This window comes from Acinetobacter sp. RF14B (genome assembly GCF_006864105.1).
Classification (GTDB): domain Bacteria; phylum Pseudomonadota; class Gammaproteobacteria; order Pseudomonadales; family Moraxellaceae; genus Acinetobacter; species Acinetobacter lwoffii_C.
Genome location: NZ_SMTB01000013.1, coordinates 1 through 41,693, shown reverse-complemented (window position 1 = coordinate 41,693; position 41,693 = coordinate 1). Strand labels below are relative to the sequence as shown.

Here is a 41,693-nt window from a genome sequence, read left to right as displayed (position 1 = left end):
CGACCAGCACGGCTTTGGGATGCTGGGTCACGCGTGCAAAATCTTTGGGCGTGAGCTCCAGCCCCAAACCCACCATAATAATCGCCAGAGCGAGGGGTAAAAATATAGTAATAATGCCAGAATCCATCTGCATACTCCTTGGTAAAATTATTCTAATCGTTTTGATTTACTTTGAAAAAAGCATACAGCTTAAATCTGGTCATGCCAAGAAAATTACAAATTGGGTAAGTGACGGTTAGGTCTATAATTTACTTTTTGACGACTGATCATCCAGCCAAAAATCGTGGCAAAAACATACATTACAATACTGTAAATTCCGGCCGGGATAGCAATCGTGACATTGTCTAAAACCGAAATAGCAATGGTCATGGCAATGGCCGTGTTATGAATGCCGATTTCAAAAGTGCAGGCCCGCACCATCCTTTCCGGAATCTTCATCATTAAGGGAAGACAATAACCGATAAACAGGCTGGAAAAACAGAGTAATACTGTCGCGGTACCGACGCTGGCAAAATATTCAATCAGGTTGAAACGTTCCCTAAAAATGGCAAAGGTAAATAAAATGCATAAAAAACTCACAGAGAGCAGGCGCATCGTGTGGTGCGCACTGATCGACAGTTGAGGGAGTTTGGCCCGTACCAGCATGCCGATCATGACCGGAATAATTGTAATCAGAAAAACCTGCATAATTTTTTCAGGTGGTAAGCTGATACTGCTTTGATCAGCAAGAAAATAATGTAATGACAGATTAATAATAAAGGGTAAAGTAAAGAGGGAGATAACAGTATTGAAAGCAGTTAAAGTGATATTAAGTGCAACATCCCCCTTATTTAAATAACTGAACAAATTCGCTGTAGGGCCGCCAGGGGACGCTGACAGGAGCATCAACCCGACTGCCAGCAGAGGAGGCAAGTTTAAAACCAGACAAATCAGAAATGCCAGGCTGGTTAAAATCACCAGTTGAGAAAACAAGGCAATAAAAATTACTTTTGGATAGCGAAGTACCTTAAGAAAGTCTTTGAAGGTCAGTTCCAGTCCCAGCCCCATCATCATAATTGCCAGAGTGATTGGCAAAAATAAACTAAAAAACCCCGAGTCCATGAAGTTTCCTTCTTATTATTCATTTTTTAAGTGTTTTGAAGTTTATCTTAGCTATACAAATAAGCAACAAAAAAATAAAAAACGGACAAAACCTAGTCAGTTTGCCCGTTTGAGTTGAATTTAAATTAAGCTGTTACTCGGGCAGCTTACATCCCTCTCTGAGTGGTTGCAGGCATCGTTTGATTTTGTTGCATCATATTGTTCTGAGGATGAGGAACGGTAAAACCTAAGGCACATTTGCCACGCATTTCAGTACCGTTAATGGTGACTGAGGTTACATTGCCTGTACTACAAGCATTATATAGTTCCGGTTCATCGCCTCTTAAAGAACTGGTGCCTGAAGATGGGAAAAATTGTGGCTCACAGGTCCCATTCCAGATAATACCGCGGTAAGCAAAGCTGACTGGTGCACCTTGTGATTTGCCTTTACAAACCTGTTGGTATTTTTGTGCATTATAAACTTTCTCGACCTTATCATTTGCTGAAGCCACAAACGGGGCGAGACATAGACTACAGAGGGCAGCGGATAGAAACAAATTCTTATTCATCTTTTATACCTTTGGTTGTAATGTCAACATAAATAGCTTAAAAAATACTCAAAATTAAGCAATGTTAATCAAGTAATTTTTTAAGCTTAAATGTTTAATTTATATATAAAGTCTGCAAGTTAAGATTACATTGCAATATTCAGCAGGACTGAAAAAGTATGGTGTGGAGATAAATTACAGGGGTTCTGTCAAATTTAGGCTGAATTTTGCTATAATACTCAGCTATCCTTTTTTATCTCTCAATATACCACTATGCATTATCCTAAAGTTTACGATGTCATTGTTATCGGTGGCGGTCACGCAGGTACGGAAGCGGCCCTGGCTGCGGCGCGTATGGGGCGACAGACTTTACTCTTGACTCATAATATTGAGACTTTAGGGCAGATGAGCTGTAATCCGGCAATTGGTGGTATTGGTAAGTCGCATCTGGTGCGTGAAGTTGATGCCTTGGGCGGCGCAATGGCGCTGGCTGCTGATAAAGGTGGTATTCAATTTCGTATTTTAAACTCACGTAAAGGTGCAGCAGTACGTGCCACACGTGCGCAAGCGGATCGTGTACGCTACAAGGCTGCAATTCGTGAGACTTTGGAAAACCAGGCGAATCTGGATATTTTCCAGCAAGCTGCAGATGACCTGATTGTTGAAGGCGATACTGTCAAAGGCGTCGTGACCCAAATGGGCATTCGCTTTGATGCCAAAACTGTGGTGCTGACTGCGGGTACATTCCTGGGTGGCATCATCCATGTCGGTCTGGAAAAGTCGAGTGGTGGCCGTGCGGGTGATCCACCTTCTATTTCCCTGGCACATCGTTTACGTGAGCTGCAACTCCCTGTAGGGCGCTTAAAGACCGGAACACCACCACGTATTGATGCGCGCTCAGTTGACTTCTCAGTCATGACAGCACAGCCGGGCGATTTTCCGTCACCGACCATGTCGTTCATGGGAGATGCTTCAATGCATCCTGAACAGGTAAATTGCTGGATTACGCATACAAATGAAAGAACCCATGAGATTATCCGTGGTGGTTTAGACCGCTCTCCAATGTATACCGGTGTGATCGAGGGAGTTGGTCCACGTTACTGTCCTTCTATTGAAGATAAGATTCACCGCTTTGCGGACAAAGATTCGCATCAGGTGTTTCTGGAACCAGAAGGACTGGATACGCACGAGCTTTATCCAAACGGTATTTCAACGTCATTGCCATTTGATGTTCAGTTTGAGTTGGTGCGTTCAATCCGTGGTATGGAGAATGCGCATATTCTTCGTCCAGGTTATGCAATTGAATATGATTATTTTAATCCGCAAGCCTTGAAGTTTACGCTTGAAACCAAAGCGATCAATAACCTGTATTTTGCTGGTCAAATTAACGGTACTACCGGTTATGAAGAAGCGGGGGCGCAAGGTCTGCTTGCAGGCTTGAACGCTGCACGTCGTGCCTGGGACCAGGAGCAGTGGACCCCGAAACGTGATGAAGCGTATATGGGAGTCCTGGTGGATGACCTGATTACTTTGGGAACCAAAGAACCGTATCGTATGTTCACTTCACGTGCAGAGTACCGTTTGATGCTGCGCGAAGACAATGCGGATCAGCGCTTAACGCCAATTGGCCGTGAACTTGGTCTGGTAGATGATGAGCGCTGGGCAGCGTATTGTGAAAAAATGGAAGCTGTCGAGAGTGAAACAGGGCGTTTGCAAGATCTATGGGCAGCCCCAAATAACCCGATGGGTAAAAAATTCGTAGAGATGACAGGTGCAGATCTTTCCAAAGAATGTTCTGCGATTGATCTGCTGAAACGTCCGAATATTACTTTTGCACAAATCGCAGAACTTACTGGCTCTGAAGTATCACAGCAGGTTGGTGATCAGATCGAGATTGCGGTGAAATACGCAGGTTATATCAACCGTCAGCATCAAGATGTGGCACAAATGAAGCGTCTTGAGGAAACCAGAATTCCTGCAGACTTTGATTATGATGCCGTCTCGGGCCTTTCCCGTGAAATTACTCTGAAACTGAAGGATGTGGGTCCTGAAACGTTAGGTCAGGCGAGCCGTATTCCGGGAGTGACACCTGCAGCAGTGCAGTTGGTGATGATTACGATTCGTAAGAATGCCCAAACCAAGAAGTCTGCTTAATCGTTTGAATTAAAAAGGCCCGCTAAATGCGGGCTTTTTTATTGAATCGGGAAGATGATCATTTAAAATGATGATTCTATAGTTATAAGTTACTAATTTTATAAATTATTGATAAGTATAAGTTTAATATTTTTGCTTATTTGGTGTTTCTCCTGTTGTTATTGATTTTAGATCTTATTCTTCTTAAATAAGCTCAGGACTCGAGCATAAATCCTACTATTGTAGTGGTGTTTATTTAGCTCGATTCGCTGAACAATTCAATAGTAGGCTAAATATAGACAGAGCCTTTTATTGAAGGAGATCAATCATGATGTTGGCGCCAAAGGAGAAAACACAAAAACTCCTGGTGATTTTTTTGTGTTTTTGGGTCGCATTTTTTGAAGGCTTTGACTTGCAGGCACCTGGAATTGCTGCAAAAGGAATTGCAGAAACATTTGTATTAGGTCAGGTGCAGATGGGCTATGTGTTCAGTCTGGGTGTTTTCGGCATGCTCTTCGGGGCTTTTTTTGGTGGCCGTATTGCCGACTATCTGGGACAAAAACGTGTCTTGATGTTATCTGTGGCAGTTTTTGGAATATTCTTCGCACTTACCGCGATTGCGCCGAGTGTTGAGATTTTATATGTAGCACGGTTCCTAACCGGACTGGGTTTAGGTGCGGCGATGCCCACCATGATTTCTGTAGTGGGAGATGAAGCGACAGAAGCCAACCGCGGCAAGTTAAATAGTCTGATGTACTGCGGTTTGCCTGTAGGAGCGATTTTTGTAGCGGGTCTGGCTATCTGCTTTCAAGATATCAGCTGGCAAACCCTGTTTCTGATTGGCGGCTTGACACCTTTGCTCCTGCTTCCATTTATGGCTTTTATTCTGAAGGATAAACCGCGTACGGTTCAGTTCAAGCAAGCCGGGCAGCAGGATGTTGCTGTACCGGCCATGACAGATGTACTTTTTAAAGAGCAGCGCTATAAACGTACTGTGCCGCTATGGTTTGGCTTTTTCTTTACCTTGATGATTAACTATATTCTGATTAGCTGGTTACCGAACTTGTTGATGGAACAAGGTTTATCCAAGCAGGAAGCTTTTAGTATCATGCTGATCTTTCAGGTGGGAGCGGTGATTGGTACCTTAGGTCTGGGTTATTTGCTAGATCGCTTAAAGCTGTGGCAAGTCGCGATGATTATTTATGTTGGTCTGGCGATTGCATTGATCCTGCTCTTTAGCAGTCAGGTGATTCCATTGCTGATCTTGGCAGGACTGATGGGTGGGATTTTCTCAACCGGTGGACAATCAATTCTGTATGGTATTTCCCCGATATTCTATACTGGTTCAGGTAAGGTCACAGGGGTGGGTACCGCAATCTCGCTTGGACGTTTGGGTGCGATGACTGGGCCATTGCTGTCTGGTAAGATCTTGGCTTTAGGTTTGGGTGCAACCGGTATTTTGTGGGCAAGTTTGCCAGCAGTCGTGATTTCTGCTGTGGCTGTAACCGCGCTATCTCGCTATAAGATACAAGATAAATCCTGATTTAAGACGGTTTTTCTGAAAAAAGAAGGCTAATCATCTCATGCCAGTCATTGAAGTACTGACTGGCATTTTTTATATTTGAAGTTTGAGTGCCATTTACTGATCGTCATTAAACTAGGGTTGCTGTGATGGAAATGGTATCGGGTTGTTATTCGGCTACTATTTTTTGCTAAGATAGGCTCAGATAAGATTTGAATATGAAAGATGAGCTATCAATTAATTCAGCTGGATATTGCAGCGACTGATAATATTGCCTGTCCACATTGTCAGCAGAACATTATTAACTGGCAAGAAGAGCAGTATATCCAGCCTTGCGAACATACCTTATTTATCGCCATGGATATTGGTTTTGAATATATTACCGATGAATTTGAACAGACCATGCTGCGTTCGGTGGATGATCTGCACGCCAATGATGATCTGGTCAATATGTTTGCCGAGATTAGTGTAAGTCGTTATCCAGACTATCTGATTTTAAAATCAGATCTGGGGATAGAGGGATATTCCCGCTATATCGGTATTGCTCCCTGATTCTTTAAAAATCAGATTAATAAAAAAGCGCCCAATTAGTTGGCGCTTTTTTAGGGCTAAGTTTAGGGTCTATTGATATTTCGTCTATGCTTGCGACACTAGAGATCTATCTCGCAAGATTTTTTTAGTTGATATAAGGCAAGAGACAAGAGATTTAGTCATTCTAAGTGAATGACTCATAATGAGATAACAAAAAACATATTCGTCTTCTTGCACAGTGAACATAGCGATGGTTTTTCCTTTCTTTTATGCCTCATCTGCCCAGTTTTAACTTGCAGCGCAATCCATTTATGAAATACACACCTGAATAACTAGGTTTCAGCTTCTTCTTCAACATCGTCATCGGCACTGTCCATTCCAAGTTCTTTAAGTTTGCGGGTGAGAGTGTTGCGTCCCCAGCCTAGCAGTTCTGCGGCATGACGTTTACGGCCACGGGTTTGTTGCAGGGCTGCATTAATCAGAGTGCGTTCAAACATCGGGGTGGCCACATCCAGTAATTTCATTTCGCCATTTTTGAGTTTTTGAATAGCCCACTGGCCGAGTAATTCATCCCATTGAGGAGCTGCAATCTGATTTGGGGTTGGAATTAGAGCGCTTGCATCCTGCTGCTGGATGGGAATCTGTTTTAACTCTGGTGGCAGGTCTTGAGGATAGATCTCACGACCGGTAATCATGACGGTGAGCCAGCGACAGGTGTTTTCCAGTTGACGCACGTTCCCTTGCCAAGGTAGCTTTTGCATATATTCCTGAGTTTCTGGGCGCAAGATTTTAGGGTTAACGCCTAACTCTTTGCCAGCAAGTGCCAAAAAGTGTTGTGCCAGCATTGGAATATCTTCACTGCGATGAGCCAGTTTCGGAATATGAATTCGAATGACATTCAGGCGATGATATAAGTCTTCGCGGAAACGTCCATCCTGTACCAGTTTTTCCAGATCCTGATGGGTGGCTGCGACAATACGGACATCGACTTTAACCGGAATATGACCACCGACACGGTAAAACTCGCCATCGGCCAGAACACGCAGTAGGCGGGTCTGGGTCTCAAAAGGCATATCGCCAATTTCATCTAAAAATAAGGTACCCCCATTGGCCTGTTCAAAACGGCCTTGACGTTGTGTATTTGCTCCGGTAAAAGCTCCCTTTTCGTGACCAAACAATTCGGTTTCGATCAAGTCTTTGGGAATCGCGGCCATATTCAGGGCAATGAAGGGTTTGTTACTGCGCGGCGAATGACGATGCAGGGCATGAGCGACCAGTTCTTTACCGGTACCGGATTCACCATTAATTAATACCGTAATATGCGACTGGGATAAACGGCCAATGGCACGGAAGACTTCCTGCATCGCCGGTGATTCGCCAATAATTTCTGTAGATTGAATAGCTGGTGCTGTTCTGGCAGATTCCTGCTGCTGTAATTTATTCAGATGTAAAATTGCACGATTGACCAAAGCCAGTGCTTCATCAATATCAAACGGTTTTGGCAGATATTCAAAAGCGCCGGTCTGATAACTGGATACTGCCGATTCCAGATCAGAGTGCGCCGTCATAATAATGACAGGCAGGTCAGGATACTTATGTTTGACTTTGCTTAAAAAAGTCAGGCCATCAATACCGGGCATGCGGATATCGGTTAAAATTACGTCAGGCGCATTACTATTTAACTGGTCGAGAGCCGATTGTGCTTCTTCAAAGCTGGTGACATCAAAGCCTTCTTCCTTGAAGGTTTTTTCCAGCACCCAGCGCATGGTCCGATCATCATCAATGATCCATATTTTATTGTGTGGCATGGTCTGACTCCCAAGGTAAATATAAGCTAAATATGGTTTTTCCGGGTGCGGAATGACAGGCAATGATGCCGTTGTGCTGATGGATAATATTTTGAGCAATACTGAGGCCAAGTCCGGTGCCTTTGGCACGGCTGGTAACGAGCGGATAAAAGATCGATTCCAGAATATCTTCCGGAACACCAGGGCCATTATCTTCAATATCAATACGGATCACCGAACGGTGCAGCGTACCGTTAATCGTGATCAGGCGCTGAATCCGGGTTCTTAAAATCAGCTCAGGCTGATGCTCGATGAAAAAATCTTTATTTTCCGTTATAGCTTGAATGGCGTTGGCACAGATATTCAGCATGACCTGAATCAATTGATCACGGTCTGCCAGAACTTCAGGCAAAGAAAGGTCATAATCACGAATGATCTTAATTTTTTTCTTGGTCTGGTTTACGATCAGCGCGCGGACACGTTCAAGTGGTTCATGTACATTCACCATTTGATAACTCGGCAACTGGCGTGAACCGAGCATGGTATCGGCCAGATTTCTAAGCCGATCTACCTCACTGATAATAATGTCAGTAAATTCTTTATATTGCGGATCATTCAGGCTGCGGGCCAAGAGCTGGGTCGCACCACGAATTCCTCCCAGCGGATTCTTGATTTCATGGGCAACTCCACGAATGAGCAGGCGGGCAACCTGATGCTGCTGACTAAAGTTTTCTTCACGGGAGATTTTCAGCATACGGTCACGCTGATTTAGCTCAATCAGCAGAAGTGGGTGATAGTCCTTGCCAGCATTTAAGAGTGACACCATATAGTCCACATGAATGTCTTTAAAGTTGACATTTAGCGTGGCTTCACGGCGTGTATAAGGTTGAGCTGTTCTCAAGGTATTGAGCAGTGCTTCTTCAGTATTAAACTCATCGGTGGGTACATGCAGGATATTCATGACTGGTGTGCCGTATGCGCGTAATAAACTGATATCAAATAAGGCTTCGCAGGCCGAGTTGAGATAAAAGATATTTAGATCACGGTCTACCAGCAAAATAGCGGTGGTCATATTGTCCACCAAAACACGATAGTCAATCGAATTAGGCTGATCCATTAGCAGTCGTTTCCCTGTTTTAAAATGGCGCAATGGCATCTTCATAAAGCCCAATAAAAAATTTAAAAGTTCAAGAGTTAGGCGGATTAAGCAAGATGTACGCCAACTTTACAACTCTATAAAATCCGGCTGAAAATGCACGAAATACGCGATAAGCACATCAATAAATCCAGGTATAACGGATTAAATTCAGCCTGTAAACTAAAAATGATTCATTTTGGTGCATTGTTATTTGTGTTGGTTATTTTATAGCGTTATTTTGGTGCGTGATGCAAAGAGTCAGCTTTTCAACTATTTTTATGATTAGAAAAGTCATACAATACGCGCATTCTAGTGGAGCGCAGATTCATGAAATCCCCCAAAGTCGGTTTTGTTTCTTTAGGTTGTCCTAAGGCATTGGTAGATTCCGAACGAATTTTAACTCAGTTAAAGACTGAAGGTTATGATGTCGCATCGGATTATGACGGTGCTGATTTAGTTGTTGTAAATACTTGTGGTTTTATTGAATCTGCAGTACAAGAGTCTTTAGATGCAATCGGTGAGGCGATGAACGCGAATGGTCGTGTCATCGTAACAGGTTGTCTGGGTAAAGACGAAGACAAAATTCGTCAAATGCATCCGAATGTCCTGAAAGTGACAGGTGCAGCAGCCTATGAAGAAGTAATGGATGCGGTTCATCAATATGTGCCTGAACCACCAAAACACAATCCATTTATTGATCTGGTGCCTGAGCAGGGTATCCGCTTAACTCCTAAACATTATGCATACTTAAAAATATCGGAAGGGTGTAACCATCGTTGTACCTTCTGTATTATTCCGAGCATGCGTGGTGATCTGGTCTCCCGTCCTGTCGGTTCCGTACTTGAAGAAGCAGCAGCACTCAAACGCGCCGGTGTTAAAGAAGTACTCGTGATTTCTCAAGATACTTCGGCTTATGGCGTCGATACCAAATATAAGCTGGATTTCTGGAACGGTCAGCCGGTTAAAACCAAATTCTATGACATGTGCGAAGCTTTAGGTCAGCTTGGCATCTGGGTGCGTCTGCACTATGTCTATCCTTATCCGCACGTCGATGCAGTCATTGATCTGATGGCCCAAGGTAAAATTCTGCCTTATCTGGATATTCCATTCCAGCATGCCAGCCCGCGTATCTTAAAGCTGATGAAACGTCCGGCGCACAGTGAAAACACACTGGAGCGCTTAAAACTCTGGCGTGAAAAATGTCCGGAGCTGGTGATTCGCTCTACCTTTGTGGTCGGTTTCCCGGGTGAAACTGAAGAAGACTTCCAGATATTACTGGAATGGCTCAAAGAAGCACAGCTGGACCGTGTAGGCTGCTTTACCTATTCACCGGTTGAAGGTGCAACGGCCAATGATTTGCCGGATCATGTGCCGGAAGAAATCAAGCAGGAGCGTTATGAACGTTTCATGCAGGTACAGCAGGAAATTTCCGCGGCAAAATTACAAAAGCGTATTGGTCAGACCATGACTGTGCTGGTTGATGACCTGGAAGATGAATTCCCGGTTGCAGTTGCACGCTCTTATGCCGACGCCCCTGAAATTGATGGCAATGTCTTTGTAGAAGATATTGATAAAAACAGGATTAAGGCGGGTGATGTGCTCGAGGTTGAAATTACAGATGCAGACGAATATGACCTGTTTGCCAAGCTGATTTCGATCAAGTCTGCTTAAGATTTTGAATTAAAAATATTTTGAATTGAATACTTTGGAGTTGGAAGATGTTGGATTCTAAAAAACCTCGATTTGGTCGTATCCTGTTAAAGCTTTCTGGTGAAGCACTGGCAGGGAATAAAGACATGGGGATTGATGCCCAGATCCTGGATCAGATGTCTTTATCGATTGCCCATTTGGTTGGTTTGGGTGTTCAAGTCGGTATCGTGGTCGGTGGTGGTAACCTGTATCGTGGTAGCCAGCTACAAAAAGACGGTCTGGTCGGTCGGGTAACAGGCGATCAAATGGGAATGCTGGCAACTGTAATGAACGGTCTGGCCCTGCGTGATGCCTTGGTGCGCCGTAATATCAAAACACGCTTACTGTCAGCTTTACCAATTGGGACAGTTGTAGAATCTTATTCTAGCCGTGATGCTATCCGTCACCTGACACGCGGTGAAGTGTGTGTATTTGTTGCCGGTACAGGAAACCCATTCTTTACTACGGATACAGCAGCTTGCTTACGCGGTATTGAAATTGAAGCGAATCTGATTCTTAAAGCCACTAAAGTTGATGGTGTTTATAATAAAGATCCAAGCAAGTATGAAGATGCAGTAAAATACAATACATTGACCTTCGATCAGGTACTGGATGAAAAGCTGGGTGTGATGGATTTGACCGCCATTTGTCTATGCCGTGATCACAATGTGCCGCTACAAGTCTTCGATATGAACAAGTCTGGTGCTTTATTGTCCGTTGTGATGGGTGAAAATGAGGGCACTCACGTCACGAATTAATGACGTGAGTCCTGAAGCCATTTATACTAGCCGCTAATTTAGCATTTATCTCTTTAGAATTAAGTAAGGAAGATCATATGATTAACGATCTTAAAAAAGACGCAGAAGAGCGTATGAACAAGTCACTTGACTCATTGGAAAATGGTTTTGCAAAAGTTCGTACAGGTCGTGCACATCCATCTATTTTAAACGGTGTTATGGTTCCTTACTATGGCTCTGATGTGCCATTAAATCAGGTTGCTAACGTAGGTGTTGAAGACTCGCGTACTTTACTGGTTCAGCCATTTGAGCGTTCAATGGTATCTGCAATTGATAAAGCGATTCGTGAATCAGACCTGGGTCTGAACCCGATTACGGCAGATGCAATCCGTGTACCTATGGCCGCTTTAACCGAAGAAACACGTCGTGACATGCAAAAAGTGGCACGTAACGAAGCTGAAAATGCCAAAGTTGCAATCCGCAACATCCGCCGTGATGTATTGGGTGATATTAAAGCCTTATTAAAAGAGAAAGAGATTTCTGAAGATGATGAGCGCCGTGCATCTGACGACATCCAGAAAATTACAGATAAATTTGTTGCTGAAGTAGATAAACGCTTGGCTGCGAAAGAAGCTGAATTGATGAAGGTTTAATTCATCAATGACCACTGCTGAAGAAAACCCCCATCTTCCAAAACATGTTGCCATCATTATGGATGGCAACAATCGTTTTGCCAAAAAAAATCAGATGCAGAAAGGTGATGGACACCGTGAAGGAAAAACGGTTCTGGATCCGATTGTAGAACATTGTAAAAAAAGAAATATTCAGGCGCTGACTGTCTTTGCATTTTCCAGCGAAAACTGGAATCGTCCTCAATATGAAGTTGAATTGCTGATGAATCTGCTGCTAGATACGATTCATGAGCAATTGCCTCGCATGGAAAAGTTCAATATTGCACTGCGTTTTATAGGAGATCGCTCGCGTTTATCTCCTGAACTGCAATCACTAATGTTGCATGCTGAACAAAGGACTGCTAATTTCAACAGTATGACACTTACCATTGCCATCAGTTATGGCGGTATGTGGGATATGGCACACGCTGCGAAGCAGATTGCTGCAGATGTTTTAACAAATAAATTAAATCTTGATGCAATTGATGCTGATGTCTTTGGTCAATATGTCTGTTTAGGTGATTTGCCTGCTGTGGATTTGCTGATTCGTACAGGTGGAGATTTCCGTCTGTCTAATTTCCTGCTCTGGCAGGCGGCTTATGCAGAGCTATATTTTACTGAAACTTTATGGCCTGAGTTTACTGTAGAAGAATTTGATGATGCGCTGGCTGTATTTGGTGGGCGTGAGCGTCGTTTCGGCAAAACATCAGAACAGATTTGTCAGGAAAAACTTGAGAACTAAACATGTTTGAGCGGATTATAACCGCATTGGTGTTGGTAGCCGTAGTGATCAGCTGCATGTTTGCTACCAAATCACATTATCCAATGTTTGCCTTAATGGTTGTGGCTGCTGGGGTTGCAGGCTATGAGTGGTTTAAGCTCATGCCGCGAAAATCTAAAAATGTAATCAAGCCGGTGGGATGGGGTTATGGTCTGATGACCGCAGCCTTATCTGCACTGGCCTTATATTACTGGGATGTTGCCTTATTATTATGGGCTGCTTCGATCATGACCTGGCTGCTCAGCATCTACTGGGTGAAATCCTATCCTGATTACGACGGCTGGTACAATGTCAGTCTGCAAGGTCTTGGTATTATTTTAATTTCAGCAGCTGTAACGGCAATCTTCTCGGTTTGGCAAAATTCACCTTGGTGGTTGATGTACCTATTCCTGCTGGTGTGGGGTGCAGATAGCGGGGCGTATTTTGTAGGGCGTAAATTTGGCAAGAAAAAGCTTGCGCCGAATGTCAGCCCGAACAAGTCTGTCGAAGGGCTATATGGCGGTATTGTGACTTCAATGCTGATCGTAATCGCCGTGGCTTCCTTATATCTGGAAATGACTTGGGCCGAACTCAGCCTATTTCTGATTTTATCTATCGTAACCGTCTTTAGTTCGGTCTTGGGTGATCTGTTTGAATCCATGATCAAGCGTCGTGCCGGAATCAAGGATTCTGGTCGTATTCTGCCCGGTCATGGCGGTGTGCTGGACCGGATTGATTCTTTGCTGGCTGCAGCTCCAATTTTTGCAACTGGTATCTATATCTTAAAACTTATTGGCGTAAATTTATAAATGTCACAAGCTGTTTGTATACTGGGTGCTACAGGTTCCATTGGTCAAAGTACTTTAAAGATTCTGCAGCAGCACTCTGAAGCTTACTCGGTTTTCGCTGTGACAGCGCAAAGTCGTATGATTGAACTGGCTGAAATCTGCCAGCAGTATCACCCCAAAGTTGCTGTGGTGCCTTCTGAAAAGGTAGATGAGCTTGCCCATCTGCTTGAGCAGCAGGGATTGTCTGATATCGAGATTTTGCAGGATGAGGCCGGTTTAATTGCAGTTGCCGAACATCCTGAGGTGGATATCGTGATGGCGGCAATTGTTGGTGCAGCAGGTTTGTTGCCGACATTGGCAGCAGTAAAAGCAGCTAAACGCGTTCTACTGGCCAATAAAGAAGCCTTGGTGATGTCCGGTGATATCATGATGCAGGCTGCGCGTCAGCATGGTGCCTTATTGCTGCCTGTAGACTCTGAGCATAATGCCATTTTCCAGTGTCTGCCGCAAAACTACTTTGAGGCAGAGCGCAATGGCCAGCCGAAACTCGGCGTACAGCAGATTCTACTGACCGCCTCAGGCGGCCCATTTTTAAATCATAGTCTGGAAGAGCTTGAGCAGGTGACACCTGTGCAGGCCTGTAAACATCCTAACTGGTCCATGGGGCAAAAAATTTCGGTAGATTCAGCGACTTTAATGAATAAAGGGCTGGAATTGATCGAAGCCTGCCATTTATTTGCAGTTGAAGAACAATTTGTTACAGTCGTTGTGCATCCACAGAGTATTATTCATTCCATGGTGCAATATGTAGATGGATCGACTTTGGCACAAATGGGCAATCCGGATATGGGAACGCCAATTGCACATGCTTTGGCATGGCCTGAGCGAATCAGTACCCATATCGCACCATTAGATCTATTTATACATTCACAGCTGAATTTTCAGGAGCCGGATGTGGAACGTTTTCCTGCATTAAAGCTGGCCCGCCAAGCTATGCAGAGCGGCGGAATTGCACCGACGATTTTAAATGCAGCCAATGAGATTGCTGTGGCTGCCTTCTTGAATCAAGAGATTAGATTTACCCAAATTCCTCAGGTGGTTGAAAGTGTCCTGAACCAGATGGATAATCAGCCTGCATATGATCTGGAAACTATTTTGCAGGCAGATCAGACCGCACGAGGTTTGTCACAGCAATTTGTGGTGAATAAAGGAAGTTAAGAGATGAACGCCTTGTTTATTATTGCCGCTGCAATCCTGTTACTCGGTCCCTTAATTGCGATTCACGAGTTTGGTCACTACATTGTGGCACGTAAACTGGGCGTTAAAGTGTTGGTTTACTCGATTGGTTTTGGCCCGACTCTGATCAAATGGACCTCCAAAAAATCAGGTATCCAGTATCAGCTCTCTGCTTTGCCTTTAGGTGGGTATGTGAAGATGCTGGATGAACGTGAAGGCAATGTCGCGGAAGAAGACTTACCCAAAGCCTTTAACCGTCAGCATCCCTGGAAGCGTATCGCGATTGTGGCTGCTGGTCCTTTAATCAATCTGGTGCTGGCTGTGGTTCTCTTCTGGATATTGTTTTTACCTGCTCAGGAACAGCTAAATACCCGGGTCGGCAAGATTATTCCCGATACGCCTGCCGCTACTGTACATATGCAGCAAGGGGATAAAATTGTTGCGATAGACGGAACGAAGGTCGAAACCTGGGAAAAGCTCAGCTATGCGCTGGTCGATCGTGTCGGTGAAACTGGCAATATCAGTATTCAGGCTGAGCGGTCAGGTGAAACTAAAACTTTTCAGCTCCCTATTAAGGATTTTCTCAAAGATCAGTCTCAATCTCCCTTAGAAGAGCTAGGCTTCTTGCCTTATCGCCCGCAAGTTCCAGCAGTGGTCTCCAAGCTGACCGCCGATGGTGCGGCCATCCGTCAAGGGATGCAGGAGGGTGACCGTATCTTGGCCATTAATGGCACCTCGATGAAAGACTGGTACGATGTGGTGCAAGTGGTTCAGGCCTCTCCGGAAAAACTGCTCAAGATAGAAGTATTGCGGGATAAACAGGTGGTACAGCTTGAAGTTATGCCACAAGGAAAGCGTGACAATATGGGCAATGTCACTGGTATGCTTGGCGTACAGGGTGATCCGGGTAAAATTACCATTCCCGCAGAATATAAACAGACCATTCATTATAACCCGGCCGAAGCACTGGTCATGGCTTTTGATAAAACCGCACAGCTTTCCTCCATGATTGTAAACTCGATTGTGAAGATGATCCGTGGAATGATCGGTTTGGATAACCTCTCTGGCCCAATTACCATTGCCAAGGTAGCCGGACAAAGTGCAGAAATGGGTTGGGAAACTTTTATTTCCTTTATGGCGCTAATGAGTGTAAGTTTAGGAATATTAAACTTATTGCCCATTCCAATGCTTGATGGAGGACATCTGGTTTACTATTTTATTGAATTAATTCGTGGTAAACCTGTTTCTGAACAAATACAATTGGTTGGATTTAAAATTGGTATGGTACTGCTCGGCAGTATGATGCTTCTGGCATTATTTAATGACTTTATGCGTTTATAAGAACGTAAATGAAATAAATTAACAGCGGAAAAGACTGGCATGCAGCACACACATTTATTTATGCCTTTGGCACTCGTTAGTGCAATGGCAGCAGCACAACAAGTATATGCAGTAGATGAATTCATTGTACAAGATATAAAATTTGATGGATTAGTACGTTTAACTCCTGAAAATCTGTATAGCTTGGTGCCGGTCAACAGTGGTGACCGTGTGAATGATCCTGTGATTGCCAATGCAATTCGTAGCCTGTTTGCATCAGGGTTATTTGATGATATCAAAGCCGTTCAGCAGGGAAATACTCTGGTTTTCCAGGTGGTAGAGCGTCCGGTTATTTCAAAGATTGAGCTCAAAGGCAACAAGTTGATTCCAAAAGAAGCACTTGAAGAAGGCCTGAAAAAAATGGGCTTGGCTGAAGGTGAGGTGCTGAGAAAATCTGCGCTGCAAACAGTGGAATCCGAGCTTGAGCAGCAATATATGCAGCAAGGCCGTTATGATGCCGATATTAAGGTAACCACCACTGCACGACCAAATAACCGGGTTGAATTACTGATTGACTTTGTAGAAGGCAAAGCCGCTAAAGTTTTTGATATTAATATCATCGGGAATACGGTATTTAAAGAATCCGAGATTAAGCAGGCTTTTGCGGTCAAGGAAAGTGGTTGGAGTTCAGTGGTTTCGCGTAATGACCGCTATGCACGTGAAAAGATGGCTGCGAGTCTGGAAGCCTTGCGTGCGATGTATCTGAACCGTGGTTACATCAACTTTAATATCGCCAACTCCAGCCTGAACCTGAGTGAAGATAAAAAAAATGTGTTCATTGAAGTTTCAGTCGATGAAGGTGAGCAGTTTAAATTTGGCCAAACCAAGTTCTTGGGTGATGCGCTTTATCAGCCTGAAGAGTTAAAAGCTTTACAGCTGTATAAAGAAAGTGAAGTGTATTCACAGGAAAAAGTAAATGCAGTCAAGCAGTTGTTGCTACGTAAATATGGTAATGCTGGTTATTACTATGCTGAAGTGAATGTGGTTCCTCAGATTAATGAAGAAACCAAGCAAGTTGATTTGAATTATTATATTAATCCAGGTCAACAGATTACCGTACGACGTATTAACTTTACAGGTAACTCCAAGACCGCAGACGAAGTATTGCGTCGTGAAATGCGCCAAATGGAAGGGGCACTGGCCAGTAATGAAAAGATTGATCTATCAAAGGTTCGTCTGGAACGCACCGGTTTCTTTAAGAGTGTAGATGTTAAACCTGTACGTATTCCGGGTTCACCTGATCAGGTTGATCTGAATATTGCAGTAGAAGAGCAGCATTCGGGAACCAGTACACTGGCAGTTGGTTTCTCGCAAAGTGGTGGTGTGACCTTCCAGGCTGGCTTAAGTCAAACCAACTTCTTGGGTACAGGGAATAGCGTCTCTATAGACCTGTCCCGTTCTGAAACTCAAGATTATTATAACTTGAGCGTGATGGATCCGTATTTCACCATTGATGGCGTACGTCGTGGTTATAATCTTTACTATCGTAAAACCAAACTAGATGATGATTATAACGTCAATAACTATGTGACTGACAGTTTTGGTGGTGGGATCAATTTTGGTTATCCAATTGATGAAAACCAAAGTGTAAGTTTGGGCCTGAATATTGACCAGACTGAAGTCACGACTGGTCCCTATGTCTCGACCTATGTTCGGGATTATTTGTTAGCGAATGGTGGTAAAGCTAAAGGCGAAGGTAAGTATTGTTCGAGCGATAACCTAAAATCACAATGGGAGATTGATTTAGCAGCTGATCCTGATCTGGAAAAACCTTCTAATCCACCAGAAGGTTATTTTGATCGTCTTTGCCGAGATGGTAATAATCAAGATATTGGTTTTACCTCATTTGATGATGAGTTTGGTGGAGAATTCCTGACTTATAATTTAAATCTAGGTTGGTCATATAACACTTTAAACCGTCCAGTCTTCCCAACTACGGGAATGTCACATCGAGTCAATGCAGAAATTGCATTACCGGGCAGTGATGTGGAATATCAAAAAGTATCTTATGATGCACAAGCACTCTTCCCATTGGGTAAAGACTTTGTGCTGCGCGGTTACGGTAAGCTGGGCTATGGTAATGACCTGCCATTCTATAAGAACTTCTATGCTGGTGGTTATGGCTCAGTGCGTGGTTATGAGAACAGTACGCTTGGACCTAAATACCCTGGTGTAACTTATAACGAATCACACAAACGAGATTATGATCCAGAAGAAGTGGGTGGTAATGCGCTAATTCAGTTTGGTGCTGAGTTGGTATTGCCTGTGCCGTTTAAAGGGGATTGGGCACGTCAGGTGCGTCCAGTACTGTTTGCTGAAGGTGCTCAAGTATTTGATACTCAGTGTGATGTACCATCAGGTAAGCTGTATTTGACTGGTAAAATGGATGATCCTGGTGTAGATGCAAAACAATACTGTAAAGACAACTTCGGCTTTGATAGTGGCAATATGCGCTATAGCGTTGGTGCAGGCTTTACCTGGATTACCATGATTGGCCCATTATCACTCAGCTATGCTTATCCACTTAACGATAAGCCAGGTGATGATACCCAGAATGTACAGTTTGAAATTGGACGTACATTCTAAATTATTTATCCATGAAGAATATAAAATTTGCTCATGAGGTTGTGGCCTTGTGAGCAAATTTTTTGAAAGAGTAAAAACTATGAACAAAATAATGATGACAATGAGCCTGGTTTTAGCAACATTCGCGCCTTTGACTCAAGCAGCCGGGATTGGTGTAATTGATCTGGAGCGTGTGGTTGAAAATAGTACTTATTTAAAGCAGGAAAATACTGCATTCCAGCAAAAAATTCAGCCTCAAACCACCAAGATTGACCAGTTAAGTAAAGAGCTTGAGGCTTTACAGCAGCGAGCGCAGGCAAATAACAAAATCAGTGATGCTGAAAAGCAGAAAATGTCAGCTCAATATCAGGCTAAACTTCAGGAATTGGCTCAGCTTCAGCAAACCGTTCAAGGCAGTGTACAAAGCTCCATTCAGCAAATCCGGACAGTTTTTGATGGACGTGTGAAACAGATTGCAGAGCAATTGCGTAAAGAAAACAACCTAGATGTGGTTTTAAATAAAAATTCCACGCTTACTTATGACGCCAAGTATGATTTAACTGATAAAATGATTCAAAAGGTTAATGCAATTAAATAAATCAATGAATCATCAACAGCTTCAGTTAGCTGATCTTGCTCGCCTGGTTCAAGGCGAGTGTGTAGGTCAGGCAGATTTGCATTTGAGAGGTTTGGCCAGTCTTGAACATGCAACCTCACAAGATTTGGCATTCGTTAATGCAGACAAATATCTAGAGCAGGCCAATCACAGTCAGGCGGGTGCGCTCATTGTCACTGCTGAACTGAAACAGCAATGCACTTCACAGCAAAACTTTATTGTGGTGGATAATCCTTATCTGGCTTTTGCCATCCTGACGCATGTTTTTGAAAAAAAACATAGCATGACTGGAATTGAAAGTACTGCACAAATTCATCCTTCAGCAATAATTGCCGACGATGCCTATATTGGTCACTATGCAGTGATTGGTGAGCATTGTGTGGTGGGTGCAAATACGATTGTTCAAGCACATACATATCTTGATGATGCTGTGGAAATCGGTCAGGACTGTTTTATTGATGCACATGTGACCCTAACTGGCGAAGCTAAAATTGGTAACCGTGTCCGTATTCATGCCAATACGGTGATTGGTAGTGAAGGTTTTGGTTTTGCGCCTTACCAAGGGAAATGGCACAGGATCGCCCAGTTAGGTTCTGTTCGCATCGCTGATGACGTCAGGATTGGGTCGAACTGTAGTGTAGATCGTGGTGCTTTGGATGATACGATTCTGGAACAAGGTGTTATTATTGATAACCTTGTGCAAATCGCGCATAACGTTAAAATAGGTGCCAATACCGCTATTGCTGCGAAAACTGCTGTTGCAGGAAGTGTTTCAATTGGCAAAAACTGTATCATTGGTGGTGGTACCGCAATTTCTGGGCACTTAAATATTGCTGATAATGTGACTTTGACTGGAATGTCAATGGTGACAAATAATATTTCTGAAGATGGAAAATATTCTTCGGGGATTGGATTGTTTGAAAATCAGAAATGGAAACGCACAGTGGTTCGCCTCAGACAATTAGCAGATGTGCCATTGACCCAGTTGGTTAAACGATTGGATCATATGCAATCTCAAATTGAGTCCATTGAATCAACATTAAAGTTGCGTAAATAATTATGATGACAGAGTCGAATTTGCCTACATTGACGAAGCCTGAATTACCAATGAATATTCAAAAAATTCGTGAATATTTGCCCCATCGTTATCCATTTTTACTGGTTGATCGTGTAGTCGATATTACTGAAAATGGTATTGTTGGTTATAAGAACGTCTCGATTAATGAAGAGTTTTTGCAAGGTCATTTTCCGAATTATCCGATCATGCCGGGCGTGCTGATTGTTGAAGCATTGGCTCAGATTTCTGGAATTTTGGGTTTTGTCATGAATAACGAAGTTCCAAGTGAAGGTTCTTTGTTCCTGTTTGCTGGCGCTGAGAAGGTCAGATTTAAAAAACAAGTGGTTGCTGGTGATCAATTGGTTTTAAAAGCTGAATTAGTGATGCAAAAGCGAGGCATTTACAAATATAATTGTATTGCCACTGTAGATGGCGTCGTCGCAACAACCGCGGAAATTATGGTTTCGCATCAAAAAGTCGAGCAGGCATGAGCAATAATCCCCTTATTCACCCAACTGCCATTATTGACTCATCAGCAGTAATTGCTGCTGATGTGCAAATTGGTCCATATTGTATTATTGGACCGAATGTCACTATTGGCGCGGGTAGCAAACTTCATTCACATGTTGTGGTGGGTGGCTATACGCGTATGGGTGAATATAATGAAATTTTTCAGTTCGCCAGTGTGGGCGAAGTTTGTCAGGATCTCAAATATGCAGGTGAAGAAACCTGGCTAGAAATTGGTGATCACAACAAGATTCGTGAACATTGCAGTTTGCATCGTGGTACGGTTCAGGATCAGGGCATTACTAAAGTGGGTAGTCATAACCTGCTGATGGTGAATACGCATATTGCCCATGACTGTAGGGTGGGCGATCATAATATCTTTGCAAATAATGTCGGTGTAGCTGGCCATGTGCATGTAGGTGATTATGTTGTGGTTGGAGGTAACTCCGGAATTCATCAATTCTGCAAAATTGATTCATATAGCATGATTGGCGGTGCTTCACTCATTCTCAAAGATGTGCCAGCGTATGTAATGGTGTCTGGAAATCCTGCACATGCATTTGCCATGAATGTGGAAGGGATGCGTCGTAAGGGTTGGTCCAAGAATGTGGTCAATGGCTTACGTGAAGCTTTCAAGCTCATTTATAAATCGGGTCTGACCACTCAGGAAGCGCTTGAAAAAATTCGTAGTGAGATTTTACCAGAAGTGCCTGAAGCGCAGCGTCTAATTGACTCTCTGGAGCAATCAAAACGCGGAATCATACGCTAAAGCATTTTTTATAAAAAAGACACCTTGAGAGTGTCTTTTTTATTTTCTAAACAGCCTTTATTTAAAATACTGCGCTTCTTCCGATTGTGGATACTGACTTAATAGCTGTTTTTTATACTGCATCGCTACATCAGGCTTGTGTTCTACATCCTTGCTAATGCTATAAAGCTGATACAAGGCACGTGGTGCACGCGATGATTTGGGAAAGCGTTCTGTAACTACCGTATAATTACGCTTGGCTTCTGCAAAATTGGGTGGATCAATGGCCAGATTAAACTCAGCCAGCCAGAAGTGCGCATTGCTGATATACACGCTATTGGGATTGTTCTTGATAAAATTCTGCATTGGTGCGATTGCTTTAGCAGCACCGCCATTTTTATAAGCATCCAGTGCAATGGTATAAGCGGCTTTTTCCTGCTCATTAGCTTGTGTGCTGCTGGTGTTTGCTGCTGGTGTTGAACTCAAACTGGGAGAAGTATCCTGTTGATTATCCTCCGTTGGTGCATCCTGTGTCGGTTCTATTTTTTGCTGTAATAATTCCAGACGCTGATCTAAGTCGGCATAACGGTTGGTCAATTCGCTTTTAAGACGTTCAATCTCGTTTTCCTGCTCTTCCATTTTTCCGCGCAAGCTACGCAAATCATTTTCAAGCTGCTGGTTTTTTTGCATGATTTGCCAGCTGGTATTGGTCTGTACAGGCGTATCTGAGCTGGTAGAAATAGCGGCTTGTGCTGCAGGATTGTTGGATTGGCTTAATCCGCGTGATTCTATTGGAATGGCGGCAAGCAGGGGCGTTGTAAAGAGTGCAGTCAAAGCACACAATGCCGTTTTCTTAAACATTCTATAATTTCCATAATTCTTGGCGAGACCTAGGCTCGCTACACAGTTATATCAACAAGAAGATCTGCTCTCTATTATCCACATTAAAAACGGCATTTTTAGAAATTGCAACAAGGTTTTACAAAGATTCAGTTAATTTTGCTGTTCATGAACTGAATATGAAGATTAATCAAAAAGCGCTAAAATATCCAGACTGTTTCTAAAGTAATCAATCGGATAGCTTGTGAGCTAGTTTTAAATGTAAGTACTTGCAACTTCCTTAAAAATCTTTATACTCTGTTCCTGCAATGGTAGCCCTGCCGGTTACTTCGCAATTGCACTCTATGAACCCCGCCAGGACCGGAAGGTAGCAACGGTAATAGAACTGTGATGTGCCGAAGCTTTGCTGGTAGGGTTGCCACCATATATTTAATTATAAAAATTATACATATTCGCAATCTCATTTATCCGATTAGATTTAAGCTCTTCTATTTAAAACCCACCTATCGCATTTTTTATTTAATTTTATTGCTCTATCAACACCTCAGTGTTTCGTCTGACAGATGTATCATCATTGAATGAGTAGAAATCAGTAGGACTAAAGTTAAGAACTGGAAAGCTGAGTAAACGAATATATTGAAGAAAGAGTAGGGTTAGTCTTCAGGCTTGCGGCTAATGGCTTTTATGATCGCATCCATTTCAAAACCACGATACATCAGAAAGCGGATCTGTTTAGCCTTAAGTTTGCGGTCTTTGCTGACTTCTGGCCCATATTTTTTAAGTTTAAGCTCATAGGCCTGTTGTACCCAGTCGGTTTCCTTGAGCTCTTCGGAAATCAAAGCAGTATCAATTTTCTTGCTTTTAAGCTTCATTTTAATTTGATTGGGGCCTTTGCCTTTGCGCTTTTGACTCGATAGCATGATTTCAGCGACACGCTGGTCGCTCTGGTAATTTTCTTTGGCAAGCTCATCGACCAAAGCGATGACCTCATTACGATCTTCTGCATAAAGCGCCAGTTTTTCGATCAGCTCAGCTTTGGAATATTCCTTGCGGGTTAAGACGGCAAAGGCATAAGAACGCAGACGAGAGCCGCTAAGGCCTGGTTTTTTCTCTTGCTTATCTGGCTGTCCAAATAAACTGTCTTCCGGATCAAATTCTGGCAAAACTTGAGACGGAACAGTTGAGGTGTGTACTGAATCTTCAGTATCACCAAACTGCTGCTTAATCGCTTCATAGTCCAAGAGCTTACTGAATTTTGCGTCCGACATGCTGATCTCGAATAAAGTAAACCAGTCCATCATAACAAAACGCCCCGTAGGGCGCTCTGGATGGTGTTTAAAGACTAAACAAATAATAGATTAGGCATCTAAAAGATCTGCTTCTTCTTTATCATCTTCTTCAGTGATTACGGCTTTGGTAAGCAGTTGCTCCCGAATCAGCTTTTCAATGGTTTTAGCCATTTCTTTATGTTCTTCCAGGTAGCGAATCGTGTTGTTCTTACCTTGGCCAATCTTGTCGCCTTGATATGAATACCATGCACCGGCTTTTTGTACGATTTCTTGCTGTACGGCAAGGTCGATCAGTTCACCTAGATGGTTTACGCCTTTACCATACAGAATCTGGAACAGGGCTTCTTTGAACGGAGGCGCCATTTTGTTTTTCACAACTTTGACTTTGGTTTCAGAACCAATAATCTCGTCACCTTCTTTGACCTGACCGATACGACGAATATCCAGACGTACAGAAGCATAGAACTTCAGTGCGTTACCACCAGTCGTGGTTTCCGGGCTACCAAACATCACACCAATTTTCATACGGATCTGGTTAATGAAAATGACCATACAGTTTGAACGTTTGGCATTACCGGTAATTTTACGCAGTGCCTGGCTCATCAAACGTGCTTGCAGGCCCATGTGTGAGTCGCCCATTTCGCCTTCAATTTCAGCGCGAGGGGTTAGGGCAGCCACGGAGTCGACGACGATCATGTCAATTGCGCCAGAGCGTACCAGCATGTCTGCAATCTCAAGTGCCTGTTCACCATGATCGGGTTGAGAGACCAATAGGTTGTCAATATCTACACCAAGTTTACGGGCGTATTGAGGATCAAGCGCGTGCTCGGCATCGATAAATGCACATGTGCCGCCTGCTTTTTGACACTCAGCAATCGCTTGCAGGGTCATCGTGGTCTTACCTGAAGATTCAGGACCATAAATCTCGATAATACGGCCTTTCGGTAAACCACCAATACCGAGTGCAATATCAAGCGTTAATGAACCTGTAGATACAGCTTCAACTGCCTGCACGGTATTGTCACCAAGACGCATCACTGTGTTTTTACCAAACTGTTTTTCAATTTGGCTTAAGGCAGCATTAAGCGCCTTATTTTTATTCTCATCCATCTTATAACCTCAATACGATGTCACAAACTTAGTACTCAAGTGGATGTCTTAAATTAGAGCTTCGTTCCACAAGTGTATGGTGACAGAAAATGCCTTGCTATTCTATCAATGTCAGGTGTGTTGCGACACATTCTGACGCTTGTGTTTAATCATCATTATATGACCACTGCTGGTCAAAGTTCTGACTATTTTCATTTCTGAATTTACTGATGTCCCGACGGTCTTTTTTGCTCGGCCGATGATCGGGACGGGCTAGATTATGCAACTTTCTTTGTGATGCAATCAATTCCCGGCGTGCAATACTGACTTCAGTTTCTTCATAAAGTTTCTGTGCGACTGGCGCAGGACCGCGTACATCGGAAAGTTCTTTCACGACTACTGTTTTCTTGTCGATGCCTTGCTGAATCGTCAACTCCATTCCGACACGGACTTCGCGTGATACTTTAACCCGTTCGCCATTATGGTGGACTTTGCCCCCCTCAATAGCATTTTTGGCAATTGAACGGGTTTTAAAAAAACGTGCCGCCCACAGCCATTTGTCTATACGCATGCCTACCGCATCTTCAGGTAAAGACGATTTACGCATATTGCTTGCTTACCTCAGTCTGATTTAAATGGGTGATCAGTTCTGTTAATTGGTGCAGCATTGGATAATTGCAAGTCTTGCGTGCAACTTTGCCAGACGAGGGTTGCTGGATGCTAAACAGGTTCTGAATCCCGTAAGCACGGGCACCATTCAGGACTTTTTCGGTATCATCAATAAAATAAACCTGCTCTGGATTAAAAGGATGCAGGGCATTTAAACCTTGCCAGAATTCTACAAACTCTTTGGCATGTCCTACCGAGCTGACAATCACATCAAAATAATCTTTTAAATTCATCTGTTCGAGTTTAAACGCCAGACTGGCACAGTCGGCATTCGTGGTCAGCCAGATCGGATAATCGTTACTTTTCAGATAGTCGAGCAATTCAAGGCAATAAGGACGCAAAGCCACTTTATGTTTATGTTCTATTTGCATGGCCAGGACGTCGACTCCAACTTTAGCCGTCCAGAAGCTTGAAGAGTACCAGTTTAGGGTATGATTGTGTTGTTGGTAGAAGGCATACAGGGTGGCGCGGCTTTGTTCCAGGCTACAGCCATGTGTTTCAGCATAACGTACTGGTAATAATTCGTTCCAGATGAAATCATCATAGGCAAGATCAAGCAAGGTTCCGTCCATATCAAAAAAAACGGCCGGTTTTTCTGAGCAATTCGACATATTAAGGTTTTCTATGTTTAAAACGACAATAACACCACAAGATCCCATGATTTTGCAGCTTGTGCCCATCTTGACACAGGCTTGTGAAATTTTGCGAGAAGAATATCAGCTTTATTGCTCGGGTGCTGCATTTGATATTGTCAAGAAAAGTGATGATTCTCCGGTGACACAAGCAGATTTTCGGGTGAATAAATATCTGACTCAAGCCTTGGCAGATATATCGGAGTTACCGTTATTGTCGGAAGAAGGTCATCAGGACCAGCGTCATGAATGGTCGGAATTCTGGTTGCTTGATCCTTTAGATGGAACCAAAGAGTTTTTGCACCAGCGGCCTGAATTTACCATTAACTTGAGTCTGGTGAGGGGGAGCTTAACCACCTTCGCCATATTGGCTGTTCCGGCTCAGCAGCTGATTTATTTCTGCCCGGAGCACGGCATGCCGTTGAAATATGATATTCACCATAATGTATGGTTCAGCTATGAAGCGGCGACGGATCATCAGGCTGTATATGTTGGTTTGAGTCAGAGTAGCCAGCAGAAGCTGAAATATGTTGAATATCTGCAAAGCTTGGCTAAATTCACTTCATATAGCGAGTTTAAGGCAGGCAGTGCTTACAAGTTCTGTATGATGCTGGAAGATCAGGTGGATATTTATCCACGATTTCACCCAACTGCTGAATGGGATACCAGTGCTGGCCAGTGCATGATCGAACGAATCGGTGGCGGACTGATTGACCTGGAAGGGCGGCCATTCATTTATAATCAGCGTGACACCTTGCTGAATGGCGGATTTATTGCTTATAAGAATCACAAGATGAAAATGCTTGCCTTAAAGGCATTGAGCGATATGCAGTCCAAGCATTGAGCAAAATCCTGAGCATGTTATAGTGAAGGATAATCCTTCACGAATGGAACTGGTCAAGACGTGTCCCTAAAGCTGCTTCCACCTAGCATGTTAAGTGCTATAGATTTACTACCTGATGGACAGACCCCGGTCACCTTGTTCACACGTCACTCGATCCGTGAAAATGTCCAGGGCCAAGGGCTGGCAGGCTATGATCTACAGTTGACTGAGCAAGGAAGAGAACTGGCACAGGAATGGGGGGCTTATCTGGCCGATCGCACAGATCGTATTATCCAGCATTGTATTTCCAGTCCGATCCAGCGCTGTATTGATACTGCCGCCTTAATGATTGAAGGTGCGGATGGAGTTACGGCTGAGCCGAATACTCATCGGATTGAAATTATTGAGCAAGGGCTGCTGGTCGAGCCGGGAAGCTTTGTACTGGATATTCAGCAAGCAGGCCCTTATTTTACTAAACAGGGAGCGCTGGGTTTTATTAACAGCTTCGTCAATAATGCTTTGCCGGGAATGAAACACCCGATTCGTGGTGTAGTGGATGTATTGGAGTTAATTTATAACACTCATCCACAAAACAAGTACGGTGTGAGCCTTGCTGTGAGCCACGATACTATTCTGGCAGCCATGATTGCGGTGATGTCTGGTCGGCAGGAAGTAAGTCGCGAGGACTGGCCGGAAATGATGGAAGGGCTGTTTGTGTGGTTTGAGGGAGATGTATTTTTGGAGTCTAAGCTGAAATGGATCTGGCGTGGTAAGGTTTCAGAATTAAATATTCAGGATTTTAAAAACTTAAATCTCTAACTTTTTATTCTTTCTACGTTTTTCGTATTTTAAAAAGCTTGATACATGATGTTATCAGGCTTTTTTTATTTTGCTGTCTGGATTCCAGGTGATCAAAGTTCCCATTATTAAAAATCTGGTTCGGTAACAGCGTAACTTAAAAACGCAATACTTTTAATCCGCTCACTGTCTGATAATAAAAAATGTTCCATGACACATTTTACTCATTTGGCTCCATCAATTTTTATTCATATTTTTTGTTTATCAGACAATAACCGATTGCAAATGAAGCTGCGTATAAATATGATTGTATCTTATATAAGTTGTTGATTTTATTTATTAAAATAAGTCTACCTTTTGGGGTTTTTTGTGCTTTTAGTGGGGGTTTAATATGAAAAATGTGATCAGGTGTTCACATGGTTATTTAAGTGTATGTGTATTATCGCTCATGTTGGTCGCATGTGGGGGCGGGGAAAATGATCAGAATGCAGATCAGGGAGGAAACCAGAATCCGAATGAACTTTATCCAGAACCGACTGTAGATGCGAGCTATGCCAATACATTGGGTTTTTATGATTATGATGCGGAATCTAACACCCGAACGATACGTCATGATCTAAAGGGTGAGTTTCAAGCGATGGTGCAGTTTGGTCAGCAGCATGTTGTTGATCCAAATGGGAATGAAGCCAAACAGATGCCAAGATTAACCAGTGAAAAAGAAGCTTTGCTACTGGTTACGCCTGTGGCTGAAATGCAGGATATTACCTCACTTCAAGTTGATATTTATCAAGATAATCAGCTGCTGCGTACTGTAAATCTGGCAGATCCGACCAGAATTCCTGCATCAGATCAGAAAGGACAAGGTACTCGTCCATCTTTACAATATAGTAAGCGTGCCTGGTCAGTCCGATTAAACTGGAATGAAGTTAAGCCTGGTCTGAAATTACGTTTCAGTGACTCGAAAAACCGTAGCGGTGAACTCGCCGAAGAAGCGATTGATTTTGCAGCGCCAGGAGAACTGGTACTCAACAATATCCGTATCGGAATGTTAACCGATGCACCTGTTTCTGGTGGTCATAAAATGCTGCTAGAACCGGAAAAATCGGGTACGGATTATTTTCAGACGATTCCTGCGGCACACATGACCGTGGCCAAATATGATGATATTAGTCTGGATAAAGTCATGATTGCGTCAGGTGTCATTTATGATAAGAATACGGGCAGTGCAGGGAGTGGGGATGTTTACAGTGGGGATATGCGTGAGAATGTCAGGAAATCTACATTTAGTGTAGGGATTAATCTGGCTAACTGGGGCATTACCAGTGCTTCAATGGCCAGTCAGGCACAACCTCAGTTGACGCAAAGTGTTGTGGCCCATCACTCGCGGGGGAAATATACCAATGGTGAAAGTAGCCATGGCCTGAGTGGTGGGAATGGCATGCTGACTTTATATGATTCTATAGGAAATGAATTCAGTCATGAGATTGGACATCACTATGGTTTGGGGCATTATCCTGGGCGTGTGCAAATTGATCAGGATACGGTCAATGACTTTTTAACTGCCCATCATGCAGATAGCGGATGGGGATCCGCTATGGTACAGACTCTATGGCGGGAGGCTATCCGGACAGCACCATATCCAACTATACCCATTATACGGGCTATAGCACCTATTTAAGAATTCAGCCACATTTTGACCGTGCAGTCTGGGATGAAACATCACCGACAGGTTATAAGACCTGGAATAAACAAACCAGGACAATGGAGGCTTATCAACCTCAGATTCCTGCCAAGATGAACGCCGTCTGGTTTAATCGTCCAGATGGTTATTACTTAAAGCCACGTTTGTTCGGTGTGCCGGTATTTACGATTTTAGGGGGGTATGACCCGGTAAATCAGGTGGGTTTGCTTTACCCGGAAGCACGCGGAAACTGGGGAAATGTTTTTAATCTTCCAGAAGCAGATCTATCATCTGAAAATGCAGCCTGCTGGTTAAAGGTCCACTATCTATCGCATACAAAAACTGTAGCGCTGGCACCTTCTCGTTTAGGCTCCAATGCAAATAAATTGCATGTGAATCTGGCCATCTCCGATCAGCCGAAAACGGTAGATTTATATTGCAAAAATGCGGGTGAAGAAGCCAAGCAGCTGTCACACCTTGAGATTAAAACTTATCCTGACGCGATTAAGCCAGCCGTTAAGATTGGTCGTCAGGCCGGCTATAGTGCGCTGCGTGCGATAGAACTGCCTGCCCTAGAGGAAGTCTTGGAAGCTCAGGTAGCCAGTACGGTTATCAATTTAAATGCACAGCAGCAGCTGATTGCTGACTCCTATACCGATCATATGGATAAACTGAGTCCTCTGGCTCGACAGCAGTTGATACGTTATCAGCACCAGCAGAATATCGTTCCGCGCTTTGATCGCTGGATTGCAGCTTATCAGCAAGACTTCTCTGCTGGAAAAGCACAGGCCATAACTTCATTTGAAAAACTCATGGTTAGATTGGGGCTGAACAATGACAATATTCTTGCTGGGGCAATGCCAATTAAAAATAATAGCAAGAACTGTCTGAAAACTGAAACACTGACGGATGGTTCGCTTAATCTTTATATTAGTGGGCCGAGTGCCTGTACGGGAGATTTAACAGAGCAATGGATGTTTGATGTATCGGGCCGAATTCACTCTGCGAAAGATCCGGGTCAGTGTGTCACCAGTACTGGCAGCTATGCAAAAGTGATCATGGCGATATGTGATGCTAATAATAGCAATCAAATCTGGACCATGAAGCCAGAGAACTCTACGATTATTCAAGCAGGGCAGTGTTTCGATCTTGGAAATGGTTATTTAACCAATAACCGGACTAACCTGTTACGCTATGCTTGTAATAATACCGCTGCCCAGATATGGAATACGCTAACACCAAGCTCCAGTTTGATTTTGGCGACAGCCAGACCATTTAGCCTGGATTTATATGCAAAATATTTGCAGAATAAAGCCGCCTCTTTAGAGCCGCCAGTAACCCACTAAGTTTTCGCTAGATTAAGAAAAAAACAAGCTCTTTAAGGGCTTGTTTTTTTGATAACTTTTATTTAGGGAATATAGTTACCAGTTAGAAACCAGCAGCGGGGTTGAAGCTGATTTATTTTGATTTCTGGCTCTTAAATTCTAAATGATTGAATGAGTCATTTTTTGATTTTGTAAGAGTTGAGAGGAACAATCAATATTAATCTACCTCATCACTTCAAGAGTGAAGATGCTGAATACAGTCAGTCGGATCATATCCAATTCACCTTGCTGCTTATGTATAAGAAAATAGAAAAATGCGACACTACAGGGCAGCAAAAATATTTTCATAAAATTTAACAGTACTTTTATTTTGAATGAAGAAATAAGTGCTCAGCGATGTAAAATTAAACTATTCCAGGTTAAAAACTCGTTTTATTATTGTGTTTTTTTTAAGAGCTAATTGAGCTTAATTGAATTTTAGATACAAAAAAAGCCCTAATGGGCTTTTTTCATATCGCGATTAGTTAGCAGCCAAAGCTTTAACTTGCGCATTTAAACGGCTCTTATGACGAGCTGCTTTATTTTTATGGATGATACCTTTATCAGCCATACGGTCGATTACTGGAACAGCTTTTTTGTAAGCTTCAGAAGCAACCGCATAGTCGCCAGCAGCAATAGCAGCTACTGTGCGTTTAAGATAGGTACGAACCATAGAACGCAAGCTTGCGTTGTGTTTGCGTGCTTTAACGTTTTGACGAGCACGTTTTTTAGCTTGAGCAGAGTTTGCCACTCGTGCACTCCTTGAAATAGATTGGTCTGGGCGGGCTGAAACTCAACTGAAAACCAACATCAGAAGAACTATCACCAGCCCGTAAACAAGTGCCATATTTTGATTAAACTAAGCACCGAAGTCAAGTCTTGACATGCTTTGGCAACATTTTAGATGCAGAAAAACTCTAAAGAAAACGTTAGATTAGTATTCCACTGAGGAGATCGTATAAAAAATGACTAAATCAATAACTCATCCTATGGTAATTGGCGCCAGTGGACTGGTCGGAAAAAAACTCATACAGGACCTGCAAGTTGAGCCAAGTTGCGAGCAGATTACTGCTGTAGTCAGGCATTATCAGACAGACTGGGACAGCTTCAATAAAGTGCGCCAGCTGGTACTTGAAGACTTTCTGATGCTAAATGATCAGGATGTAAGCGGGCATACTCACGGCTTTAGTTGTCTGGGTACGACCATAAAAAAAGCCGGTTCCAGACAGAGTTTTTACGATATTGATTACACGATTAATGCCCATTTTGCAGAATTGCTTCAGCAGACCGAGGCTCATTATTTGTTGCTGAGTGCGATGGGTGCAAATCCGCAATCGCTATTTTATTACAATCGGGTCAAGGGTGAGCTGGAAGAATATGTTCAAAGTCTGTCTCTGGACAGAATTAGCCTGATTCGCCCCTCACTTTTACTTGGCGAGCGCGAAGAGCCGCGTTTACTGGAAGATACAGCGCAACAGATCTATCATAAGATCTCGAATTTTATCCCCGATACTTTTCAATATAAGCCGGTGACAGCCGCCCAAGTGGCTCATACTATGGTCGAGGCAGCACGAACTCAAACGGTAAAGTTTGAAATTTATGATAATTTATATATTCAGAAAATGAAAAGAGGCTAAATATCGTGTCTACAGTACCATTTGTCACCTGTGATTTATTAGATGATCATCCGGATCTGGAGTTACAGGTCCTAACACCATGTCTGGATGGAAAGTTCTTCAAAAGCTATGGTGCTCGCAAGACCTTCGGTGGGCAGGTCGTTACAGTGAAATGTTTTGAAGATAACTCACGGGTCAAAGAACTCCTGGCAACGGATGGTACTGGCAAAGTGTTGGTGGTGGATGGTGGTGCCTCCATGCGCTGTGCATTAATGGGAGACCTGATTGCCGATTCAGCAGTTAAGAATCACTGGAATGGTGTCATTATTTATGGTTGCATCCGTGATGTAGATGCAATTGCTGAGCTGAACCTGGGGGTACAGGCATTGGCATCCATTCCACAAAAAAGTAACCGTAAAGGCCTTGGAGAGGTAGATGTGCCGCTGTATTTTGGCGGGGTAACTTTTACTCCAGGCGAATATGTTTATGCTGACAATAATGGTATTGTGCTGTCCAAAAGCTCTTTAGTGGCTTAAAAATAGCTTAGACAGACTGTAAAAGAATTACAAAACCAAGCTATAAGATAAAGATACAAGACAGAATCATGAGAGTCTGTCTTGTAGGATGATTAAAACAAAAACAGGAGAAAAATATGCTGGGTCATCAAATCAAGGTTGTTCAAGCATTGGCATCGGCCTTTACCCAAGGCGGACGAGGTACCACAGGTACACCTTTTCCAAATCAGCCGGACCAGCCTTTAAAGCTATATGAATATGAAGGGTCGCCATTTTGTCGGCGTGTACGTGAAGTGATGACTCTGCTGAATCTGGATTATGAGGTTTATCCTTGTCCACGCGGTGGTACCCATTTCCGGCCTGTCGTACAAGCACTCGGAGGAAAGCTCCAGTTTCCTTTTTTAGTAGATGAAAATACCGGCGACAAGTTGTATGAATCTCAAGACATTATTCATCATTTGTTTAAACACTATGGCAAAACTGGAAAAACACCAAAGAAATATGCGTATTATCCAAAAATTCCTGTAGCTGCTATTGCTGGCACAGTCATAAATGGATTAAGCGGGGGCATGGCCAATCCAAAGGCCAAAGGCCGGCCTGCGCCTGAGCAGTTATTGGAGTTATGGGGATTTGAAGCCAGTCCCTATACCCGAATCGTACGTGGCGTTTTGAGCGAACTGGAAATCCCTTTTATTTTTCATAATGTTGCTAAAGAGCGCTGGCAGGATCAAGGGCTTGCCAAGTTGCGCTTAAAACCGGGGAAATATGAACCTTTGGCGGGTGGTAAGCGCGAACAAGTGCTGAAAGTTATGGGCGATAATATTCAGGTGCCTTATCTGGTTGATCCAAATACTGGAGTTAGCCTGTTTGAATCAGCGGATATTGTGAAATATTTAAAACAGCAATATGGCGCTGCCGCTTAGCATTGCATGAGAAATGCTTTGAAAATTCCACTTTATACAGGTGTATGCCACTCAAGTAGAGGAGTGGCATTTTACCTTCGATAAAGCTTTACAATTACGGATAGCCAATAAAGACACTTTAAAAATGCTGGTTTGGATGATATAAATCACTTAAAAATAAATAAGCCTCAAGTGCTTATCTTAAAAATAGCCTAAGCATAAATAAACCTTAACTCGACGAATGGCCGTCTTTAAAGTATAGAATCTGCTTGGTGTTTGAAATTAAAAAGATTTCTGGTAATAAAAAAAGAGGACCAATTGATCCTCTTTAGAACGAGCAGCAATGAAACTATATTTCGTCAGCCGGCGGAACCAGCATTAAAATAGATTCATTCAATAAATCTGCCAGATCTTCCAGCATGTCCTCATCGGCAAAATCCAGATCTAATGCTACAGATTCACCATTTGCCAGCTGTTTAAGCTTTTCGGTAAAAGCCTCAGAAATGCAGATTCCTTCACCATTGGCCCAGAAGAGAACTTCACTATCTTCCTCGGTATATAGCAGACGTGAAGCGGGCTCCAGTAGAATGCTATAGCCCTGGTCGAGCGCCTCTTCCAGATCTCCAGTACCAATTTCTTCAGCTTCCGGAATGTTCTCTTCATACTTTGGTTCGGACATCAGGCTCATGATGGCATCTTCCAGCACATTTGAATTGTGCAGTTGCTCCATGATCTTGTCTTTTAAGTATTCCAGCTCAAGGGGGGTAACTTCCCCGGCAGCACTGATCTGGTCACGGACAATATCGACTAATGGATTACGCAAAACCTCATTTTCTGCAAACTTGTCACCGACACGATCCATCATGTCACTGACATTTGGCATACGAAAACCGAAGGAAAATGTTAAGCAGTCATCTTCTGCAACGCCGTAATGCGCAAGCCCGGGCGGAACATACAATAAATCACCCGGTGCCAAAACCTCATCAAAGTTAACCTCAATCTCAGGGAGTAATTTAAGTGGCTGGCCGGGAACCATCTCTGTTTCAGCATCACACATTTGGCCCAGTTGCCAGCGACGGTGGCCATAACCCTGTACCAGAAAAACATCATAAAAATCGAAATGTTTACCTACAGAACCACCTTTGGGAGCATACGACACCATAATGTCATCACGGCGCCATTGCGGAATAAAGGAAAATTTTTTCCACAGTCCAGAAAGGTCAAAAGAATAATGATCAACTGCTTGAATTAAAAGTGTCCAGAGCTTAGGCATCTTCTGGAAGTCTGCTTTTAAAAGTGGCGAAGATTTAACCAACCACTGGTTTGGATCACGGTCTTTTTGCTTGATAAGGCGGGCAGTGATATTTTCTTCTAAAGCCAGTTCCATCACATCGCTGGGTTCGAGTAAACCTGCGATTTCAGGCATCGCATTACGGACCAGAAGGGGTTTTTTCTGCCAGTATTCGGCAAGGAATTGTTCAGCGGTGATACCGCCTAACACATCTAAGGAGTGGGACATAAAAAGCCTGAAGAAATTAATTTTTTAAATCATAGCATTTAGACGGGATAATTCTTTCATCTAAAGCCGCATTATTTTCACAAATAGTTATTTTGTAAAAACAGCAGCACGAGAATGAGTAGGGTAGAGCATAAAGTACACTGAATAATGAGCCTTTTTTGGGAGGAATTATCGGGTTGGGCTACCTGCTCCAGACGACGATCAATTTGAGTAAGGGTGCTTTGTAGATGATCAAGTTTCGTGGTCAGGTCTTGAGCTTGCTCTTTTTCTGTTTGCAGTTGCTGCTGTAGAGAGAGGATTAATTCTTCATTTTCTTTTTCTTTTTTATGTTGGATAAATTTTTGATACAGCATTTTTTTTAAATAACTACCTGCATCGGTAGGAGTAATTGCGGCGTAGTCTGCAAAAAGATTAATTAAATTTCGATCTGAAGAATGTCCAATTCCTGTAATACGAAAAGTAGCACTTGAGGCAAGAGCACGAATAACATCAGGGTGATCAAAACTCTCTAATGCTTTAGTATCACCCCCTCCGCGAATAATCACCAAAATATCTGCTTTTGCCTCAGAAATGGTTTGGCTCAGTTCAGCTACATTGCTAAAGCTGATTTTCTTTTCTATTAACTCAATATAATTAATCTGATAGTTAAGGCCATGTAAGAAATCCTGATGTACTTGAGCGGAACTAGAGTTGGAGTAGATCAGACAAACTTTAGGATAGTTTTTTTTAGGAAAGGGTTGATGTACATAGGTTAAACTTTTAAGCAAAATGCTCGTCTGATCTACATATAGTCCTTCTTCTGGGCTTGCAGGTTCAATTTTTACAATATTTGCTTCTGTAACCAGACAGTCATGCATATTCAGAACGGGCTGACACTGGCAAATTGCACGTACTACAATACCATCACCAATATTATCTGGAATAACTTTGATACTTGCACGCGCTTTAAGTTGATGCGGTCCATCTTGTAATAAAAGTTGATACAGTACATTCTGCTTTTTTTCTTTAGCTCGCTGGCGTGAATCATTGAGTTGATTGATTTGGGCGACAATGACAAAGGACTCTAGTGCCTGACTACTTATAAATGCTTCTAAAGCTTGAAGTTTTCCCTGACTAAAGTTATGAAACTCTTTAACAGTTAATTTTTGATGCATAAGACTATAACAATCGGTTATTTTGACTTGTTGCGATATGAAGAAAGTTATTCATATCGCAAATGGCGAGCTTTGATTTAAGGCACTAAAATATTAAGTTCACGCAAGATTTTGCAGAGCTGGATCATTGGCATACCCATTAAGGTAGTATGATCCTGACCGATCATTTCTTCAAACAGGCTAATGCCTAAACTTTCGCATTTAAAGCTACCAGCACAATGCAATGGTTGTTCAATTTCAATGTAGCGCTCAATTTCAGTTTGTGAAAGTTTACGGAATTTGACTTTATGATGTTCAATTAAGGTGTGTTCAAAACCGGTAGATTGTTGTTGTACACTCAGTGCGGTACTAAAATACACAATCTTGTCCGAGTTGGCTTGCAGCTGATGAATGGCTTTTTTAGGAGTGAGAGGTTTGCCGATAAAAATATCCGGTGCACCTTCGCGCCATGCGACCTGATCTGAGCCAATGACAATCGCCTCAGGGTGCTGTTCGGAAATATGTCTGGCTTTTTCATAGGCTAGGCGTTTGGCCAGATCATCTGCATGATTTTCACCGCGAGGTGTTTCATCAATGTCCGGTACCATGGCGATATAGTCAATATGTAAACGATCCATCAACTCTTTACGGGTTTGGCTGGAAGAGGCCAGGATAATCGGTGCAGCATTCATTAGACAGCATATTCCTCAAGGATATTTAAAGGTACATAGGCGAGTACGGCTTTGTGACAGGCTTGCAGTTTTACCGGGGGAGCTTTGCCTGCTTCATAGGCTTCTACCCAGCGTGTGACGCAGATACACCAGAAATCACCTGGCTGTAGGCCGGGGAAATCCACTTCAGGTAAAGGGGTAATCAGATCATTGCCAATTTTTTGGGAAAAATTTAAAAATTCTGAGGTCATTTGCGCGCAGACAGTGTGCTGCCCGAGATCGGTAGTGGCGGTATGGCAAAAACCATTACGGAAATAACCGGTAATCGGAGCATAACAACAACTGGCCAAAGGCTCGCCCAGGACATTTAAACGATTAAGATTAGGATCAGGATGTATCGACATAACTGCTGAATCTGCAAAAAGCTTTTTTCTATCATAACAAAACTTTGGTATTTATAATGTTTTCTGCAAAAGATGCTAACCTTTTTCTACATAATCATTTAAAATCGCCGGGTTTGAATATCTATAAAGTGAGCTCTACATGAACTTTCAGCGTATGACTGACCTGGATTTAGCGGGTAAGCGTGTTTTAATCCGTGAAGATTTAAACGTTCCTGTTAAAAATGGTGTGATCACCAGCGATGCGCGTCTTCGTGCGGCATTGCCAACAATTAAAGCAGCTGTTGAAAAGGGCGCTGCCGTAATGGTCTATTCTCACCTTGGTCGTCCAGTTGAAGGTGAGCCTAAAGCTGAACAGTCTCTCGCGCCTGTAGCTGCTTATCTGACAGATGCTTTGGGTCAGGAAGTCAAACTGTATAAGGATTATTTGGATGGTGCTGACGTTGCGCAAGGCCAAGTGGTTCTGCTGGAAAACTGCCGTTTTAATGTCGGTGAAAAGAAGAACAGTCCTGAGCTTGCAGCACAATATGCCGCGCTTTGTGATGTATTTGTAATGGATGCGTTTGGTACTGCTCATCGTGCAGAAGCTTCGACTGAAGGCGTAGCGCGTCTAGCTAAAGTCGCGGCTGCCGGTCCTTTATTGGCAGCTGAACTGGATGCTTTAGGCCGTGCTCTAAAAACGCCTGAAAAACCAATGGTGGCTATTGTTGCAGGTTCTAAAGTTTCAACCAAACTTGATGTGCTGACATCCTTGTCTGACATTTGCGATCAACTGATTGTTGGTGGTGGTATTGCCAATACTTTCCTTGCAGCAGCAGGCTATAACGTAGGTAAATCATTGTGTGAAAATGACCTGATCGATACTGCAAAAGCCATTGCAGCAAAAGTTTCAGTTCCGCTTCCAACCGATGTGGTGGTTGCAGATGCCGCTGAAATCAATTTTGAGGATTTCCTGGGTTCATTGGCTGCGGCTAAAGCCACTGTGAAAAAGGTTGAAGATGTTGCAGATAACGACATGATTCTAGATGTAGGTCCAGAAACAGCCAAAGCCTTTGCAGACATCCTGAAAACCTCTAAAACAATACTTTGGAATGGCCCAGTAGGTGTATTTGAAGTAGACCAGTTCGGCGAAGGAACCAAAACCCTGTCTTTAGCAATTGCTGAATCTGAAGGTTTCTCAATTGCAGGTGGTGGTGATACTTTAGCTGCTATCGACAAGTACGAGGTTGCCGATAAAATTGGTTATATTTCTACAGGTGGCGGGGCTTTCCTGGAGTTTGTAGAAGGTAAAACCTTGCCTGCAGTTGCAGTGCTACTAGAACGTGCCTAAGTGCATTTTATAGTGTGAAAAAGCTGGCTATCTGCCAGCTTTTTTTATGTCAACTTTTTGACAGACTGGATCGCTATTCATACCGTAGTCATCAAAATGAAATAAATCTGTCATAAAATTTAGCCATTGAACAATAAATTGAGAGTAAAGAATGAAATCACAACTCACTTTGACAGTATTCCTGGCAGCATCTTTAGGACTGACTGCCTGTGCAAAAAAGGAAAGTGTACCTGTAGCTGAAGCTGAAAGTTCGGCAGCCGCTACGACAGAAGAGCAGGTCAGCGCGGAACAACAGGCCGCTATTGATGCCATTGACAAGCCAGTTCTGGATGAAAAAAATACCGATATTCCAGCCGATGTTGCCAATGCACCAGCAGATGAAGCAACCGCAGATGAGTCGGTAGCAGCAAGTTCTGAAGCAGTAGCTCCATAAGCTCAGCCCTGATTTGAAAAATCCCTGCAAAAGCAGGGATTTTTTATAAAATAATGTATTTTGTGGCTGTATTGAAATACTTGAACATGTAGAATATGGGGCATTACCTGGGAGGATATTATGGCTCTTATTTCGATGCGCCAGCTCTTGGATCACGCCGGAGAACATGCTTACGGCGTACCAGCATTTAACGTAAATAACTTGGAACAAATGCGCGCAATCATGCTCGCAGCAGATGCAACGAACTCACCAGTGATCGTACAGGCATCTGCAGGTGCCCGTAAATATGCAGGTGCTCCATTCTTGCGTCACCTGATTTTGGCTGCGATTGAAGAATGGCCACATATTCCAGTTGTTATGCATCAGGATCACGGTACAAGTCCTGACATCTGTCAACGTTCTATCCAGTTAGGTTTTACCTCGGTAATGATGGACGGTTCACTGGGGGAAGACGGTAAAACACCAACCTCGTATGAATACAACGTTGATGTGACTCGCCGTACTGTACAGATGGCCCATGCATGTGGCGTTTCAGTAGAGGGTGAAATCGGTTGTTTGGGTAGCCTTGAAACAGGTATGGCTGGTGAAGAAGATGGAGTAGGCGCTGAAGGCGTACTTGACCATTCTCAGCTTCTGACTTCTGTGGAAGAAGCGCGTAGCTTCGTTGCTGATACCAATGTCGATGCCCTGGCAATCGCAGTGGGTACTTCACACGGTGCATACAAGTTTACCCGTCCACCTACAGGTGACATCCTGGCAATTGACCGCATTAAAGAAATTCATGCTGCATTACCAAATACGCATCTTGTAATGCACGGTTCAAGCTCTGTACCACAAGAATGGCTGGCTGTAATTAACCAGTATGGTGGTGATATCAAGGAAACTTATGGTGTTCCTGTTGAGCAGCTGGTTGAAGCGATCAAGCACGGTGTTCGTAAAATTAACATCGACACGGATCTGCGTTTAGCATCAACTGGTGCGATGCGCCGTATGATGGCTGAAAAACCAAGCGAATTCGATCCGCGTAAATTCTTCAGTGCAACTGTAGATGCGATGAAGCAAATCTGTATCGACCGTTACGAAGCTTTTGGTACTGCGGGTAATGCAGACAAAATTCGTCCAATCTCTTTAGAGAAAATGGTTGAGCGTTATAAATAATTCCGAGTGGATCATTTATAAAAAAAGGCCCACAGCATATGTGGGCTTTTTTGTATTCTAATTAAAACTATCCGAAGAGTCGCAGATGGAATTGATTTTTATTGCAGCTCTATGCAGCGTTGCAGTCTCTATATTATTGAAAGTGGCCAAGCGCCGGCAGCTCAGTCCGATACATATGATTAGCTGGAATTATGTTACAGCCAGCTTATTATGTTTTTTCTGGTTTAAACCGGATATTCAGCATATATCTATCCGTCAGACACCGTGGTGGCTTATTCTGGCGCTGGGTATTTTATTGCCGAGCGTCTTTTTGTTTTTGGCCAAGTCCTTACAGACCGCCGGTATTTTAAAAACAGAAATCGCCCAGCGTCTATCGGTGGTTTTATCGCTTGCCGCTGCTTATTTTATTTTTCAGGAGCAGTTTAACCAGCTAAAAATACTGGGAATTATATTAGGCATAGTTTCAGTGCTGTGTATTTTGTTGTCCCATCGTCAAGGGACAGAAAGCTCAAGGCAGGGAGTACTCTATCTGGCTTTGGTCTGGTTTGGTTATGCCCTGATTGATGTACTGCTGAAATATACCACCAGCCTGGGTTTGCAGTTTGCCGTAGCCTTAAACCTGATGTTTATCTGCGCTCTGGCGGTGTCGATGGCTTATCTGATGGTGAAATATCGGAGTTTAGGCTCAGCTCAGGAAATCGGAGTAGGCTTATTTCTTGGACTGCTCAACTTTTCCAATATTGCCTTTTATGTCAAGGCCCATATATTGCTCAAGGATACGCCAGCTATTGTCTTTGCAGGCATGAATATTCTGGTGGTTGTTTTTGGCGTACTTGCAGGCTTGGTGTTCTTTAAAGAACGTTTAAAACCTGCGAGCACAATTGGTCTCATATTGGGTATGATTAGTGTGATTTGCCTGGCTTATGCAATGTCTGCTTAATATATGAAGTGACAAACTCAACCGGATGCCGCAGCAGATCTTCGGCTTCTATGCTGCCCAGTAGTGAACCGGCCTGTTTACAGCTTGGACAGTGCGGATATTGGCGCTGTTTCGGCTTGTAATAATGAAGATAAACCTTATTGCAAGGCTGGCATTTAAATTTCAGTGGCTTGGATTGAAGGAGCGACATGCAGGGCCTCTATTCTTATTCTAGATTCTGGTGAGTGATCATTAAAATAGGCCCGGATTGATATAAAAAGGGGCACTAGACCACTGCTGTCCCATAGTTTGCTTTAAATAAAAAAACCTGAGTCCTAACAGTTAAAATATGAGTGCAAACAAACACTTTAACGACTAGGATTCAGGTTTTGTCACATCAGAATACCGTATTTCATGA

General features: G+C 43.1%; 39 protein-coding genes, 1 other RNA gene and 2 pseudogenes. 26 read left to right on the top strand and 16 right to left on the bottom strand.

Annotated features, from left to right (window positions below):
• From E2K52_RS03740 to E2K52_RS03730, 3 genes and pseudogenes are all read right to left on the bottom strand, one after another.
• Positions 1–127 (bottom strand): annotated as a pseudogene (locus tag E2K52_RS03740) (bile acid:sodium symporter family protein); the annotation flags it as partial.
• Positions 128–213: 86 nt separating this feature from the next.
• A complete protein-coding gene (locus tag E2K52_RS03735; RefSeq protein ID WP_151203830.1) occupies positions 214–1,101 on the bottom strand; it encodes a bile acid:sodium symporter family protein in 888 nt (295 codons plus the stop codon).
• Positions 1,102–1,247: 146 nt separating this feature from the next.
• Complete coding sequence (locus E2K52_RS03730; protein ID WP_151203829.1) at positions 1,248–1,649, bottom strand: hypothetical protein; 402 nt, start codon at positions 1,647–1,649, stop codon at positions 1,248–1,250.
• A 252-nt stretch (positions 1,650–1,901) separates the two neighbouring features.
• Between E2K52_RS03730 and mnmG the strand changes: the two genes are divergently transcribed.
• The 3 genes from mnmG (at position 1,902) to E2K52_RS03715 (ending at position 5,835) form a co-directional block, all read left to right on the top strand.
• Positions 1,902–3,782 carry a tRNA uridine-5-carboxymethylaminomethyl(34) synthesis enzyme MnmG gene (gene mnmG / locus E2K52_RS03725; RefSeq protein ID WP_151203827.1) on the top strand — a complete coding sequence of 627 codons (1,881 nt, stop codon included), beginning with the start codon at positions 1,902–1,904 and terminating at the stop codon, positions 3,780–3,782.
• A gap of 310 nt (positions 3,783–4,092) precedes the next feature.
• Positions 4,093–5,304: a 3-(3-hydroxy-phenyl)propionate transporter MhpT gene (gene mhpT, locus E2K52_RS03720; protein WP_151203832.1), complete on the top strand. Its 1,212-nt coding sequence runs from the start codon at positions 4,093–4,095 to the stop codon at positions 5,302–5,304.
• A gap of 204 nt (positions 5,305–5,508) precedes the next feature.
• Positions 5,509–5,835, top strand: a complete 327-nt coding sequence (locus tag E2K52_RS03715) for a hypothetical protein (RefSeq protein WP_151203825.1) — start codon at positions 5,509–5,511, stop codon at positions 5,833–5,835.
• Positions 5,836–6,146: 311 nt separating this feature from the next.
• On the opposite strand, the gene glnG is transcribed toward E2K52_RS03715, so the two are convergent.
• Positions 6,147–7,622, bottom strand: coding sequence for a nitrogen regulation protein NR(I) (glnG, locus tag E2K52_RS03710; protein WP_151203823.1), 1,476 nt, complete (start codon positions 7,620–7,622; stop codon positions 6,147–6,149).
• Positions 7,609–8,718, bottom strand: coding sequence for a nitrogen regulation protein NR(II) (gene glnL, locus E2K52_RS03705; protein WP_151203821.1), 1,110 nt, complete (start codon positions 8,716–8,718; stop codon positions 7,609–7,611). The genes glnG and glnL overlap by 14 nt, the downstream gene beginning before the upstream one ends.
• Before the next feature lie 348 nt (positions 8,719–9,066).
• Here glnL and rimO point away from each other — a divergent pair, with 348 nt between their 5' ends.
• The 12 genes from rimO (at position 9,067) to lpxA (ending at position 21,514) form a co-directional block, all read left to right on the top strand.
• Positions 9,067–10,410 carry a 30S ribosomal protein S12 methylthiotransferase RimO gene (gene rimO, locus E2K52_RS03700; protein WP_151203819.1) on the top strand — a complete coding sequence of 448 codons (1,344 nt, stop codon included), beginning with the start codon at positions 9,067–9,069 and terminating at the stop codon, positions 10,408–10,410.
• A gap of 47 nt (positions 10,411–10,457) precedes the next feature.
• A complete protein-coding gene (gene pyrH, locus E2K52_RS03695) occupies positions 10,458–11,186 on the top strand; it encodes a UMP kinase (protein WP_151203817.1) in 729 nt (242 codons plus the stop codon).
• Between the two features lie 77 nt (positions 11,187–11,263).
• Entirely contained in the window at positions 11,264–11,818 is a 555-nt protein-coding gene (gene frr, locus E2K52_RS03690; protein ID WP_151203815.1) for a ribosome recycling factor, read from the top strand.
• A gap of 7 nt (positions 11,819–11,825) precedes the next feature.
• Positions 11,826–12,578, top strand: a complete 753-nt coding sequence (gene uppS, locus E2K52_RS03685; protein ID WP_151203813.1) for a polyprenyl diphosphate synthase — start codon at positions 11,826–11,828, stop codon at positions 12,576–12,578.
• Positions 12,579–12,580: 2 nt separating this feature from the next.
• The gene (locus tag E2K52_RS03680; RefSeq protein ID WP_151203811.1) at positions 12,581–13,405 is read left to right on the top strand and encodes a phosphatidate cytidylyltransferase; all 825 of its coding nucleotides are present in this window, start codon (positions 12,581–12,583) and stop codon (positions 13,403–13,405) included.
• Positions 13,406–14,602 (top strand): 1-deoxy-D-xylulose-5-phosphate reductoisomerase, encoded by a 1,197-nt coding sequence (ispC, locus tag E2K52_RS03675; protein WP_151203809.1) that lies wholly within the window; start codon positions 13,406–13,408, stop codon positions 14,600–14,602.
• Positions 14,603–14,605: 3 nt separating this feature from the next.
• The gene (rseP, locus tag E2K52_RS03670; protein ID WP_151203807.1) at positions 14,606–15,961 is read left to right on the top strand and encodes an RIP metalloprotease RseP; all 1,356 of its coding nucleotides are present in this window, start codon (positions 14,606–14,608) and stop codon (positions 15,959–15,961) included.
• A gap of 39 nt (positions 15,962–16,000) precedes the next feature.
• Positions 16,001–18,586: an outer membrane protein assembly factor BamA gene (gene bamA / locus E2K52_RS03665; RefSeq protein ID WP_151203805.1), complete on the top strand. Its 2,586-nt coding sequence runs from the start codon at positions 16,001–16,003 to the stop codon at positions 18,584–18,586.
• Between the two features lie 79 nt (positions 18,587–18,665).
• Complete coding sequence (locus E2K52_RS03660; protein WP_151203803.1) at positions 18,666–19,163, top strand: OmpH family outer membrane protein; 498 nt, start codon at positions 18,666–18,668, stop codon at positions 19,161–19,163.
• A 4-nt stretch (positions 19,164–19,167) separates the two neighbouring features.
• Positions 19,168–20,238 carry a UDP-3-O-(3-hydroxymyristoyl)glucosamine N-acyltransferase gene (gene lpxD / locus E2K52_RS03655; RefSeq protein ID WP_151203801.1) on the top strand — a complete coding sequence of 357 codons (1,071 nt, stop codon included), beginning with the start codon at positions 19,168–19,170 and terminating at the stop codon, positions 20,236–20,238.
• Positions 20,239–20,243: 5 nt separating this feature from the next.
• Entirely contained in the window at positions 20,244–20,729 is a 486-nt protein-coding gene (gene fabZ, locus E2K52_RS03650) for a 3-hydroxyacyl-ACP dehydratase FabZ (protein WP_373688392.1), read from the top strand.
• On the top strand, positions 20,726–21,514 hold the full coding sequence (lpxA, locus tag E2K52_RS03645; protein ID WP_151203796.1) for an acyl-ACP--UDP-N-acetylglucosamine O-acyltransferase: 789 nt from the start codon (positions 20,726–20,728) through the stop codon (positions 21,512–21,514). Before fabZ ends, lpxA begins: the two co-directional genes overlap by 4 nt.
• A 57-nt stretch (positions 21,515–21,571) precedes the next feature.
• On the opposite strand, the gene E2K52_RS03640 is transcribed toward lpxA, so the two are convergent.
• The gene (locus E2K52_RS03640; RefSeq protein WP_151203794.1) at positions 21,572–22,354 is read right to left on the bottom strand and encodes a YbgF trimerization domain-containing protein; all 783 of its coding nucleotides are present in this window, start codon (positions 22,352–22,354) and stop codon (positions 21,572–21,574) included.
• Between the two features lie 297 nt (positions 22,355–22,651).
• Between E2K52_RS03640 and ffs the strand changes: the two genes are divergently transcribed.
• Positions 22,652–22,748: signal recognition particle sRNA small type (gene ffs / locus E2K52_RS03635), an RNA gene on the top strand.
• A 238-nt stretch (positions 22,749–22,986) separates the two neighbouring features.
• Here ffs and E2K52_RS03630 read toward each other — a convergent pair.
• The 4 genes from E2K52_RS03630 to E2K52_RS03615 form a co-directional block, all read right to left on the bottom strand.
• On the bottom strand, positions 22,987–23,601 hold the full coding sequence (locus E2K52_RS03630) for a regulatory protein RecX (RefSeq protein WP_151203831.1): 615 nt from the start codon (positions 23,599–23,601) through the stop codon (positions 22,987–22,989).
• 90 nt (positions 23,602–23,691) lie between these two features.
• Positions 23,692–24,732, bottom strand: coding sequence for a recombinase RecA (gene recA / locus E2K52_RS03625; RefSeq protein WP_151203792.1), 1,041 nt, complete (start codon positions 24,730–24,732; stop codon positions 23,692–23,694).
• A 145-nt stretch (positions 24,733–24,877) separates the two neighbouring features.
• The gene (locus tag E2K52_RS03620) at positions 24,878–25,318 is read right to left on the bottom strand and encodes an RNA-binding S4 domain-containing protein (protein WP_151203790.1); all 441 of its coding nucleotides are present in this window, start codon (positions 25,316–25,318) and stop codon (positions 24,878–24,880) included.
• Positions 25,311–25,991 (bottom strand): HAD-IA family hydrolase, encoded by a 681-nt coding sequence (locus tag E2K52_RS03615; protein WP_151203788.1) that lies wholly within the window; start codon positions 25,989–25,991, stop codon positions 25,311–25,313. The genes E2K52_RS03620 and E2K52_RS03615 overlap by 8 nt, the downstream gene beginning before the upstream one ends.
• Positions 25,992–26,004: 13 nt before the next feature.
• On the opposite strand from E2K52_RS03615, the gene E2K52_RS03610 reads away from it, so the two are divergent.
• The 3 genes and pseudogenes from E2K52_RS03610 to E2K52_RS15680 all read left to right on the top strand — a co-directional run bounded on the left by E2K52_RS03610 (position 26,005) and on the right by E2K52_RS15680 (position 30,660).
• Positions 26,005–26,856: a 3'(2'),5'-bisphosphate nucleotidase CysQ gene (locus tag E2K52_RS03610; RefSeq protein WP_151203786.1), complete on the top strand. Its 852-nt coding sequence runs from the start codon at positions 26,005–26,007 to the stop codon at positions 26,854–26,856.
• 60 nt (positions 26,857–26,916) lie between these two features.
• On the top strand, positions 26,917–27,654 hold the full coding sequence (locus E2K52_RS03605) for a histidine phosphatase family protein (protein ID WP_151203784.1): 738 nt from the start codon (positions 26,917–26,919) through the stop codon (positions 27,652–27,654).
• Between the two features lie 370 nt (positions 27,655–28,024).
• Positions 28,025–30,660: pseudogene (locus E2K52_RS15680) on the top strand (M66 family metalloprotease).
• A 499-nt stretch (positions 30,661–31,159) separates the two neighbouring features.
• Here the strand turns inward: E2K52_RS15680 and rpsT are convergent.
• On the bottom strand, positions 31,160–31,429 hold the full coding sequence (gene rpsT, locus E2K52_RS03595; protein ID WP_151203782.1) for a 30S ribosomal protein S20: 270 nt from the start codon (positions 31,427–31,429) through the stop codon (positions 31,160–31,162).
• A gap of 214 nt (positions 31,430–31,643) precedes the next feature.
• Here rpsT and E2K52_RS03590 point away from each other — a divergent pair, with 214 nt between their 5' ends.
• The 3 genes from E2K52_RS03590 (at position 31,644) to E2K52_RS03580 (ending at position 33,732) form a co-directional block, all read left to right on the top strand.
• Complete coding sequence (locus E2K52_RS03590; RefSeq protein ID WP_151203780.1) at positions 31,644–32,315, top strand: nucleoside-diphosphate sugar epimerase; 672 nt, start codon at positions 31,644–31,646, stop codon at positions 32,313–32,315.
• A gap of 5 nt (positions 32,316–32,320) precedes the next feature.
• Positions 32,321–32,830: a ribonuclease E activity regulator RraA gene (rraA, locus tag E2K52_RS03585; RefSeq protein ID WP_151203778.1), complete on the top strand. Its 510-nt coding sequence runs from the start codon at positions 32,321–32,323 to the stop codon at positions 32,828–32,830.
• Positions 32,831–32,946: 116 nt separating this feature from the next.
• Entirely contained in the window at positions 32,947–33,732 is a 786-nt protein-coding gene (locus E2K52_RS03580) for a glutathione S-transferase N-terminal domain-containing protein (protein ID WP_151203776.1), read from the top strand.
• 328 nt (positions 33,733–34,060) lie between these two features.
• On the opposite strand, the gene E2K52_RS03575 is transcribed toward E2K52_RS03580, so the two are convergent.
• From E2K52_RS03575 to E2K52_RS03560, 4 genes are all read right to left on the bottom strand, one after another.
• Positions 34,061–35,230: a cupin domain-containing protein gene (locus E2K52_RS03575; RefSeq protein WP_151203774.1), complete on the bottom strand. Its 1,170-nt coding sequence runs from the start codon at positions 35,228–35,230 to the stop codon at positions 34,061–34,063.
• Positions 35,231–35,307: 77 nt separating this feature from the next.
• A complete protein-coding gene (locus E2K52_RS03570) occupies positions 35,308–36,384 on the bottom strand; it encodes an exodeoxyribonuclease VII large subunit (protein WP_151203772.1) in 1,077 nt (358 codons plus the stop codon).
• 77 nt (positions 36,385–36,461) lie between these two features.
• A complete protein-coding gene (locus E2K52_RS03565) occupies positions 36,462–37,055 on the bottom strand; it encodes a Maf family protein (RefSeq protein WP_151203771.1) in 594 nt (197 codons plus the stop codon).
• Positions 37,055–37,438 (bottom strand): DUF2237 family protein, encoded by a 384-nt coding sequence (locus E2K52_RS03560; protein ID WP_151203769.1) that lies wholly within the window; start codon positions 37,436–37,438, stop codon positions 37,055–37,057. Before E2K52_RS03560 ends, E2K52_RS03565 begins: the two co-directional genes overlap by 1 nt.
• A gap of 139 nt (positions 37,439–37,577) precedes the next feature.
• Between E2K52_RS03560 and E2K52_RS03555 the strand changes: the two genes are divergently transcribed.
• The 4 genes from E2K52_RS03555 (at position 37,578) to E2K52_RS03540 (ending at position 41,296) form a co-directional block, all read left to right on the top strand.
• Positions 37,578–38,765: a phosphoglycerate kinase gene (locus E2K52_RS03555; protein WP_151203767.1), complete on the top strand. Its 1,188-nt coding sequence runs from the start codon at positions 37,578–37,580 to the stop codon at positions 38,763–38,765.
• 151 nt (positions 38,766–38,916) lie between these two features.
• Positions 38,917–39,198 carry a hypothetical protein gene (locus E2K52_RS03550; protein ID WP_151203765.1) on the top strand — a complete coding sequence of 94 codons (282 nt, stop codon included), beginning with the start codon at positions 38,917–38,919 and terminating at the stop codon, positions 39,196–39,198.
• 120 nt (positions 39,199–39,318) lie between these two features.
• Positions 39,319–40,356 carry a class II fructose-bisphosphate aldolase gene (gene fba, locus E2K52_RS03545; RefSeq protein WP_151203763.1) on the top strand — a complete coding sequence of 346 codons (1,038 nt, stop codon included), beginning with the start codon at positions 39,319–39,321 and terminating at the stop codon, positions 40,354–40,356.
• A gap of 85 nt (positions 40,357–40,441) precedes the next feature.
• The gene (locus E2K52_RS03540) at positions 40,442–41,296 is read left to right on the top strand and encodes a DMT family transporter (RefSeq protein ID WP_151203761.1); all 855 of its coding nucleotides are present in this window, start codon (positions 40,442–40,444) and stop codon (positions 41,294–41,296) included.
• Here E2K52_RS03540 and E2K52_RS03535 read toward each other — a convergent pair.
• Positions 41,259–41,486 (bottom strand): hypothetical protein, encoded by a 228-nt coding sequence (locus tag E2K52_RS03535; protein ID WP_151203759.1) that lies wholly within the window; start codon positions 41,484–41,486, stop codon positions 41,259–41,261. The two genes, E2K52_RS03540 and E2K52_RS03535, sit on opposite strands and share 38 nt — an antisense overlap.
• Between the last annotated feature and the right edge of the window lie 207 nt (positions 41,487–41,693).

Excerpts from the sequence above, each read along its gene's own strand:
- rseP (WP_151203807.1), top strand. The coding sequence starts at position 14,606 with ATGAACGCCTTGTTTATTATTGCCGCTGCAATCCTGTTACTCGGTCCC.
- E2K52_RS03630 (WP_151203831.1), bottom strand. The coding sequence starts at position 23,601 with ATGTCGGACGCAAAATTCAGTAAGCTCTTGGACTATGAAGCGATTAAG.
- pyrH (WP_151203817.1), top strand. The coding sequence starts at position 10,458 with ATGTTGGATTCTAAAAAACCTCGATTTGGTCGTATCCTGTTAAAGCTT.
- rimO (WP_151203819.1), top strand. The coding sequence starts at position 9,067 with ATGAAATCCCCCAAAGTCGGTTTTGTTTCTTTAGGTTGTCCTAAGGCA.
- E2K52_RS03575 (WP_151203774.1), bottom strand. The coding sequence starts at position 35,230 with ATGTCCCACTCCTTAGATGTGTTAGGCGGTATCACCGCTGAACAATTC.
- bamA (WP_151203805.1), top strand. The coding sequence starts at position 16,001 with ATGCAGCACACACATTTATTTATGCCTTTGGCACTCGTTAGTGCAATG.
- glnL (WP_151203821.1), bottom strand. The coding sequence starts at position 8,718 with ATGGATCAGCCTAATTCGATTGACTATCGTGTTTTGGTGGACAATATG.
- ispC (WP_151203809.1), top strand. The coding sequence starts at position 13,406 with ATGTCACAAGCTGTTTGTATACTGGGTGCTACAGGTTCCATTGGTCAA.
- E2K52_RS03715 (WP_151203825.1), top strand. The coding sequence starts at position 5,509 with ATGAGCTATCAATTAATTCAGCTGGATATTGCAGCGACTGATAATATT.
- uppS (WP_151203813.1), top strand. The coding sequence starts at position 11,826 with ATGACCACTGCTGAAGAAAACCCCCATCTTCCAAAACATGTTGCCATC.
- E2K52_RS03660 (WP_151203803.1), top strand. The coding sequence starts at position 18,666 with ATGAACAAAATAATGATGACAATGAGCCTGGTTTTAGCAACATTCGCG.
- E2K52_RS03580 (WP_151203776.1), top strand. The coding sequence starts at position 32,947 with ATGCTGGGTCATCAAATCAAGGTTGTTCAAGCATTGGCATCGGCCTTT.
- E2K52_RS03565 (WP_151203771.1), bottom strand. The coding sequence starts at position 37,055 with ATGAATGCTGCACCGATTATCCTGGCCTCTTCCAGCCAAACCCGTAAA.
- fabZ (WP_373688392.1), top strand. The coding sequence starts at position 20,244 with ATGACAGAGTCGAATTTGCCTACATTGACGAAGCCTGAATTACCAATG.
- mnmG (WP_151203827.1), top strand. The coding sequence starts at position 1,902 with ATGCATTATCCTAAAGTTTACGATGTCATTGTTATCGGTGGCGGTCAC.
- E2K52_RS03560 (WP_151203769.1), bottom strand. The coding sequence starts at position 37,438 with ATGTCGATACATCCTGATCCTAATCTTAATCGTTTAAATGTCCTGGGC.
- E2K52_RS03730 (WP_151203829.1), bottom strand. The coding sequence starts at position 1,649 with ATGAATAAGAATTTGTTTCTATCCGCTGCCCTCTGTAGTCTATGTCTC.
- mhpT (WP_151203832.1), top strand. The coding sequence starts at position 4,093 with ATGTTGGCGCCAAAGGAGAAAACACAAAAACTCCTGGTGATTTTTTTG.
- E2K52_RS03680 (WP_151203811.1), top strand. The coding sequence starts at position 12,581 with ATGTTTGAGCGGATTATAACCGCATTGGTGTTGGTAGCCGTAGTGATC.
- E2K52_RS03540 (WP_151203761.1), top strand. The coding sequence starts at position 40,442 with ATGGAATTGATTTTTATTGCAGCTCTATGCAGCGTTGCAGTCTCTATA.
- fba (WP_151203763.1), top strand. The coding sequence starts at position 39,319 with ATGGCTCTTATTTCGATGCGCCAGCTCTTGGATCACGCCGGAGAACAT.
- E2K52_RS03615 (WP_151203788.1), bottom strand. The coding sequence starts at position 25,991 with ATGTCGAATTGCTCAGAAAAACCGGCCGTTTTTTTTGATATGGACGGA.
- E2K52_RS03590 (WP_151203780.1), top strand. The coding sequence starts at position 31,644 with ATGACTAAATCAATAACTCATCCTATGGTAATTGGCGCCAGTGGACTG.
- E2K52_RS03735 (WP_151203830.1), bottom strand. The coding sequence starts at position 1,101 with ATGGACTCGGGGTTTTTTAGTTTATTTTTGCCAATCACTCTGGCAATT.
- E2K52_RS03535 (WP_151203759.1), bottom strand. The coding sequence starts at position 41,486 with ATGTCGCTCCTTCAATCCAAGCCACTGAAATTTAAATGCCAGCCTTGC.
- lpxD (WP_151203801.1), top strand. The coding sequence starts at position 19,168 with ATGAATCATCAACAGCTTCAGTTAGCTGATCTTGCTCGCCTGGTTCAA.
- E2K52_RS03555 (WP_151203767.1), top strand. The coding sequence starts at position 37,578 with ATGAACTTTCAGCGTATGACTGACCTGGATTTAGCGGGTAAGCGTGTT.
- lpxA (WP_151203796.1), top strand. The coding sequence starts at position 20,726 with ATGAGCAATAATCCCCTTATTCACCCAACTGCCATTATTGACTCATCA.
- recA (WP_151203792.1), bottom strand. The coding sequence starts at position 24,732 with ATGGATGAGAATAAAAATAAGGCGCTTAATGCTGCCTTAAGCCAAATT.
- glnG (WP_151203823.1), bottom strand. The coding sequence starts at position 7,622 with ATGCCACACAATAAAATATGGATCATTGATGATGATCGGACCATGCGC.
- frr (WP_151203815.1), top strand. The coding sequence starts at position 11,264 with ATGATTAACGATCTTAAAAAAGACGCAGAAGAGCGTATGAACAAGTCA.
- E2K52_RS03640 (WP_151203794.1), bottom strand. The coding sequence starts at position 22,354 with ATGTTTAAGAAAACGGCATTGTGTGCTTTGACTGCACTCTTTACAACG.
- E2K52_RS03610 (WP_151203786.1), top strand. The coding sequence starts at position 26,005 with ATGTTTAAAACGACAATAACACCACAAGATCCCATGATTTTGCAGCTT.
- E2K52_RS03570 (WP_151203772.1), bottom strand. The coding sequence starts at position 36,384 with ATGCATCAAAAATTAACTGTTAAAGAGTTTCATAACTTTAGTCAGGGA.
- E2K52_RS03550 (WP_151203765.1), top strand. The coding sequence starts at position 38,917 with ATGAAATCACAACTCACTTTGACAGTATTCCTGGCAGCATCTTTAGGA.
- E2K52_RS03620 (WP_151203790.1), bottom strand. The coding sequence starts at position 25,318 with ATGCGTAAATCGTCTTTACCTGAAGATGCGGTAGGCATGCGTATAGAC.